This is a genomic window from Ornithinibacillus liuyingii (assembly GCF_055550225.1).
Genome location: NZ_JBPWOS010000002.1, coordinates 57,672 through 115,342 on the forward strand (window position 1 = coordinate 57,672; position 57,671 = coordinate 115,342).

Annotated in this window: 60 protein-coding genes and 2 riboswitches (1 of these 62 only partly in view); of the genes, 42 read left to right on the top strand and 18 right to left on the bottom strand. The window is 37.5% G+C overall.

Features of this window, described 5'->3' with window-relative positions:
* The first annotated feature begins 65 nt into the window (after positions 1–65).
* The 6 genes from ACSKT4_RS03190 (at position 66) to ACSKT4_RS03215 (ending at position 3,917) form a co-directional block, all read left to right on the top strand.
* Positions 66–416, top strand: coding sequence for a lmo0954 family membrane protein (locus ACSKT4_RS03190; protein WP_186870820.1), 351 nt, complete (start codon positions 66–68; stop codon positions 414–416).
* Positions 417–533: 117 nt separating this feature from the next.
* On the top strand, positions 534–1,169 hold the full coding sequence (locus tag ACSKT4_RS03195) for a PspA/IM30 family protein (RefSeq protein WP_186870821.1): 636 nt from the start codon (positions 534–536) through the stop codon (positions 1,167–1,169).
* A 92-nt stretch (positions 1,170–1,261) separates the two neighbouring features.
* Positions 1,262–1,987, top strand: a complete 726-nt coding sequence (gene liaF, locus ACSKT4_RS03200) for a cell wall-active antibiotics response protein LiaF (RefSeq protein WP_186870822.1) — start codon at positions 1,262–1,264, stop codon at positions 1,985–1,987.
* On the top strand, positions 1,984–3,027 hold the full coding sequence (locus ACSKT4_RS03205) for a sensor histidine kinase (RefSeq protein ID WP_186870823.1): 1,044 nt from the start codon (positions 1,984–1,986) through the stop codon (positions 3,025–3,027). Before liaF ends, ACSKT4_RS03205 begins: the two co-directional genes overlap by 4 nt.
* Entirely contained in the window at positions 3,020–3,652 is a 633-nt protein-coding gene (locus tag ACSKT4_RS03210; RefSeq protein ID WP_339217818.1) for a response regulator transcription factor, read from the top strand. Before ACSKT4_RS03205 ends, ACSKT4_RS03210 begins: the two co-directional genes overlap by 8 nt.
* A gap of 100 nt (positions 3,653–3,752) precedes the next feature.
* Positions 3,753–3,917: a hypothetical protein gene (locus ACSKT4_RS03215; protein WP_211741932.1), complete on the top strand. Its 165-nt coding sequence runs from the start codon at positions 3,753–3,755 to the stop codon at positions 3,915–3,917.
* Positions 3,918–3,965: 48 nt separating this feature from the next.
* Positions 3,966–4,065, top strand: a riboswitch (purine riboswitch).
* A 160-nt stretch (positions 4,066–4,225) separates the two neighbouring features.
* On the opposite strand, the gene ACSKT4_RS03220 is transcribed toward ACSKT4_RS03215, so the two are convergent.
* On the bottom strand, positions 4,226–4,825 hold the full coding sequence (locus ACSKT4_RS03220) for a TetR/AcrR family transcriptional regulator (RefSeq protein WP_211741931.1): 600 nt from the start codon (positions 4,823–4,825) through the stop codon (positions 4,226–4,228).
* Between the two features lie 191 nt (positions 4,826–5,016).
* On the opposite strand from ACSKT4_RS03220, the gene ACSKT4_RS03225 reads away from it, so the two are divergent.
* The 4 genes from ACSKT4_RS03225 (at position 5,017) to ACSKT4_RS03240 (ending at position 10,232) form a co-directional block, all read left to right on the top strand.
* Positions 5,017–5,754: an SDR family NAD(P)-dependent oxidoreductase gene (locus ACSKT4_RS03225; RefSeq protein WP_211741930.1), complete on the top strand. Its 738-nt coding sequence runs from the start codon at positions 5,017–5,019 to the stop codon at positions 5,752–5,754.
* 126 nt (positions 5,755–5,880) lie between these two features.
* Positions 5,881–5,982: riboswitch (purine riboswitch) on the top strand.
* A gap of 237 nt (positions 5,983–6,219) precedes the next feature.
* A complete protein-coding gene (gene ade / locus ACSKT4_RS03230; protein ID WP_465822790.1) occupies positions 6,220–7,962 on the top strand; it encodes an adenine deaminase in 1,743 nt (580 codons plus the stop codon).
* Positions 7,963–8,344: 382 nt separating this feature from the next.
* Positions 8,345–8,869, top strand: coding sequence for a sigma-70 family RNA polymerase sigma factor (locus tag ACSKT4_RS03235; protein WP_465822791.1), 525 nt, complete (start codon positions 8,345–8,347; stop codon positions 8,867–8,869).
* Positions 8,862–10,232, top strand: coding sequence for a DUF4179 domain-containing protein (locus tag ACSKT4_RS03240; RefSeq protein ID WP_465822792.1), 1,371 nt, complete (start codon positions 8,862–8,864; stop codon positions 10,230–10,232). Before ACSKT4_RS03235 ends, ACSKT4_RS03240 begins: the two co-directional genes overlap by 8 nt.
* Positions 10,233–10,417: 185 nt before the next feature.
* Here the strand turns inward: ACSKT4_RS03240 and ACSKT4_RS03245 are convergent, their stop codons facing one another.
* On the bottom strand, positions 10,418–11,881 hold the full coding sequence (locus ACSKT4_RS03245) for a methyl-accepting chemotaxis protein (protein ID WP_465822793.1): 1,464 nt from the start codon (positions 11,879–11,881) through the stop codon (positions 10,418–10,420).
* Between the two features lie 313 nt (positions 11,882–12,194).
* Here ACSKT4_RS03245 and ACSKT4_RS03250 point away from each other — a divergent pair, with 313 nt between their 5' ends.
* The 4 genes from ACSKT4_RS03250 (at position 12,195) to ACSKT4_RS03265 (ending at position 15,743) form a co-directional block, all read left to right on the top strand.
* On the top strand, positions 12,195–12,671 hold the full coding sequence (locus ACSKT4_RS03250) for a hypothetical protein (RefSeq protein ID WP_211741925.1): 477 nt from the start codon (positions 12,195–12,197) through the stop codon (positions 12,669–12,671).
* 88 nt (positions 12,672–12,759) lie between these two features.
* A complete protein-coding gene (locus tag ACSKT4_RS03255) occupies positions 12,760–12,936 on the top strand; it encodes a hypothetical protein (protein WP_465822795.1) in 177 nt (58 codons plus the stop codon).
* 290 nt (positions 12,937–13,226) lie between these two features.
* The gene (locus ACSKT4_RS03260) at positions 13,227–13,985 is read left to right on the top strand and encodes a MerR family transcriptional regulator (protein WP_211741924.1); all 759 of its coding nucleotides are present in this window, start codon (positions 13,227–13,229) and stop codon (positions 13,983–13,985) included.
* Positions 13,986–14,012: 27 nt separating this feature from the next.
* Entirely contained in the window at positions 14,013–15,743 is a 1,731-nt protein-coding gene (locus tag ACSKT4_RS03265; RefSeq protein ID WP_465822797.1) for an ABC transporter ATP-binding protein, read from the top strand.
* Between the two features lie 54 nt (positions 15,744–15,797).
* Here ACSKT4_RS03265 and ACSKT4_RS03270 read toward each other — a convergent pair whose 3' ends face one another.
* Positions 15,798–16,814 carry a TIGR00341 family protein gene (locus ACSKT4_RS03270; RefSeq protein WP_186870835.1) on the bottom strand — a complete coding sequence of 339 codons (1,017 nt, stop codon included), beginning with the start codon at positions 16,812–16,814 and terminating at the stop codon, positions 15,798–15,800.
* 238 nt (positions 16,815–17,052) lie between these two features.
* On the opposite strand from ACSKT4_RS03270, the gene ACSKT4_RS03275 reads away from it, so the two are divergent.
* The 3 genes from ACSKT4_RS03275 to ACSKT4_RS03285 all read left to right on the top strand — a co-directional run bounded on the left by ACSKT4_RS03275 (position 17,053) and on the right by ACSKT4_RS03285 (position 19,776).
* Positions 17,053–17,880: a GNAT family N-acetyltransferase gene (locus ACSKT4_RS03275; RefSeq protein ID WP_465822799.1), complete on the top strand. Its 828-nt coding sequence runs from the start codon at positions 17,053–17,055 to the stop codon at positions 17,878–17,880.
* Between the two features lie 63 nt (positions 17,881–17,943).
* On the top strand, positions 17,944–18,462 hold the full coding sequence (gene paiA, locus ACSKT4_RS03280; RefSeq protein WP_186870877.1) for a spermidine/spermine N(1)-acetyltransferase: 519 nt from the start codon (positions 17,944–17,946) through the stop codon (positions 18,460–18,462).
* A gap of 282 nt (positions 18,463–18,744) precedes the next feature.
* The gene (locus tag ACSKT4_RS03285; RefSeq protein WP_465822801.1) at positions 18,745–19,776 is read left to right on the top strand and encodes a hypothetical protein; all 1,032 of its coding nucleotides are present in this window, start codon (positions 18,745–18,747) and stop codon (positions 19,774–19,776) included.
* A gap of 69 nt (positions 19,777–19,845) precedes the next feature.
* Here the strand turns inward: ACSKT4_RS03285 and ACSKT4_RS03290 are convergent, their stop codons facing one another.
* The 4 genes from ACSKT4_RS03290 to ACSKT4_RS03305 all read right to left on the bottom strand — a co-directional run bounded on the left by ACSKT4_RS03290 (position 19,846) and on the right by ACSKT4_RS03305 (position 21,238).
* Positions 19,846–20,013 carry a hypothetical protein gene (locus ACSKT4_RS03290; protein ID WP_186870838.1) on the bottom strand — a complete coding sequence of 56 codons (168 nt, stop codon included), beginning with the start codon at positions 20,011–20,013 and terminating at the stop codon, positions 19,846–19,848.
* A gap of 76 nt (positions 20,014–20,089) precedes the next feature.
* Positions 20,090–20,296 (bottom strand): hypothetical protein, encoded by a 207-nt coding sequence (locus ACSKT4_RS03295; protein WP_186870839.1) that lies wholly within the window; start codon positions 20,294–20,296, stop codon positions 20,090–20,092.
* On the bottom strand, positions 20,283–20,534 hold the full coding sequence (locus tag ACSKT4_RS03300) for a hypothetical protein (protein WP_186870840.1): 252 nt from the start codon (positions 20,532–20,534) through the stop codon (positions 20,283–20,285). The genes ACSKT4_RS03295 and ACSKT4_RS03300 overlap by 14 nt, the downstream gene beginning before the upstream one ends.
* Before the next feature lie 83 nt (positions 20,535–20,617).
* Positions 20,618–21,238 (bottom strand): DUF3298 and DUF4163 domain-containing protein, encoded by a 621-nt coding sequence (locus ACSKT4_RS03305; protein WP_186870841.1) that lies wholly within the window; start codon positions 21,236–21,238, stop codon positions 20,618–20,620.
* 145 nt (positions 21,239–21,383) lie between these two features.
* Here ACSKT4_RS03305 and ACSKT4_RS03310 point away from each other — a divergent pair, with 145 nt between their 5' ends.
* A complete protein-coding gene (locus tag ACSKT4_RS03310) occupies positions 21,384–22,217 on the top strand; it encodes a radical SAM protein (RefSeq protein WP_186870842.1) in 834 nt (277 codons plus the stop codon).
* Positions 22,218–22,277: 60 nt separating this feature from the next.
* Here the strand turns inward: ACSKT4_RS03310 and ACSKT4_RS03315 are convergent, their stop codons facing one another.
* The 3 genes from ACSKT4_RS03315 to ACSKT4_RS03325 all read right to left on the bottom strand — a co-directional run bounded on the left by ACSKT4_RS03315 (position 22,278) and on the right by ACSKT4_RS03325 (position 25,726).
* Complete coding sequence (locus ACSKT4_RS03315; RefSeq protein ID WP_186870843.1) at positions 22,278–23,558, bottom strand: S41 family peptidase; 1,281 nt, start codon at positions 23,556–23,558, stop codon at positions 22,278–22,280.
* 182 nt (positions 23,559–23,740) lie between these two features.
* Complete coding sequence (locus tag ACSKT4_RS03320; RefSeq protein WP_186870844.1) at positions 23,741–24,505, bottom strand: S1C family serine protease; 765 nt, start codon at positions 24,503–24,505, stop codon at positions 23,741–23,743.
* Positions 24,506–24,523: 18 nt separating this feature from the next.
* Positions 24,524–25,726 (bottom strand): zinc ribbon domain-containing protein, encoded by a 1,203-nt coding sequence (locus ACSKT4_RS03325; RefSeq protein ID WP_186870845.1) that lies wholly within the window; start codon positions 25,724–25,726, stop codon positions 24,524–24,526.
* A gap of 270 nt (positions 25,727–25,996) precedes the next feature.
* On the opposite strand from ACSKT4_RS03325, the gene ACSKT4_RS03330 reads away from it, so the two are divergent.
* Positions 25,997–27,271 (top strand): mechanosensitive ion channel family protein, encoded by a 1,275-nt coding sequence (locus ACSKT4_RS03330; RefSeq protein WP_186870846.1) that lies wholly within the window; start codon positions 25,997–25,999, stop codon positions 27,269–27,271.
* A gap of 248 nt (positions 27,272–27,519) precedes the next feature.
* On the top strand, positions 27,520–28,164 hold the full coding sequence (locus tag ACSKT4_RS03335; protein WP_186870847.1) for a YczE/YyaS/YitT family protein: 645 nt from the start codon (positions 27,520–27,522) through the stop codon (positions 28,162–28,164).
* Between the two features lie 40 nt (positions 28,165–28,204).
* Here ACSKT4_RS03335 and ACSKT4_RS03340 read toward each other — a convergent pair whose 3' ends face one another.
* The 6 genes from ACSKT4_RS03340 to ACSKT4_RS03365 form a co-directional block, all read right to left on the bottom strand.
* Positions 28,205–30,946, bottom strand: a complete 2,742-nt coding sequence (locus ACSKT4_RS03340) for an EAL domain-containing protein (RefSeq protein ID WP_465822804.1) — start codon at positions 30,944–30,946, stop codon at positions 28,205–28,207.
* Between the two features lie 173 nt (positions 30,947–31,119).
* Positions 31,120–32,742, bottom strand: coding sequence for a hypothetical protein (locus tag ACSKT4_RS03345; RefSeq protein WP_186870849.1), 1,623 nt, complete (start codon positions 32,740–32,742; stop codon positions 31,120–31,122).
* Positions 32,735–33,526 (bottom strand): ABC transporter ATP-binding protein, encoded by a 792-nt coding sequence (locus tag ACSKT4_RS03350; RefSeq protein ID WP_186870850.1) that lies wholly within the window; start codon positions 33,524–33,526, stop codon positions 32,735–32,737. The genes ACSKT4_RS03345 and ACSKT4_RS03350 overlap by 8 nt, the downstream gene beginning before the upstream one ends.
* Positions 33,527–33,634: 108 nt before the next feature.
* Positions 33,635–34,480, bottom strand: a complete 846-nt coding sequence (locus ACSKT4_RS03355; protein WP_465822806.1) for an aldo/keto reductase — start codon at positions 34,478–34,480, stop codon at positions 33,635–33,637.
* Positions 34,481–34,671: 191 nt separating this feature from the next.
* Entirely contained in the window at positions 34,672–35,919 is a 1,248-nt protein-coding gene (locus ACSKT4_RS03360; RefSeq protein WP_465822808.1) for a hypothetical protein, read from the bottom strand.
* A 265-nt stretch (positions 35,920–36,184) separates the two neighbouring features.
* Positions 36,185–37,483 carry an acetyl-CoA hydrolase/transferase family protein gene (locus ACSKT4_RS03365; protein ID WP_465822810.1) on the bottom strand — a complete coding sequence of 433 codons (1,299 nt, stop codon included), beginning with the start codon at positions 37,481–37,483 and terminating at the stop codon, positions 36,185–36,187.
* 211 nt (positions 37,484–37,694) lie between these two features.
* On the opposite strand from ACSKT4_RS03365, the gene ACSKT4_RS03370 reads away from it, so the two are divergent.
* From ACSKT4_RS03370 to ACSKT4_RS03410, 9 genes are all read left to right on the top strand, one after another.
* Positions 37,695–38,081: a hypothetical protein gene (locus tag ACSKT4_RS03370; protein ID WP_465822812.1), complete on the top strand. Its 387-nt coding sequence runs from the start codon at positions 37,695–37,697 to the stop codon at positions 38,079–38,081.
* Positions 38,082–38,110: 29 nt separating this feature from the next.
* Positions 38,111–39,022, top strand: coding sequence for a hypothetical protein (locus ACSKT4_RS03375; protein WP_465822814.1), 912 nt, complete (start codon positions 38,111–38,113; stop codon positions 39,020–39,022).
* A gap of 15 nt (positions 39,023–39,037) precedes the next feature.
* Positions 39,038–39,445, top strand: a complete 408-nt coding sequence (locus tag ACSKT4_RS03380; protein WP_211741913.1) for an NUDIX hydrolase — start codon at positions 39,038–39,040, stop codon at positions 39,443–39,445.
* 73 nt (positions 39,446–39,518) lie between these two features.
* Positions 39,519–39,854 (top strand): hypothetical protein, encoded by a 336-nt coding sequence (locus tag ACSKT4_RS03385; RefSeq protein ID WP_186870856.1) that lies wholly within the window; start codon positions 39,519–39,521, stop codon positions 39,852–39,854.
* A 3-nt stretch (positions 39,855–39,857) separates the two neighbouring features.
* Entirely contained in the window at positions 39,858–40,358 is a 501-nt protein-coding gene (locus ACSKT4_RS03390; RefSeq protein ID WP_186870857.1) for a hypothetical protein, read from the top strand.
* A gap of 95 nt (positions 40,359–40,453) precedes the next feature.
* Positions 40,454–40,978, top strand: coding sequence for a ClbS/DfsB family four-helix bundle protein (locus ACSKT4_RS03395; RefSeq protein ID WP_186870858.1), 525 nt, complete (start codon positions 40,454–40,456; stop codon positions 40,976–40,978).
* A 213-nt stretch (positions 40,979–41,191) separates the two neighbouring features.
* Entirely contained in the window at positions 41,192–42,010 is an 819-nt protein-coding gene (locus tag ACSKT4_RS03400) for a MerR family transcriptional regulator (RefSeq protein ID WP_186870859.1), read from the top strand.
* A 73-nt stretch (positions 42,011–42,083) separates the two neighbouring features.
* Positions 42,084–43,274, top strand: a complete 1,191-nt coding sequence (locus tag ACSKT4_RS03405) for an MFS transporter (RefSeq protein WP_186870860.1) — start codon at positions 42,084–42,086, stop codon at positions 43,272–43,274.
* A gap of 249 nt (positions 43,275–43,523) precedes the next feature.
* Positions 43,524–44,096, top strand: coding sequence for a hypothetical protein (locus ACSKT4_RS03410; RefSeq protein WP_186870861.1), 573 nt, complete (start codon positions 43,524–43,526; stop codon positions 44,094–44,096).
* A 105-nt stretch (positions 44,097–44,201) separates the two neighbouring features.
* Here ACSKT4_RS03410 and ACSKT4_RS03415 read toward each other — a convergent pair whose 3' ends face one another.
* Positions 44,202–44,642 carry an Lrp/AsnC family transcriptional regulator gene (locus tag ACSKT4_RS03415; protein ID WP_186870862.1) on the bottom strand — a complete coding sequence of 147 codons (441 nt, stop codon included), beginning with the start codon at positions 44,640–44,642 and terminating at the stop codon, positions 44,202–44,204.
* A gap of 131 nt (positions 44,643–44,773) precedes the next feature.
* Here ACSKT4_RS03415 and ACSKT4_RS03420 point away from each other — a divergent pair, with 131 nt between their 5' ends.
* Positions 44,774–45,193 (top strand): carboxymuconolactone decarboxylase family protein, encoded by a 420-nt coding sequence (locus ACSKT4_RS03420; RefSeq protein ID WP_186870863.1) that lies wholly within the window; start codon positions 44,774–44,776, stop codon positions 45,191–45,193.
* Positions 45,194–45,306: 113 nt separating this feature from the next.
* Here the strand turns inward: ACSKT4_RS03420 and ACSKT4_RS03425 are convergent, their stop codons facing one another.
* Positions 45,307–46,170, bottom strand: coding sequence for an AraC family transcriptional regulator (locus ACSKT4_RS03425; protein WP_186870864.1), 864 nt, complete (start codon positions 46,168–46,170; stop codon positions 45,307–45,309).
* 266 nt (positions 46,171–46,436) lie between these two features.
* On the opposite strand from ACSKT4_RS03425, the gene ACSKT4_RS03430 reads away from it, so the two are divergent.
* From ACSKT4_RS03430 to ACSKT4_RS03485, 12 genes are all read left to right on the top strand, one after another.
* Positions 46,437–46,667 carry a hypothetical protein gene (locus tag ACSKT4_RS03430; RefSeq protein WP_186870865.1) on the top strand — a complete coding sequence of 77 codons (231 nt, stop codon included), beginning with the start codon at positions 46,437–46,439 and terminating at the stop codon, positions 46,665–46,667.
* 54 nt (positions 46,668–46,721) lie between these two features.
* Positions 46,722–47,447 (top strand): hypothetical protein, encoded by a 726-nt coding sequence (locus ACSKT4_RS03435; protein ID WP_186870866.1) that lies wholly within the window; start codon positions 46,722–46,724, stop codon positions 47,445–47,447.
* Positions 47,448–47,517: 70 nt separating this feature from the next.
* Positions 47,518–48,258 carry a hypothetical protein gene (locus ACSKT4_RS03440; RefSeq protein WP_186870867.1) on the top strand — a complete coding sequence of 247 codons (741 nt, stop codon included), beginning with the start codon at positions 47,518–47,520 and terminating at the stop codon, positions 48,256–48,258.
* A gap of 210 nt (positions 48,259–48,468) precedes the next feature.
* Positions 48,469–49,557: a DUF4097 family beta strand repeat-containing protein gene (locus tag ACSKT4_RS03445; protein ID WP_186870868.1), complete on the top strand. Its 1,089-nt coding sequence runs from the start codon at positions 48,469–48,471 to the stop codon at positions 49,555–49,557.
* A gap of 276 nt (positions 49,558–49,833) precedes the next feature.
* Entirely contained in the window at positions 49,834–50,109 is a 276-nt protein-coding gene (locus ACSKT4_RS03450; RefSeq protein ID WP_186869116.1) for a DUF485 domain-containing protein, read from the top strand.
* Positions 50,106–51,650: a solute symporter family protein gene (locus ACSKT4_RS03455; RefSeq protein WP_465822819.1), complete on the top strand. Its 1,545-nt coding sequence runs from the start codon at positions 50,106–50,108 to the stop codon at positions 51,648–51,650. Before ACSKT4_RS03450 ends, ACSKT4_RS03455 begins: the two co-directional genes overlap by 4 nt.
* A complete protein-coding gene (locus tag ACSKT4_RS03460) occupies positions 51,647–53,416 on the top strand; it encodes a LytS/YhcK type 5TM receptor domain-containing protein (protein ID WP_186869118.1) in 1,770 nt (589 codons plus the stop codon). Before ACSKT4_RS03455 ends, ACSKT4_RS03460 begins: the two co-directional genes overlap by 4 nt.
* Complete coding sequence (locus ACSKT4_RS03465; protein ID WP_186869119.1) at positions 53,413–54,156, top strand: LytR/AlgR family response regulator transcription factor; 744 nt, start codon at positions 53,413–53,415, stop codon at positions 54,154–54,156. Before ACSKT4_RS03460 ends, ACSKT4_RS03465 begins: the two co-directional genes overlap by 4 nt.
* 282 nt (positions 54,157–54,438) lie before the next feature.
* A complete protein-coding gene (locus ACSKT4_RS03470; RefSeq protein ID WP_186869120.1) occupies positions 54,439–54,783 on the top strand; it encodes a DUF485 domain-containing protein in 345 nt (114 codons plus the stop codon).
* Positions 54,783–56,312, top strand: a complete 1,530-nt coding sequence (locus ACSKT4_RS03475) for a solute symporter family protein (protein WP_186869121.1) — start codon at positions 54,783–54,785, stop codon at positions 56,310–56,312. Before ACSKT4_RS03470 ends, ACSKT4_RS03475 begins: the two co-directional genes overlap by 1 nt.
* A 289-nt stretch (positions 56,313–56,601) precedes the next feature.
* Positions 56,602–57,135 carry a GGDEF domain-containing protein gene (locus tag ACSKT4_RS03480; protein WP_186869122.1) on the top strand — a complete coding sequence of 178 codons (534 nt, stop codon included), beginning with the start codon at positions 56,602–56,604 and terminating at the stop codon, positions 57,133–57,135.
* A gap of 44 nt (positions 57,136–57,179) precedes the next feature.
* A protein-coding gene (locus tag ACSKT4_RS03485) for a glycosyl hydrolase family 8 (protein WP_186869123.1) crosses the window boundary here: on the top strand, positions 57,180–57,671 show its 5' portion. It continues 594 nt past the right edge of the window; only the first 492 of its 1,086 coding nucleotides appear in the window; its start codon is at positions 57,180–57,182; the stop codon falls past the right edge of the window.

The following is a 57,671-nucleotide window of genomic DNA, read 5'->3' on the forward strand; positions in this document are numbered from 1 at the left end:
GGCTCATTATCCAAAATCCTTTTTCTCGGTAAACTTAACTCATGATAAAGAAAGGAGGCAATCAGATGAGAAAATTTATGTTGTTTGTAGGAGGGCTAGTTGCCCTACTTGTATTATTAGTTAACCTAGGTCCAATGGTTTTATTAGGTCTTAGTGTTTGGTTGCTATATATCGTCTTCAAAAAGTTCGTGAAGAGTGATTCAGTTGCAGCTAAAATTGGTTGGATTATTCTAGGGCTCATTATTCTAGGAATCGGCTTTACCAATATTTACTCTGTCATTGGAATTGCAGCTGCATTTGCATTGTATTGGATAGTGAAAAACTGGAAAAAAGATGGAGATTCCCCCGTTATTCCTACTGATGACGGTGATCCATTTACAAACTTTGAACGCCAATGGGCAGATTTGAATAATTAAGATTTATGGATAAGTGGTGGAGCTTGGAGCATGAGCCTGAAAGCAAGAAAGATATCCCGGAAAACCAGCACATACGCCTTCAGACTACAATTCAAAAATAAAAGGAGAGAACTTATTATGACAAATGTTTTCACACGGATTAAAGATTCTATAGAAGCGGATTTACATGATTTACTGGACAAAAAGGAGAAGAAAAACCCAGTTTCAACGTTAAATCAATATTTACGCCAAGCAGAACAAGAGGTAGAGAAGGTGCGTAAATTAATTGAGCGTCAATATAAGTTGAAGGATGAGTTTTCAAGGGAATATTTGAAAGCAGCGGAAATGGCTGAGAAACGTGAAAAGCAGGCTTTTATTGCTGAAAAAGCGGGCGAGGAGCAAATGCATGCTTTTGCACAAAAGGAAAAGGAAGAATATCAAGCGCGTGCGGAAAGAATGAAGGCATCTCGCCAGGAAGCAATGGAGCAATTAGAAGAGCTGGAGCAAAAATATGAAGAAATGAAGCACCGGGTTAAAGATATGCGCCTTCGTCGGATGGAATTGATGGGACGTGAGAATGTTCTTCATGCCAATCATCAAATTAATCGCGTGATGGAAGAGGTATCTGATAAACCATTCTCTAAGTTCGCTGAAATGGAACGTTACATTGACAACCTGGAATACATGGTCAATAGTGCTTATTATAAGAGCACATTTGATAGTAAGATTGCTAAATTAGAAAAAGAAATGCAGGAAAAGGAAAAAGCGAATTAATTGAAATGCGCAAAAACGCATTAAAAATGGTATACTCATGACACAGGCCCAAGCAATTGGGCCTGTGTGAGTTGATAGGGGGGATTCCTGCTATGTTCAAGAAATTAAAAACAGATACACTCAACTGGATTATGATCGTAGGAGTAATCCTCCTTATTTTGGAAATTATCTTCCATTTTGGTGGGGCTGTTATACCTGCTATATTTTCCGCTATATTTGCTTATATAGGATGGAAAAACTTCCAGCATTTATGGGGGAAGGTTCTATTTTGGATTTTTATCGTCTCGTTTGTTTTCTGTATTTTAAACCTATGGGCAGTTCGTTTTCTGATTGTCGTGGTAATTGTACTGTGGCTTAAAGATTATTATGAGTCAAAAAATAGTAAAAGCTTAAAACCGACTCTCCCTAACCATGTCATTAATAATGATAAGCTCATTAAAATGAAGCCACTTTTTCAAAATAAGCTCTTTGATGATATGCAAACAGAAGATATGGCTTATCAATGGCGAGATGTTAATATTCATGGTGGGATTGGAGATCGGGTGATCGACCTGAGTAATACGGTACTTCCTAATGATACAGCGGTAATCTCTATCCGTCATTTAGTTGGCAATATCGAGATTTATGTTCCTTATGAAGTAGAGGTTAGTATTCATCATAGCTCGGTATTTGGTAGGGCACACATCTTTGATGAGAAAGATATGAAACTGGTGAATAAGTCACTCTTATTCCAAACAGAACATTATGATTCCACCTATCCTAGAGTGAAAATTATAACCTCTATATTTTCCGGTGATATCGAGGTGAAGCGCATATGATGACAGTACTTCGCCATATGATGATCGGGATTATGTATAGTTTAGTATTAGTAGTACTCTCGGTAGGGTTAACCTTTTTCTTACAGGATGAATTTAGTTGGTCCATGCTTTGGGAAAAGCAAATTGGTGATGTGTCCTTTCTTCTGACCGTCCTTGGAATTGCAACAATCTCTGGGGCGATTTTGGGAATCTCGATTGGTTGGTATTGGAAGCAACGAATTCAATATGTTGAGCGAAAGCTGGATAACGTAATCAAAGGTCAACATACTGATATAGATACGGATTCGTACAAGGAATTAAAAAGATTAGAACAGAAAATAAAGCAATTACAAGAAAAGATAAATAAGCAAGCGGAGCATTTCCAAACCCTTGCGACAAAGCGCGCGGAAGAGAGAGAACAAAGCTTACAAGAAATTGTTGTCCAAGAGCGTAATCGTTTAGCAAGGGAGCTACATGATTCAGTTAGTCAGGAATTATTTGCTGCCTCGATGATGATGTCTGCCATAAATGATACGGCAATCGAATTAGATAGCAAAATAAAAAAGCAACTTAGACTAGTTGAAAACATGATTCAACAATCCCAGCTAGAAATGCGGGCATTGCTGCTCCATTTACGACCTGTAGCACTAAAAGGAAAATCACTTCTGGAAGGTGTAGAAGAACTGTTAAAGGAGCTTATACAAAAGGTTCCGATGGACATCTCCTGGAAGGCAGAGGATTTCCAGCTTGATAAAGGGGTGGAGGATCAATTATTCCGTATTTTACAAGAATCGGTATCCAATACATTAAGACATGCAAAGGCAACAACTCTTTACGTGATGCTAATAAAGCGAGATAATATAGCGATTCTGCGGGTAAAGGATAATGGTGTTGGATTTGATATGAATACAGTAAAAACAGGGTCATATGGCCTACAGAATATGAAAGAACGTGCATTAGAAGTCGGTGGAACGATTAAAATTATTTCATTACCAAACCAAGGAACACAGTTAGAAGTGAAGGTTCCTATTATACGGAAGGAAGGTGAACATGGTGATTAAAGTCTTATTCGCAGATGATCATGAAATGGTAAGAATTGGTGTAACATCTTATCTCTCTGCTCAGCCAGATATTGAAGTGATTGCTGAGGCGAGCGACGGTGCCCCTGCTGTTAAGCTTGCGTTAGAGCTTAGGCCAGATATCATCCTAATGGATCTAGTAATGAAGGAAATGGACGGAATTGAAGCAACGAAACAAATTATAGAACAATGGCCAGAAGCAAAAATTATCATCGTCACTAGTTTTCTTGATGATGAGAAAGTATATCCGGCATTAGAAGCGGGTGCGACAAGCTATATGCTAAAAACATCGAGAGCGGAGGAAATAGCTAAAGCGATTCGCTCGACTTACCAAGGACAATCCGTCCTAGAGCCAGAAGTAACGGGAAAGATTATGACTAAAATGCGTGAAAAGCCTGTCACACATCTTCATGATCAATTAACCGATCGGGAAATGGAAATTCTTCTGCTAGTCGCGCAAGGTAAATCCAATCAAGAAATTGCCGATGAACTATTTATTGCACTAAAGACGGTGAAGGTGCATGTAAGTAATATTCTTGGCAAGCTTGGGGTTCAGGACCGGACACAGGCAGTAATTTATGCCTTTAAGCATGATCTAGTTAAGTAGGGATAGTGCCTTAGTGGCAAATAACTATTACCCTTTGTTCTCGAGTTATCTTATGATATAAATAGGCTGTTTTATCAAAAGCATGTAGGGGGGATTATGAATGAGGAAAAGGGAAATTATTATCTTGTCATCTTTACTATTTTTAATTGGTGCACTGGTTGGATTTTTAGCTTCTCCAATTAAGAAAGGTGTTCGTATCCATATTGCAGGTGTCACTACTACTAATCATCATCGTTTGAGAGAAAATGAATCAAAGGATACGTAGAGAAACAGGTTATGGATTGAATTCTAACTTTGGCGTGCTATAATAAACAATTAATTGTACCTATTTACTCATATAGTAGCAAGAATATGGCTTGTTTTTCTACTAGTTTACCGCAAATAAACTGACTATGAGTAGCATTATATCGTCACTCTATTATTATCTTTTCAGGCATGAAAGGCTCGGAAAAATGGTTATACTCGTAGAATTTAGAGTGTAGTCATTCTTCCCGAGCTTTTTTATTCTGTACACTAGAAGTTAGGGTACTGTGGAAAATAGAATAATAATTCGATTTAATAGCCGTATGTTAACTAATCCGTCCCAACAAATCGAACGGAAGCTATATGCGTCTGTGCTAACCGGATAACCTCCTCAATAAACTCTTCCTGAGAAGCCTCAAATTCTGTATTTATCCAGTGGGATATTAGCCCATAAAATCCATACGCCGTATAACGTGTAAAGTAATCCATATCTACTGGTAAATGGTCTATAGTTTCGAATTGGAACTGGTCTTGATAGATTTTTAGAATGGTTTGCGGAAATCTTGTATGCAATTCTGGAATCGTATCTTGATAGGTAATCAATTCAAAGAAGTTACCATTCTCATAAATATAGGAAATAATATTAAAAGAACTTTTAGTGAGATGAACGGTACTTATCTTTTGTTTAGATTGAAACGGTTTCCCGACTGCTTCTTCTAATCCGAGAAGCATTGTCTCTAGTAAATCCTCTGCCAACTCATATTTATCACGATAATGGGTGTAGAAGGTGCTTCGGTTATATTTGGCGTATTCCACAATATCTTTGATTGTGACATGCTGGAAGCCCTTTTCTTTGATTAACGCAATAAGTGCTAATTGGAAATGTTCTTTAGTTCGGTTTTTACGTGGAGTGGAGAGCAGTTCAGTCATTACGATACCCCCTGTAATAAACAGTTTACTAATATCTGTATAACTAATAGACAGTTACGTATAATATGTCTGCCTAATAGACAATAAGGACAGTATTGATGGTTGGATAGCAAAAAGTTACGTACTACAATTAAATTGTAAGCATTTAAATAAATAATTGTCTAAATACATTATAACAGGAGGAATGGATTATGGGGAAACTACAAGATAAAGTAGCAATCATCACTGGTGGCGTATCTGGAATTGGGGCTGCAACAGCGCGCTTGTTTGCTGCTGAAGGGGCAAAATTAGTGTTAGTAGATTTTAATGAAGAAAAAGGAACTACGTTTGAAGCAGAATTAAAATCGGAAGGCACTGAGGCTATCTTCGTAAAAGCGGATGTAACGAGTGAAGACGATGTAAAAAATATCTATGATAAAACATTATCAACCTTTGGTAAAGTAGATATTCTCTTTAATAATGCTGGTATCGGTGCTGTAAAACCTACAGAAGAATTAACGTATGCTGAATGGAGAAAAACAGTAGAAGTTGATTTAGACGGTGTATTTTTAGTTGCACAAGCAGCAATTAAAGAGTTCTTGAAGGCAGGTAGTGGTGTTATCGTCAATACAGCTTCTATGTATGGTTGGGTTGGATCGCCTGGTAGTGCAGCATATAATGCGGCAAAAGGTGGAGTGGTTAACTTAACTCGTTCTCTTGGATTAGAATATGCAGATCGTAATATCCGTGTCAATGCATTATGCCCAGGATTTATTGATACACCAATCTTAGGTGAAACAGATAGAGGCTTCCTAACTAATTCAACACCAATGAAGCGTTTAGGTAAACCAGAAGAAATGGCAAAAGCTGTATTATACTTGGCAAGTGATGATTCTAGTTTCATGACTGGTAATAGCTTAATTGTTGATGGTGGCTATACAGCTCAATAATAAATTTATCAACTTAAAAAATCCATGCTGAAATTCGTTCGGTATGGTTTTTTTATATATCCGTGGAATTAGTTATCGAAAGAATTTTTCTATTGAAATCTAATTACGGAGTGCTATAATACTAATAATTGCATACATCTATTCACTCATATAATAGCAAGAATATGGCTTGCGAGTTTCTACCAGTTTACCGTAAATGAACTGACTATGAGTAGCATTACATAGTAACAGATTTACATATCTATTACTATCTTTTCAGGCATAAAAGGCTCGGAGGTATTGCTATACTCGTAGATTATAGAGTGTAGTAGTCTTCCGAGCTTTTTTTGTAGATAGGAAAGTACAAAATTTTTCTTGAAAGCATAAGAAACACTACTACGCCCGTTAAAAGAAGAGTGAATGCTAGTTTTTCTAATTTTTTCTAAAGACAGATTGGATCCAAATTCAGAGATGGGGGAAGAAAAATTGAAAAAAAGTGAGCTAACAAAATTGATAAATGTTGCAGCAGGTCGCGAGGTTGCGGATCTTGTGTTAAAAAATGGGAAAATTATCGATGTTTATCAAGGCAGTATCCTACATGGTGACGTCGCGATTATAGATGGAAAGATTGCCGGGATTGGTGAAGCATATGAGGGGAAGGAAACGGTTGATTTAGAAGGGAAGTACATTGCACCTGGTTTTATTGACCCGCACATCCATGTAGAATCGTCTTATGTGACCCCAGAAGAGTTTGGCCGATTACTTGTACCACATGGAACAACTACCGTAATGGCAGACCCTCATGAAATCGTGAATGTAGCGGGGCTAAAAGGATTGGATTATATGATTGAGGCGGCAAAGCATACTGCATTAGATATTCAATATATGCTACCTTCCTGTGTACCTGCTACCAATATGGAAAACGCTGGTGCTGTGTTAACAGCATCGGATATGGTGGCTCCTTTGGAGGAGGGGAAAGCAGCAGGACTTGCTGAATTTATGGACTTTCCTGGGGTGATACAAGCCCAAGATAGTGTTATCGATAAATTATTAGTTGCTAGAAATTTAAATAAACGAATTGATGGACATAGTCCAATGGTGAGTGGTAAGGAACTAAATGCATATGTCGCTGCTGGTGTTGAAAATGACCACGAATGCTCCACTGTAGAGGAATTACAAGCTCGTATTTCAAGAGGGATGTATGTTTTCTTAAGAGAAGGGACTATTACACATAATTTGCGTACATTGTTAAAAGGAGTTACACCGCAGAATGCGCATCGCTGCTGTTTATGCGGAGATGATGTACAAGCAAAGACGCTTTTAGAAAAGGGGCACCTAGACAATTCCATCCGTATTTGTATCGAAGAAAACATGGATCCAATTACTGCAATTCAGATGGCGACGATCAATACGGCAACATGCTGCCAGTTACATGATCGTGGAGCAGTAGCACCAGGATTGAGAGCAGATTTGGTTATTTTTCAAGATCTTGACAATTTGGTAGTAGAACAGACGTATATTAATGGGGAACTAGTAGCAGATAAAGGAGAATATGTACTTCCATATACGAAAGCAGATACTTCTTCTGTGCAATCTAGTGTCCATATCGGTGATTTTTCGATTGAAAAGCTACGTTTGCAATTAACTTCTAATAAAGCAAGAGCGATTCAATATGTCCCAACAGAGGCATTGACGAATGAAGCAATTGTAGAGGTTGAACGGGATGAGACGGGAGAGTTTATATACAATCCTGCAAAACCAGTCGCAAAAATCGCTGTTGTGGAGAGACATAACAATACGGGAAATGTGTTTATTGGTTTATTTAAGGATTACGGTATTCAAAGAGGTGCTATTGGAATTTCTATTGCCCATGATTCCCATAATTTGATTGTCACAGGAACGAATGATGCGGATATGGCCATCGTCATTGAGAATTTAAAACAACAAGATGGTGGTGTCGTCTTAGTTAACAATGGTGAAGTCATCTCCAGAATGGCACTTCCAGTAGGTGGATTGATGAGTAATTTATCAGGTGAAGAAGTAGCAGCGGAGCAAACCATAGTAAACAAAGCAGCACGAGAAGTTCTAGGCATATCGGATGATGTAGATCCAATCATGACGTTAGGCTTTATGTCTTTAGCCGTTATTCCAACATTAAAGATAACAGACATGGGGCTTGTTGACGTGACAAAGTTTGAGTTTGTACCGGTTTCGGTTGAGGAGAACTAGTATAAAGAAAGAACTAATTTGATTACATGGCCTACTACTTCTTGAGGTGATTTTTAGCTCCATTAGTGATTATTTTTAAAGCGTAATAATAGGTTGATATGGAATCCATTTTGATGAGAGTCACTATGGATTCTTTTTAATTAATTACTTTGTATCCCATTCATTCTGTTATTAGTGTTTGTCTCTACCATTATTTCATCACGGGGAATTTTGCATATCGGTAACCATATGATGGGAGGAGAAGAAAGAAGTACCTTTTAAAAATAAAATTGATGGAACAAGAAGTAACCGCTAATCTTATGTAGTGGTTATTTTTTATATACAAAAATAAATGCAACGATTTCTCCCCCCTCTTTCGTCATGTATAGGAAAGGAGGACGACATGTACACCATACGCGATGTAAATAAAGCCAAAAAGGGAAACAAAAAAGCTTTTGCAAAAATAATTCAAGCTGAAAAACAAAGGCTATACCGCATTGCTTTCCTTTACGTTAAAAATGAAAATGATGCTGTTGATATCGTTCAGGAGGCAACCTATAAAGCGCTCCTATCTATTGGGAATATGAAAGAAATTAATCAAGTAGCGGCATGGCTAAAACGGATTACCATCAATTGTGCGATAGACTTTCTTAGACGCCAGAAGAAAGTTATCCCATTTGAAGATGGAAATGTAGAAATTGTGGAACAACGAATGGTTCATACCGAGGAAAAACTAGATTTATATGACCTATTAGATTACTTAAATGAAAGAGACAAGACAATTATTATTCTAAAATACTATGAGGATTTGACTAGTCGCGAAATTGCAGAATTCCTAGATTGTCCGGAGGGGACTGTGAAATCATCTTTACATCGGTCATTAAAATTATTAAAAGGAAAAATAGAGGAGGACTATATGAATGGATAATGAGATACATAACTTTAAGCGTAAAGTTCATGCAATTCCTATTCCTGAAGATAAACTGGATACGGCCATAACTAAAACTATTTCCACCTCTAGAAAGAAGAATAGAAAGCTCTATTATCTAATTGCTACGGCAGCCACCTTAATGATTATTTTATTTAGTTCTGCATTTGTTTCTCCTGTTATGGCGAAGATTTTAAGTCAGGTACCATTGATTGGGAGTGTACTATCCTATTTTGATACTGGGTTGGAACATGCCTCTAATGAAGGCTTTGTAACAAAAATAGGAGAAACATATGTCAGTCAAGATATTCCAGTAACGATTACGGAAGTTTACTATGATGATTTTCGATTAGTAGTAGGATACACGATACCAAATGTTGATGATTTGGGAGTATTCGAAGCATTAGATACTGAGGTGAAATTGGGAATTGATAATCAAACTGTTACTAGCATGAGTAGCCATAGTACATTGAAAGGTGACCAAGTGATTGGAACAATAGAAACTACTGCCACATTGCCGAATAGTTTTGCATTAGATGTGAGTTTTAGTGAGATTTTTCATACGAAGGGAGATTGGAACTTCCGAATCCCTGTTACTAAGAATACCAATACTTTAGCTTATGAAGTTGGTAAAACAAAAGAAGCGAATAACTATAAATTTGAAGTGTTTAGTATTCAACTAGGACCAAGTGGGACAAAAATCCATATGGAATTGGATATGCCGTTGGGGGATGATACAGCTTATGATTTTCTTGTTTATAACCATTATGGCAATAGGTTGGAGAGCATTGATTATACGAAGAAAATTATCCCTCTCTTAAAATTTGATAAGCAGGTTCTGAAGATGAATGCTTTATTTGAGCCATTACAAGATAACCTGATAACTATTGTACCAGTCATAGACGAAAAAGGGACTATAATTGAACTGGAAGAATTAGCGATTGAAGTTGATCTGAGTACGATAAAGGGACAAGAGGTCTCTAACAAAATTATGGATTTTGGATTAAGAGAGGATAAGGTGGACAAAAAAACCTACTTTATGGATTATATGGTAGAGGAAGTCGCTAGTGAAATGGGACTACAACTAGGAGAATATTTCAAAGCAGAATTACCAATATTTAATCTTGATTTAGCAATGGACTTCCAAAAAGAACAAGAAATTAATAATCAGACTGTGGTGAATCCTATTGTAATTATAGAGAAAAAATCAGGTGAGAAAGGTTATGTTGTTTATAAAACAGAAGATGGAGTAAACCATATTTTCCAAGTGCAGCTAAAGGATGAAAACTGGATAATAGAGGATTCGTTTACATTGCAAGGGAAAATGATAGGTGATTTAGAAATGAGTTATAACAAAGAGTAATAATAGGATTATGTTATGCTAGGACATCTTTTTGTTCTCCCATTCTTATTGTAACTAGGGGAACTTATTCTGATATCAATAAAGGAAATACTTTTTCTTGGAATCAAATAACTCACATTAGTAATGCCTCCTCAAATGATAGAATTGCAACTATCTTTTGGGAGGCATTACTTTACGTGAGTTATCTAAAATAAACCTTTTAGATTTTGGGTAGCTTTATTCGTCTCTTGAATTAATTCAGTAAGCTGTTCCTTATAATTAGTCTGTGATTGAACAGTAGCTGAAATCTCTTCTAGAGAAGCTGATGCTTGCTGTAATAAGGATGCAAATTCATTTACAGCACTCTCAATGGATACAGTCTCTTGGTCGATATTTTTAGCAAGTGTCCCAAAGGAATTCACTTCTTCTTTTAATTGGACAATGGATGCTTGAATAGAATCAAAGATAGATTGGTTTTTCCTTGTTCCTTCGATATTTTCATCCATTTTTCTTGCAACGGTATTCATTTGATCCTGTGTTTCTACATTGTTACAATGTATTTCATGTAATGTAGTAGAAATTTGAACAGCCGTTTTATCAGAAGTCTCTGCTAGTTTGCGGATTTCATCTGCTACGACGGAGAAGCCTTTTCCTGCTTCACCAGCTCTTGCTGCTTCGATGGAAGCATTGAGTGCAAGTAAATTGGTTTGGGAGGTAATTCCTTGAATAGCTTGAATGGAGCTTAAGGACGATTCAATTTTCTCACTTAATTGTTTCATATTCTCTTCAGTAAGTTCAAGAAACTCCTTGAACTCATTCATTTGCTCATTCAATACATGTGATTGTGTACGACCTTCATTAATCTGATCCGTGATTTGTGTCGTGAATTCACTGATTTGCTCAACTTGACTATTCATGGAAACAGCTTGCTTAGCAGTGGTTTCTACGGCTTCCGTGATATCGTTGATAGCATTTCCTTGTGACTGTGCCCCAGCAGCAATTTCTTGGATAGCAGAATTAAGTTCTTGGGTTGCTACTTTCTCAGCTTCTGACTGCTTTTCAATTGTGTACATATTATCTGCTATTACTTTAGAGTTTTCTGCTAATACAATACGTTGATTGGATTCTGCTTCTAATTTTTCCTGCATGGCCACTTGGCTAGAAGCAAGGTTTTTTTCCAAGCTACCCATAATTTTTTGCTGGAAAAATAATACAATAATAGCTAAGGAAAATAGTAGTAAATACGTGCCAAGATCAGATGAATAAATATCACCATTTAATGTGAAAGCAAAGATTAGTAATCCTAATCCAAAACATGTTCCGATTACATATAGAATTAAATTCATATATAGGGCAGAACAAATTAATAAAAAGTAAATTAATGATAGGTTATTCTCCGAAGGGCTAATTAAAATAATGGCACCTAACAGAATGACTAAACCGATTATAGACATATAAGAAATTAATTTTGTTAGGCGGTTCGTTATATGTAAGAAGGCAATAATAGCACACAATATTCCTCCACCAATGGCAATTGTCCATATGAGCAATAACGGTTTATTTAGGCTCATCTCCACTACTGTACCGAGAATAACGGAAAGTATTAACATAATGAGTATAATTTTATTCTTTTTCCGCAATGTTTCGTTGTTTAATTGTTCAAGTGTCATGTGAAATCTCCTTTATTTTATCATTTCCATTCATTATCTTAGCATAAAAAGTAGGTAAATGTATCTATATTTGAATGCTAGATAGTAAACTAATAATGCGGTCAATGCAGATGATTTAAGGAATGTTCAATCATTCCGGGTAAAAATCGATAGCATGTCTACATAGGATAAAAGTCCTTATTGAATTAACTTCTCTCACCAAACCTTCCTGAAACTGTGAAATCACTCTTAATTAAGTACCTATTTTAGCAAAAGCTCATTGAAACAAATCCGTTAATACTGACGTCCTATAGATAAAAAAGGAGGACTTCAATTGAAAAGGTTGTTATTTTACTTTGTCGTGTTAGCTTTTGTACTAACAGGTTGTAATACTAGTGCCGCTACTAAAGAGGGAGAGGAGGTCGATAAACCGCCTAAAATGTGGGTTGAAATTTCAGGTCAACAATATGAAACGGTACTTGGTGCCTATTGCTGGAAGTCGAATTCAACTGCTGAATGTGTGGATGTTGCTGGATCTGAAGTATTGCTAAAAGATAAGGAACCAATTGAGATAGAGGCAGGTGAAACCGTGACATTCGGAATGGACTACGAACCGCTACCGAATGAAGTTCATCTTACACAAACGAGTAATAAGGAAATTAAAGATGTCGCTGTAACGAATTTTACTTTTACAGCACCGGAAGAAGAAGGAGTCTACTATTATGATATTGGTGTTTGGTGGATGGATGAAAGTAATGAAGATGTTTCCGATGGTAATGCAATCTATGCAATTGCCTTAAAGGTGAAGTAGTGTAAAACACTTACCATTCAGCATTTTAATCCAAACTTTTGACCAACTTGATTATTCACGAGATAATAGCTGAAAAGGTGGGAGTTACATGAAATGTGGTACTAAAAGGTATGTAGTCGAAGCGGAACTTAATGGAACCAAATGGTTAAAAACGGTTATGGCAAGATCGCCTGCAGAAGCTAGGAAGAAGTTCCGTTTTTCCTATGGAAGTGATGCCTCAATAATCGCTGTTAAGCAAGTAAAGGGGAAGTTAGAATACCTGTAATAAATTGATAGCAATTACGCCATGACGAGGCTGGGACAAAACAAAAAGAATTAAATGTAAAACCGAATGATACACGATACTAGCTCCGGAAATATACGTAGACTCCTGCGGGAGGCTCACCAGCCGCCCGCGGAAAGCGAAGTATATTTCCGAAGCGGGGTCCTTGCTCATCATTCGGTTTTTCCTTTCAAATAAATTCTTTTGTCCCAACCTGTTTTTTTATTTTTGTATTGCACCTACAGTTACGTGAGGTCTTATAATGAAAGTACGAACTTTAGAGGGGGATTATAATGGGAAAACAATCATACCTAATAGGGGAATTCTCTAAGCGTACTGGAATTTCAATTAGAACTCTACATTATTATGATGAGCTTGGACTGCTTCGGCCCGAGAAACATCCGAGTTCTGGACATCGCTTGTATAAGGATGAAGATGTGGTTACCTTGCAAAAAATTGTAAGTCTGAAGTTCCTAGGGTATAGTTTGGATACAATAGGTGAGATGTTAAATCAGAAGAGCTTTACAGTTAGCCTTAATAGCACCCTAAACCTCCATGTGAAAAAGTTAGAAGAAGAAAAAGAAAATATAGAAAGATCACTAGCAGCGATCAAGAGAACGATTATGATTTTGGAGGAGGAAGGAGAAGTAGAAAGTTCTGTATTACTATCATTAATTAGTAGTATACAAACAGAACCACACCAGAAGGAATGGTTGGAAAAATATCAGTTGGAATCCGTGGCAGAGCTTATAGAAAGTAAGACAGAGGATGAAAAATTAGCGATCGATAAAGAGTATATCAAAGTGTCAAAAGGTCTCAAACGCTTATATGGGAGACCGTTTGAGGATAAGGAAGTAAAAGAGCTAGTTGAATCGTATATGGAAGCAGTTTTCAAATTTTTAGGAGAAGATGTTGTGACAGAATTAGGGGAAATAGATTTAGAGGAAGAAAAGATAATGGAATTAGAGACAATGGTTCCATCTCCTTTTTCAAAAGAAGAAGAGGAATGGCTTGCCAAAGCGATGGAATATTATATGGAAAGATCAACGTAAAAACGTAGAATATAGGAGATAAAAACGATGGAAAAAAATAATGGTTTTAAACCTTTTCTTACACTCATAAAATCGACTAATGTCCCGAAATTAGCTCTCACGATAGGGTTAATTGGGAGCGTCATTACGACGCTAATCGGATTGACAATCCCGATGTTAACGGGTGAATTAGTCGACGGCTTTTCGTTAGAATCCTTGAGCATATGGATTATTATCGCGATTGTTGTGGTGTTTATTTTGCAGGCTGTCGTGGACGGGGTGTCTACCTATTTACTTGCAGCAGTTGGGCAGAGGATTGTTGCTCGGATGCGTGAGATGATGTGGAATAAAATGATTCGTCTCCCGGTTCGCTACTTTGATAAGCAGGCAAGTGGGGAATCGGTGAGTCGGGTAGTGAATGATACTGGTATTGTAAAAGATTTAATTTCCCAGCATTTCCCTCAATTTATTGGGGGCATTATTTCCATTATTGGAGCCGTTACGATTTTACTTATCTTGGATTGGAAAATGACGTTAATGATGCTACTGGCGGTGCCAATTACAGCCGCAATCATGATTCCGTTAGGGACTAAAATGGCTAAGGTATCTAAAGGATTACAGGATGAAACGGCTACATTTTCTGGGATGATACAACATACTATCAGTGAAATTCGCTTAATGAAAGCATCGACAGCAGAATCCGTTGAGAAACAAAAAGGCGTAACAGGAATTGGTAAGCTCCTACAATTTGGATTAAGAGAGGCGCGCATTTTTGCTTTGATTGGTCCTCTGATGTACACGGTAATGATGCTTGTTATTGTGGTGATTATTGGGTACGGTGGTATTCGCGTAGCAGAGGGATTGATGACAACAGGATCATTAGTAGCATTTTTACTGTATTTATTTCAGATTATCTTTCCGATTACGTCGTTCGCGATGTTTTTCACACAGTTACAAAAGGCAAAAGGGGCGACAGAGAGAATTATTACGATTCTGGATTCGGATGACGAAGCCGGGCAAAAAGGAATTGAAATGGATATAACGGATAAATCAATTGAAGTATCGGATGTTTCCTTTGCCTATGAAGATGGAGAACCCGTTCTTCATCATGTATCATTTCAAGCTAACCCTGGTGAGATGATTGCTTTTGCGGGTCCAAGTGGTGGTGGGAAGTCTACCATGTTTGCTTTGTTAGAGCGATATTATGAGCCGACCACAGGTGAAATCAGAGTTGGCAATACATCCATTCACCAATTATCATTAGCGTCATGGCGCAGTCAGATTGGATATGTATCCCAAGAAAATGCGATGATGGCTGGAACGATTCGAGAAAATTTAACCTATGGGTTACCTGAAGCCGAAAGCATTCCGGATGATCGCTTATGGGAAGTGGCGAAAATGGCTTATGCTGACGGATTTATCCAGGAATTCAGTAATGGAATGGATACAGAAGTCGGCGAGCGGGGAGTAAAGCTTTCCGGTGGACAACGGCAGCGGATTAATATAGCACGTGCATTTTTACGAAATCCAAAAATTTTAATGATGGATGAAGCCACTGCAAGCTTGGATAGTCAATCAGAGGGAATTGTTCAAGCGGCATTAACAAGGCTAATGGAAGGTAGAACGACCTTTGTTATTGCCCATCGACTATCCACGATTGTTGATGCAGATAAGATTATTTTTATTGAAAAAGGGACTGTCACTGGAGTTGGTACACATCAGGAGTTAGTGGAAAACCATGAACTGTATAGAGAGTTTGCCGAACAGCAGCTAACGTAAAAGAAAAGGAGAGCTCTTCTAGCGCTACCCAAGCGTATAGGAGCTCTCCTTTAGTTATATTAAATCAAGATTATTACTAAAAAGAATGACAATTACTAATAGCAGAATGACTAAGCTAACAAACAGGATTGATCGTTTTCGTGAAGTTTTCGCTTTCTCTACTTCACTCCACCTAACCGGACGAATGCCACTTAAAGAAAATACAATGATACCTGCCAAAATAACGGAGGTAATATTCCCTACTAGTAATAGAAGTGATCCATAGGCTTCCTTCCACAATCCAGATCCTATGGACATCCCCAAGACAACATTAGGTGGTATAAGAGCTACAGCGACCATGACACCTACTAATGATCCTGGAAGTCGATTCAAAATGGATAAAGCACCAGCAATTCCGGTGACAAAGGCTAATACCATGTCGGCAATGTTCACATGAGTTCTCGTTGCAAATTCACTGCTGTCTAATGGTACTGGGAAAAAGAAGGTAAACCCTATGGATATTGCTATAACAATTGCAACTGCATATAACAAGGTAAAGGAGGCACTCCGTAGTAAGGAGAAATCCCCCAGTATAGATGAAAAGGCAATGGATATTACTGGCCCAAGCATTGGGGCAATTACCATCGCCCCAATAATCACGGCAGGACTATTTTGAATAAACCCAATTGTGACAACAACGGCTGCAATCATCATCATTAACGTATAATTTAGCGTAATATGGCTTGATTTAGTAATGGTACCTAGTAATTCCTGTCTGCTGACACGTTGTAATTTTCTCGTGTTTTCCTCGGTTTCTTGCTGTCTCTGTTCTTTTTCCTCCTTAGATAATTGCTTCATATATGTATGAACGGGAAAAAGCAGCACTTCAAATCCTTCCGTAAGCTGTGCTTGTTTTTCCAGATAGTTTAATATTTCTTCGGTATCCTTTGTTCGTACGAGCACACGGATTAATGTACGATCCGCTGTTTCCTTTGATATCCAATAAGAAACATGGGGATAGTTTTTCAAAGCTTCATCTGTCCGGCCAAAAATTTGTTCTGGGACATATGCCTCAATTAACTGTAATTCCATCGTTAGTTCTCCTATGCGTAATGTTTAGTAGTATCTTTTCCATAAATAGCTTGTATTAGAATAGATTGGGGTTTTATAGGTGTGTGGTAAAAAATTCTAAATATTATGTTATGATGAGTGTGAGTATATATTAGAATAGTAGAGGTCTAATGGAAGGATTGACTCGAATCGGCTAATGATGTGGTCATCGGAATAAAGTTAGTAAACTGAAAATAGATGATAGAGAAGAGGAAAAAATATGATTTCAGAGTTAACTAGAGATGGGTTTTATATGTGTAGGGATCTCTTATATGAAGACGGGCAAATAGAAGCGAAAGCAATAATAGAAGGGATCAATCCCGGTCGTGTATTTGTGGATGATCGTAATTCTCCTACTACTGGACTTATTTGGTTAGGCAATAATGATGGATTTATTTTTATTGGTAATGAGAAAAATGATAGCTTTAATTCCGAATTAAACCAATTCATTGATTCGGTAATTCGGATAGAGGCAATGAAAGTGGGCTTGGACTTTTTTGAAGGAATTGGTAATCATCCGAAGTGGAATGAGACAATTCAAAAGCTGTTTGAACATCGGCAAGTAGGTAGCTGGAAGCAAAGAGTTTATATTCTGGAACCAAAGGACTACAGGAAAATCTATGAGCCTGATATGGAACCAGGATATGATATGGTGAAAATAGATGAATCTCTCTTTGAAAATAAAGATGGTTCGATTCAAAATATAACGAAAATACAAAATAAAGTGAGTGAAAATTGGGCATCAAGAGAGATTTTTTTTCAAGAAGGAATTGGTTATGGCATTGTCCATGAGAATAACATAGTTAGTACATGTCTTTCTGGTTTTGTTGCAGAGAAAACACATAGTATCAATATTGAAACGCTAGAAAAGCATCGAGGAAAAAAGTTAGCGCAAAAATTAGCTCATGCCTTTGTTCAAGCGTGTTTGGAGAGGGAGTATACACCTTATTGGGATTGTATGGAATCAAATAAGCCTTCTATTGCCATTGCTGAAAATGTAGGATTTAAAAAGGCATTCACTTATCTAGGGTATGATTTTTACTTTTAATTGACCTTATCTAACGGAGAAGACAAATTATTTAAGTGTTCTATGAAGGAGCGGCGTAATGATATGACGATAACGATAATTAAATGCACCATGGAAGATTTACACATGCTTCAAGAAATTAGTTATGAAACGTTTAATGAAACATTTAAACATCAAAACACAGCAGAAAATATGAAAGCCTATTTGGAAAAGGCATTTAATTTAAAGCAATTAAAAAAAGAATTATCTACGATTTCCTCTCGATTCTATTTTGTCTATGTAGATGGAAAATTAGCTGGATATTTAAAGGTTAATACAGAGAATGCTCAATCAGAAGATATGGGTGCTGAGTCACTAGAAATTGAGAGAATTTATATTAAGCAGGATTATCAAAAACATGGTCTTGGTAAATATTTAGTAAACAAAGCAATCGAATTTGCAATGGAACAGAACAAAAAGAAAATTTGGCTAGGTGTTTGGGAGAAAAATGAAAATGCAGTTGCATTTTATAAAAAGATGGGGTTTGTTCAAACGGGATCCCACTCCTTTTATATGGGAGATGAAGAACAAATAGACTTTATTATGACCAAAACGCTTATATGATGATTTATAAAACAAAAGTTTATGATGGACTAACTTAGAAAATTATACTACAAGGACTCGACGTAAGGGATTGATTCGGAATGAAACAGGACTTGCTAAAAAAGGGAAAAGATAGAACGGTGAATGCTGAAAATCTGTACAATTTTATAAAACAACATGCTATTTCTTATTGGCCAAGATTTGAAATAGTAGCTTTTGCGCTATATGATAAAGACGGTGTTTACCTCTATAATCATATCAAGTTTGATTGCGATAATGAGCCGTATTGTTATGTCGAATGGGATGAACAATTCAGGCGGTGCAGATACACTTATTTTGTATGAGGATTATCCGACAGCGATCGTGAATGTAGAACATTACAGCGATATGGAGCGTATTTATTCGATTGTCGTGCATGAGTTATTCCATGGATTCCAACACCTTCAAGGAGAAAAACGATTCCCTAATGAGTTACTAGGAATGAACTATCCATTACTAAAAGAAAATATAGAATTACGTAATAGAGAAAGGCAGTATCTTTATCATGCGGTGATGGCTACTACGAAGGAAGAACAATATCGTTCATTAACACAATTTATTGCTGCTAGGGAAAGTAGAAGAACGGTGATGGGGCAGTATTTAGATTATGAGCTTTCTATTGAAACAGTAGAGGGTCCTGCTTTTTATGTAGAATCACAGGCTTATCGTCATATGAGCCATAAGGCATATGCGGATAGTTTAACGACATATCGTAGTAGTTTACTAAATAATAGCGAGTCGTCGAGGATGCTGCGCAAGAGTTGTTATAGCTCTGGATTATTCCTTTGCTCATTGCTTGATGAGCTTGCTCCTGCCTGGAAAGAGACGTTTTTTGCATCAGATAACTTGTTATATGACATGTTAAAGGAACTGGTGGAATGGCAACCTTATCGTATCCATGACTTAGAAATTAGTGACGAGACCATTTCAATTATAGAAAGTATTACAAAAGAAAAAGAAGAAATCTTTCTTCAATTTGAGCAAACAAAGGGGTACCATGTTTATTTAAAAGGTGACATGGTTTCCAAAGGGTTCGACCCGATGAATGTGATAGTTAAGGACAATAAACGTTTACATAAGCATTTTATTTCGGTTGCGATTAACGACAAGGTTTTTCAAATTAGTCAGCCTGTTATTGTTGATAGTGGTGATACGTTTAGTGCGATAGAACAGCTACACCTAGTGCTAGATGAAAAACCGATTATACGTGATGGGGTAATCTTTATGGAAGGAATTGGGGAAGTGAAAGGGAACCTGGTGGAGAAAGAACATATGTATTATATCGTTTTAGAATAGAACGTGCTTCATATCAGTCTTTGGACATGCTCAGGGATTCCCTGAGCATGTGAGGCTTTTTCTTGTTGTCTAAAGATTTTCCGTGTCAATTCGAGGGTATTCTTTTTCAACTGCTGACTCCATGGCATTTCTGCTATGCCTTTCTTCGCTCGAGGTTTGATCATTATCTTGATAATTATTGATTTTATTAGGTGTAAAACGATGATTACGGTGGGATTGCTTATTGCCTTGCTTCACAATACAAACACCTCCTTCTACTACTATGTCCAAATCAAACAAAAAAACCAACACTCCAGGTGAGGTTGGTTTTCCTTTAGTTAAGGAACACATGCTTATCATATAGATCTATCTTTTCTTCTAATAGTGTTTCATCATTCATGTCGTACCAGTTTATAATCAAATAAATAGTGTTCATTTTATCTGGTAAGATAGTTGTTTCCCCAGAGCTTTCTGTAATTCCAGTCGATATTTTTGCTATATTTTTATCAACATTATATTTAAATGTATCATTTTGAAGCAAATACTTCTTTACCATCTATTTCAGCAAATACCTGAATCTGGTATGAATTAGTTAGGAATTCTGAAGTATCCTTCATTGTTAAGACTGCATTTCCTGCTTTTACCAGTTGATAGGAATTAATGCTCCAACTTTCACCTTCACCTGTTAAGGAATAGTAATAATGATTATTTACTACCTGTTCATTGCTACAACCGACTAATGTTATGACCAATAAAACAATCCCTAATACTTGCTTCATTTTCTATTGTCCTCACTTCAGCGATCATTGGTTTTTATTGGAATTTTCTATTTCATCATACCATATTGTTCAAGTCGGTGGGGTTAATTATTCTCCGCTAATCTTCCTAATGGACCATCTTCCTTGATAATATCTTGAATATCGTAAATAGATATAGGAAACATTGGGAAACCAAACACATATGGCGTAATGTCGTATAGCTGGAAATAAATGACCAGAGTTTTATCAGCTAAATAGAAATCCTGGTTAGGGCTTATTACGGTAAAATCATCGATTAATTGGATATCGCGTTGCTTAATTTGTACATGGATGATCTCGGAGAGCCTTGTGATATAATCGCTACCTGGTTTAAAGAGGTCTTTTAGTTTAAGCCTTTTCCCAGTTTTTAAATCAAAGGATAGGGATCGTTTAAATGTCATCCCATGTGCCGCTCGATCATGGTAGGTATAATTGGTTAACAAGATACTGAGAATATCGCGTTGGTTGTTTTTGATTTCATATGTCCCAAGCATTTCTACCACGGTTTGTGGGTTATCGCCGGTTTGTAGATTGATTAAGGATTGCGTTTCTTGAATAATGGGTTGATTGATAAAGTGTTGTAGATGTAGATTGTTCATTTGTACTACTTGAGGATAATAGACTATTTTTTTCGGACCTGCACTTATTTGTCGCGTTCTTATCTGAACGGGGAATGAATTAGGCATATATCTCACACCTTTTTGATTAGTTTATTCATAGGTGGTTGCGATGTGATAATAAAGATGTTGAGAGAAGTGAGAATAAAAACTTTATCGGAGTAGATTAGCGGAGTAAAATAGAATAAACAGTGGATTTTGGGAGGTGGATCAAGTGAACATTCAGTTGCAGGAAATCGTTTCCAAGTCAATATTGACTGAAGCAAAAGGCTACTTAGATGTTGGATTTACCCATTCATTAAATCCTTATAGTGGCTGTGGCTTTGCGTGTTTATATTGTTATGTTCGAGAAATGCCCATCCAACGATTTAAAGACATTCCATGGGGAGAATGGGTCAATATTAAAAAGAACGCGGCGGAGAATTACCGGAAAGAGATGCAAAAATTGCGTAAAAAGGATACAGCTGTCAATATATTTATGGCGTCTGCTACAGACCCATATCAGCCTATAGAGCGGGATGCCCAAATTACACGAGGAATATTGGCAGAGATGATAGAACATCCACCTGACTTCCTACAAATCCAAACACGAGGACCGCTTATTGAACGGGATATGGATTTGCTTTTACAACTTAAAGAAAGATGTGATGTCCTTGTATCGATGACGATTGAAACGGATCGAGAGGATATGAAGCGGATTTTTGCCCCCTATGCCCCTGGTGTAACATTGCGCTTAAAGGTATTAAAAAGATTGCATGATGCAGGGATACCAACCCAGGCATCTGTTTCACCAGTGTTACCATTTACTCCAAACTTTGCAAAGGTTTTGGAAGATAGGGTTGATCATGTTTGGATTGATACATTACGTATTGGGGATGGTTCGATGGGGCGACGATCAGCTAGGTTAGGGATGCCGGAATTGTTTGAGAAGCATGGCTTGTCCGAGTGGTATCGTCAGGATATTCATGTTGCGGTTGAGAAATATTTTAAGAAGTATTTTCCTGATGATAGGGTGCGTGTTTCGAAGGACGAAGCTTTTCTGAAGTGAAGAAGGCTAATAAAAACACTTATAACGGCTAAGATTAGCGCGGTTATAAGTGTTTTTTTATCATCTATGGGCTTTGTTTTTCTCGTTTAAGATTTCCATTGCACAACACATATCGATATCTTTTCGTATATGCTCTGGTGTCCATGGAATGTAAATTTCTGGTTTAATTCCAGGTTCTGCACCAGGCTTCCGTTTATCGAGCTGATTTAATCTGGATGTTGGATACATCAATTGGAATTGGTTGTTCCACTTTATATCAATTAAATTAGAGTAATCATTGACCCCCATCGTTGGTCTACCGAGTACGGTAATCTTCGGTGACTTCTTACACAGCCAGACAAATATGTCCCCAGCACTTCCACAATAATTATCAGTTAATACAACGATATGCTTTGGGGATTTCGTTCCGGTTATTTCGTATTCTTCCTCGTCCTCAATGGAAACTAAACCTTTCCCCCTATGTTTAACCCAGACTTCTTCTTTCCAGCGGGTTAAACTATTACGATATTCCTCGTTATCTATCTTCGTAAGCTCCTCATTAATGGATTGAATCATGAAGTCTGCATTTCTATCTGTAATGTTGAAATTCATGAAGTAATCTTGCATATCTATCGTTATTTTATGGTCAGGGAAAAGATATTTTTCTAGAGATTGGTATGCAAGTGTACTTCCGCCATAATTAATTCTAACATCAATAATGAGATTTTTCGTAGCTGCCAGTTCCTGCTCATGCTTTGAAAGGAGTGTTGTCAGTGTATCTGGTTCATTGAAATCGGTTAGTGTCATGCATAATGTATCTTCAGCTACTTTCGTTATGGTGTGTTGTGGCACATATTCAGGCTTCTCATACTCTTTTAGTTCCATGAACTCCGTAGAGCCATCTAGGTGGATAATTTCAGCTACATCATAGTTTCGGATAATTTTTCGCCAATCCTCACGTTCTGCTTTCATTTCCATTAATTCACGTTGATGTTTTCTTACTAGCTCCGGAATGGGCGTGTTGTTAAGGGATAGGATTGCATCGCCAGGCTTTAAACGTTTCTCTCCCGATAGTGTGGTGACATACAATTTATCTTGGTATCGCCTAACACGAAATCCATTATCCAATTTCTTTTGTGTTTCAGCTTGGATGAGGTTGAAAAAGATATGTGGGTCCTGAAAATCTAGTAAATAGTCTTCCACGATTTTTAGAAAGGAGTGAGGCGTTAGGTTAGAATTTCTTTCTAGTTCCATAATCTTACTTTCAAATTCTTCTGGGTTATCCCAGCCTTTTTTATCAAGATAACCAGCATAATCATGATGCATAATATCGACTAGTTCACGAAATATATCTGTATACAATGGTTTGTCCCCCTTGACCATGTTGGTTTACAATAATCGTAGTATAGTTAGAAAATTATTACAATATGTCATAGGACGGACTTTTGCCTCAGTCTTAGGGTGGAGGGGGGTGTTAATGTAATCTTGCCTAAGAAATCAATTTAAATTCAATAATAAAGTACCATCCAACACAAACAATTAATCTATTCAACCCCAGGTAGCGTAGTCATTGGTGATGCTGACCATCCTTTAATCAATGAAAGTACGTCAATAATTGGGATGCTGAATCCAATGGTTCCAACTTCGGAGGCAGCGGAGTTAATGCCGATGACTTCTCCTGTTTCACTTAAGAGGAGGGGACCACCGCTATTTCCGGGAGCAATGGGGGCGGAGATTTGGTAGGCATCGGAGTACGTATATGGTGGGAGCTCAAAGTCTCTTCCAACCCCGCTGATGATGCCGGTTGTTACGGTGTTGTCTAAGCCAAGGGGATTGCCAAGTGCTAGTACGTCCTCACCGACTTCTACCTTATCCATTCGTATGGATAAGGGTTCAAGACCTTGTAACCCTTCGACTCTTACTAAGGCGATATCGATATCACTACTAATGCCGATGACAGTTCCGGTAAATTGTTGTTCATCGGAAGTAACGATCGTCACCTCCTTCACACCATGAACAACATGGGCGTTGGTAATCACATCGCCCATGTCGTTATATAAGAACCCAGAACCGATGGAGCCATCGGCGAGTTCAATTTTTACTACTTTCGTTTGTGCTTCTTGAATAATATCCTTTAACGCGGTTTCACCTGCTTTATCTTCTTCAATTGAAGCGTTATTCTCTAAGAGAATGCTAGACGGTTGGTCAAGCTGACCAGGTATTGTGCCCTTGATCATGAAAAAACCGGTGATTCCAATTCCCAAAACGACAGCGGTTAGGACTAGACTAATAATCCAATGTTTATTCATTTGCTCCACTTCCCTTCATTACAAATCGAAGTACCAGGTAATATTAGTGATTTCAATATAAGCCTCTTGGTTCACATCCTCAATGACACCTTCGAATATTCCTTCATCACCTGGGTTTAATTCATATGGCTCAACAAATAATATGTCTTCAAAGAGAAAGTTCCCTTCTTCATCAAAGATAGCTAAATAAACGGTTAACGAATAGATTGGAACGGTGGCTGTACTAATAAGAGTACCGGAAATGGTGATGTCACCATTCTCTTCAAGCACTGCATCGAAGTAGGTAACTTCTACAGCTGCAGTGCGATTATGCAGGTCGTCTTGTACCGCCTGTTCTTCAAAGGCAGTGATTGCCTGTTCTATTTCATCTTTAAAGGCTAATAATTGCTCGTTATTGGAGCTATAATTTAATCCTTTATTCAACATAGCGAGTGCTTCTTCAAAATATCCATCCGTATAAAGTGTACTTGCCTCCTCGAAAGCAATTTGAACAATTTTATCCATAATCTCTGTTTTTACAGCTTCCGCTTCGGTATTGGATAATGCCTCTAGCGTATTGAGTTTATTGGCTAGCTCATCGATGTTCGTTATGGTAGGGAGCTCCAATTTTATTTTTTCAATCGTGATAGTTTCCTCTTCTGCCGTTATAAGGACTTCAAAGGAAGTGAAAAGCGGACTATTTTCGGCTGCAAGTTGATTGGTTAATGTAGTCAGCTCTTGTTCAGCCTGATCAAACTGTTGATTCGCTGACAGTGTCAAGGCAGCATCAAGCTGATCGGCAAATGTTTGGGCACGATTAACTTCGTCTAGGTTTTGTTGTAATACGTCATAATCTGGTCTGATTTCGATTGCATCTTCTAGCAGTTTAGTGGCTTCTGTAAAATTTCCTTCTAAGGCATTTGCCTCTGCCGTTTGTTGTAATTCTAGTACCTGATCATTTTTCCTTTGCTCTGATAAATAAGTGAAGATAAGGAAAACAGAAACCAATACGAGACTTATAAGGGGGATAACGTAAGGGAATAGCGAATGAGTGATTAATGTTTTTTTACCATTTGTTTCAACCTGGGGTGGGCTAGTTTCATGAGAGTGTATCGAAGTATTCGGTGTTTCCGGTGACTGGATTTGTTCTGTAATTTGATTATCTTGGTCAACCTTTGCCCCACAATTTATACAAAAAGTAGATTCGTCCACTAATTTATCGCCGCATTGATGACAAAACATGTGATTCCTCCTAACTGGTAACAGTAATAGCAATTATCCTATCCTATTAGAAATTCCCGGAGAAGGTGCTTGGGTAGCTTGGTTTTTTATTTGCATGATACGTAAATTATGCTTGTGGGATGTACCTTGTTTGATGGGAAAAGTATCGTTTGTTTGTTATGATAGATGTAATTGTTTTATAGATTTTTTTAGCAGACAGACCTTAAATACTCTACATAGACGAATACATTTGGTATCATAATACATATTCGTTAGGTATGGAGGACAAACATGGAGGATTTTATTACGAATTGGGTTGCAGATTTTGACTTGGAACCAGCGACTACAAAATATCTTACTATTAGTCTTAAGGTTTTAGCTATCGCTTTAATCTGTATCATTGCAAATTTTATTACGAAGAAGATTGTTGTAAGGATCATTACAAGGGTCATTAGAAACAATAAATATACATGGGATAATGTGTTTATAGAACGAAAAGTCTTTCACAGGCTATCACACATTGTACCGGCAATCATCATTTATCAATTTGCGACGAGTTTTCCAAACTATGTAACATTGATTCAAAAGGCGTCTAATACATATATCATTCTGATTATGTTATTGGTAATTAATAGTACATTACATGCAATTAATGATATTTATCGTACTTTTGAAGTCTCTAAAACTCGACCAATTAAAGGATATATTCAAGTAGCTAATATTATTTTCGTCATAATTGGAGCTATATTAATCATTGCGAATTTAATTGGAGAAAGCCCGCTAGTTTTATTAGGTGGTATTGGTGCGTTATCAGCGGTTATTATGTTAGTATTCCAGGATTCCATTTTAGGGCTTGTTGCTGGGGTTCAGCTAACTACGAACGATATGGTCCGTGTTGGGGACTGGATTGAAATGCCGAAGTATGATGCAGATGGTGATGTAATAGATATTACGTTAAATACGGTAAAGGTGCAAAACTGGGATAAAACGATTTCGATGATCCCTGCTTATGCGTTAGTTTCGAATTCCTTTAAAAACTGGAGAGGAATGCAGGATGCAGGGGGAAGAAGGATTAAGCGTTCACTATATTTGGATACGACAAGTATTGGGTTCTGCTCTCCAGAGATGATGGAACGTTTAAAACAGATTCAGATTCTTTCTGATTATATAACGGAGCGAGAAGCAGAAATTGAAGAATACAACCGGAAACATAAGGTCCGTCGAGAAAATCCGGTGAATGGAAGAGCAATGACAAACATCGGTGTGTTCCGTGCTTATGTTGAAAATTATTTAAAACGCCACCCTGGAATTCGTCAGGACATGACCTTAATGGTAAGGCAATTAGATCCGACAGAAAATGGGCTGCCACTGGAGATTTATGCGTTCACGAATACGACAGAATGGGCGGCTTATGAATCGATTCAATCCGATATCTTTGACCACCTATTCGCTATAGCGAAAGAATTCGGATTACGCTTATTCCAAAATCCAACAGGGAATGATTTAAAATATTTCCGCGCAATGGAGAATGAAGAAGTACACACTAGAGCTCCTGGACAAGAATAGAGATATTAGAGGGAGCAGCACGTCAGAAAAATAGCGATTCTGAGGTGCTGCTCCTATTTATTTTACAAGGTTTATCTGCCTAGGCGAACCCTAGTCCAGCTATTCAATCTCAGAATAGTCGACTGGAAGTTTTACAGTACTTTCCGTTGTTGTCCTATTTACTCCTAAATAACGTGCTCATATTTCGGTTCAGAAATCTTTCATTATATTCAAAATCATACTATGATAAGGACAGAAAGAAGGGAATTATGATACGTTTTATTCGTTGGTCATTTTATATGCTAGGATTGTTAATTTTTAGTTATGGGATTACCATAGCCTTGAAAATGCAGTATTTAGGAATTCATCCATGGGATGTGTTAAATGTAGCGCTCTTTGATAAATTTGGCTTGTCTATCGGTTCCTGGGCGATTATTATTTCGGTATTATTAATTATTGTCTCGTTAATCTTGGATAAGAGCTATGTGAAATTAGGGACCTTTTTAAATGGAATTCTCGTAGGTGTATTTGTTGATATGTTTCTATGGATTGATTTCCTTCCGAATGCGACACATACATGGACGGATTATCTAGTAATGGTTGTGGCGATAATTACGATGGGCTTCGGTGGCGGACTATACAATTCAGCTGAAGTAGGGGCAGGGCCGCGGGATGGATTTATGTTATCGATTTCCGATAAACTGGGTAAGTCAATTGGAACCATCCGTATCCTAGTGGAGACACTTGTATTGGTGATTGGTTTCCTTTTAGGAGGACCTGTATTTATCTTTACGTTTATTTTTACATTTGTTCAAAGTCCTGTATTTGCTTTTACGTTTAAAAAATTTAAAGCATTCCTAGGGATTATAGACCAAAGGTACCAACAAAAGCATATTACGAAATCTAGTGCATAAATAAGAAGACAGGTACCCATAAGGGAGCACCTGTCTTTATTTATAATTTTTCTGGCGGGAGAGGTCTGGCGAAATAGTATCCTTGTCCTATAGCGTTAAAATCCTTTAAAACTTGAAATTCTTCTTCCGTTTCAATACCTTCTATGACAACGGGTCTGTCCATGGACTGGATAATCGCCTTTAATACATGCATCTTTCTTTTATTATGAATATCGACAAGTGTTTTATCGATTTTCAGTGTTTCAAAATCGAGACTAGTAATAAGGTGTAAGGATGAATAGCCTGTTCCGAAATCATCAATTGCGATTTTTAAACCAAGTGCATGTAATTCTTCTACTATAGAGGTTGAGTCTTCTATGTCCATCATGACACTTTCGGTTATTTCTAGCTTCAGATATTTAGGGTCAATGCTTTCTTCCATTAATATTTGATAGATTCTTTTAGTAAAGCTTGGCTCGACTAATTGTCTAGCAGATACATTGACAGAAACAGGGACATGAAGATAAGGATGATCCTTCCACCTGCTAATTTGGCGACAAGCCTCCCGGAGAATCCACTCTCCGATAGGGACTATTAGGCCAGTCTTTTCGGCAATTGGAATAAATTCAGCTGGAGAGACGTGTTCATCTTCCAGGTTCCATCTAAGCAATGCCTCTAATCCAACTAGCTTTCTAGTGCTTAATTCTACTTGTGGCTGATAATATAATGTAAGCTCATTATTTTCGATCGATTTTCTTAAGGCGTTTTCTAAATAAAGTCGTCTCTTCACCTTTTCATTTAACTGGTCATTGTAAAATTGATAGTTATTTTTTCCTTTTTGTTTGGCTAAGTACATTGCTAAATCTGCTTGTTTGATTAATGTCTCTACTTGGATGGAACAGTTGTGATGGATACTAATGCCGATAGAGAGCGTTATGATTAAGTCGTTACCTGCTAAGTCAACCGGTTGATTCATTACGTCGAGTATTCTTTCTGCAACTTGCTCCGCTTCTTCTCTAGTCACATTTTTTAAAGTAATGATAAATTCATCTCCGCCAATCCTTGCTATTTGATCCTGTTCTCTAACACTGTTTTGTAGCTTTTTAGCAACATGCTTGAGGAAGGTATCACCCATATGATGACCTAATAAGTCGTTAATATCTTTAAAATCATCAAAATCGATTACTAGAATGGCTAATGAATTCGGGTATTCTTCAGAGCGGTTAATCACTTCTGACAAGTGCTGATAAAACCATCTACGATTTGGGAGTCCTGTCAATTGGTCGGTATATGCTAGATGCTTGATTTGACGTAGGGCTTCCTTCTCTTTCGTAAGATCCTTTGAAATACCAAATATACCAGTAATCTCGCCTTCAATCGTAATTGGAATGGTAGTAATGTTAACGGGAATGATACTACCATTTCTCGCCTTCACATCTAATTCAAATGCTTGTGGCTTACCTGATATGGTTTTTTTAAATTTATCTATTGCGACATCTAAATTTGCTGTATCAACTACTTCTTGATATGACATTTGAAGTAGCTCTTCTTTTGTATAGTCTATTAAATTCCCACCAGAAGCATTTACATCCTGGAAAATGCCATTCGAATTTAGTAAAAATACGGGGTCTGGATTATTATCAAACAAAGAGGAATAGCGTTGTTGTTTATCCTCCAATTCTCGTTTTACTTTTTTTTGTTCTGTAATATCCCGGACGATTAATTGAATCGCTGGTTTATGCTCAAACACAATTGGAAAACTTTTCATTTCAACATCAATTAATGAACCATCCAGTGCGACGAACTTCATTTCGGTAAAATCTACCTGCTTTTGATCGGATAGATTTTTTACATGCAGCTTTGCAATTCGGTGGTAATCGGGATGAATGAAATCTTCCATTGGTTTACCTATGATTTCGTATTTATCCGATGCTCGTAAGCATTTTATACAAATATCATTAACGAATAGTATTCGTTTTCCATCATGAACAAGTAAGGGCTCAGGGGAATATTCAACTAAATCGCGGTAACGCATTTCACTATGCTTAATTTGATTGATTAGCTGCTTCTGTTTTTGTAAGGAACGATAATCAAACCAGGCGATGAACAAGGTGATAATAATAATCAAAGAAGATGTACTCGATAAAATGATACCTAATGTAAATGTGTCAATATCTGTAGGGCCTCTTTCATAATGATCATGAGGGAGAATTTCGATTGCTCCCATTCCAACATATTGTAGGGCAAATATCGTAATTCCTAATAGGATTGCATTGCCTCCTGCCCGTGTAAACGTATGAGCGGTCCGATCTCTTATTTGCTTGAACATCATAACCGTTAAGATGGCAAATACGGAAGCCAAGACAATCGTTAATCCAAAGGATAACGAGCTAAATTGAATAATAAGTGGTTCATCCATCGCAAGTATTGCAGAATAATGTAATAGAAATATGCCGGAAGCAATAATAAACACACAAAGGCAAGTTTTTGCCTTTGTCAGTTGCGAAACATAAAGTGTTAGAAAAGCAGCAAACGATGACATTAGGGCAAATAGAAAGGACATGATTAGTATTTCTAAATTATAGTTTAGTGGAAATGCAATGTGATGGGCGATGATGGCAATAAAATGAAAAGAAAAAAGACCAGTTGCCATCACAAATGCCCCTGTTATGATCCAAAATATTTTGTGTGAACGAAGTCCATCAAGGATTCTTTCTACTAAAATGAATGAGGTGTAGATAGATAGAATAAATATAATCAATGAAAAAGTGATTAAGATAGGGCTATAAGATGAATGCATCATGTTGCTGTCACTCCTAAATATACATGTTCCATTATTGTTAGTATTTCCAACATAGTACCACTTAATCTTATAGCAGACTATCTTAAAATGAAATGGAATAACAAGGTGGATTTGGCTATTATTGGAATAAGAAGAAAGAAGTGGAACGATTTGTTAGAGCGTCCCACTTCTTTCTATCTTTTTCGAAAAGTCATTTTCCAGAGAACGATGGTTAGAATTGCAACTAATGCTAAGTAGATATAGATCCCAATCGTTATTAGGGAAACGAGGAAATGAATGAGTGCCAAGACCCCAACTATAAGCATTAATACGATGATAATCCCGGCAGTAGCACCGCCCTGCTGTGCAGATTCAAAAGGCCGCGTAAATGGAAACTTTCCAGTATTAAATACTTTATAGGAAAGGAGTACTTGTAAAATCGCCGTAAAAAGGATAACGAGAATGTCTGGTATAATACGGATTGAAAAAATCCAACAATACACTACCGATAATATAAGAAAAATCGGTAAATATAATTTTACGAGAAAGGCTTTTAAGGTCGCACTGTATACACTAGATTCACTATGTATTGGTGTTGTTTGGAAAATCCAGGCACCTTTATACTTACTAGAAAATTGTAGCATATAGACGACAGCACCGATAATAATATTGGCGAAATAAAGTGTTAAATAGGCTTTGCTATTTCCCCAGTCGACAGAATCCATTAAACTGATATTATTGTAAAGAAAGATAAATGGAAAAACCAATGCCATTCCTAAGGAAGGATACACTTTTAATTTAAAATCTCTCTCCCGACTAATCATGATGGAGGCAAACCGATAAAAGGTACGTTCTTCTTTGTTGAAGCAAATTAGCCTTTCAAACAGTCTGTCTAGACTCCATGTTTTCTTTTTCTTCTTACTCGATTCCTCCATTAATTTCTGTAGGTTCTTCTCAAATGAAGGCATTAACCAGTAATAAAGCATAATAGACAGTAACGGAACAATGATAGCCATTGCCGATAGAAGGATAATTTCTGGCGTATAATTATGATTTAAGAGAAGCTCAAATGGTGCACTGAACCATAATGGTGGCATGAAGACGTGCCACCAGCTAAAGGCATAGGTAACATTCATATCCATGAAGTCAAATACACGAATGATGACTTGATAGCCAATAACAATACCGACCGCGAGGAAAATCTGTACATAGTTAATAATATCCTTTAATTTTTCCCCATCAAAAAAACGCAGAATCAGAATGTAGGCTAATGCTGTTAAGGCCATAATGAATAAATTTAGTAAAATAATCTCTAGAATAAAAATGAGAAAATACCAGGCACCATGTACAAAGAGCATAACGATGGCTGGTATGCCGATAAAGGCACCGGTCAGTATAGATAGATAAATGGCAATATGTACTAGCTTAGCTGCATTGATGGTCCTTGTGTTGATTGGTTTCGAATTCAATATGACCTTATCACGAACATCTAATAGTACGGAGGAATAGTCGGAAATCATTGAAGTCATCAGAATAAACATTGCAATGGCTAGCATGATGCTCGATTGAAGCATGTAGCTATTCCCCATAAATAGAAATGGGATAAGCAGAATACCATATAAGGCATATATCCAGAGAGATTTTAAAAACTGATTCCCTTCCTTTTTCTTCGTATCATTCAATATTGTTGGAACACGTCTAGAATCCATGGTAAGCTTGATTTCTACGATTTTTCGCATGACAGGGTAATCAATATCAAGCTTATTAAAGACAATTTGGAAGCGATCCAGTAGCTTTAATGTACGAAAGTTACTCATGAGGACCATCCTCTGTCACGATGGATACAATGTTCTCCGCTGTTACTTTATGTACATCAAATCCAGTTAGCTGATTGAATATCCCCTCTAGTGAGCCTTCATGGCTTTGCGCTTTCAATTCATCGAAGGAGCCATCGGCTGCAATTTTGCCATTGACTAGTAAAACAATTCGGTTACTGATTTTCTCTACCACATCCATGATATGGGAGGAGTAGAAGATGGTTTTTCCTTGGTTAGCTAAGTCTTCTAGCATATCCTTAATGACCATAACACTGTTGGCATCGAGTCCACTCAGTGGCTCATCAAGGAAAATAATATCGGGATTATGTAATAGACTGGAGATGATTAATACCTTTTGCCGCATTCCTTTGGAAAAGGAGGAGATTCTAGCGTGAAAGACTTCTTCCATATCGAATTGTTGAAGTAATCGTAATGCTTTATCCTCTGCCTTTTGTCGTTCTAATCCGTAGAGCTCTCCGATGAAGGTTAGGTATTCGGCTGCAGTTAACGTATCATAAATCTCTGCATTTTCTGGGACATAGCCGATTTTTTGTTTATAAGAGTCATTATTAGAAGCAATATTTTTACCAAGTATTTCTACTGTACCACCATATCCTTCAATTAGGCCGAGGATGATTTTCAATGTCGTGCTTTTCCCAGCACCATTTGGCCCAATATAGCCGATTATTTGTCCCCGATAGACATCTAGATTGATGCCGTTTAACACAGTTTTTCCTGAGTAACTCATGGTTAAGTCGTTTAGTGATAATACTTTCTCATTCATCCCGAAAATCCTTTCTATTAATCTGGTTACTTTTACCATATCAATGTGGGGAAAGGAATGCAATAGGTGAAAAAAGCTCCCTACTTTTGTAGAGAGCATGATTACAGATTAAAATTCTTCATATACAGCTGGGTCTTGTCCTTTAAGGCGACCATCAGGACGGGTAAAGCTAGCGATGGTTTGCATATCATCTGCATCTAAGCTGAAATCAAAGATGGAGATGTTCTCGAGCTGACGAGTAGGATTAGCTGATTTAGGAATTGCAACAGCTCCTAATTGATAATGCCAGCGTAGGACGACTTGGGAAACGGTTTTGTTGTGTTTTTCTGCGATTTTCTTCAACGTTTCATGTTCAAATACATCATTAGCACGAGCTAATGGACTCCAAGATTCGGTCACAATACCATGTTCCCCATGCCATTTACGTTGTTCTTCTTGGTTGAAGAATGGATGAAGTTCAATTTGGTTAATTGCTGGTAATACACCAGTCTCTTTTTCAAGCTTCGTTAGGTGCTCAGGTAAGAAGTTACATACGCCAATAGTACGGATTAAGCCCCATTTTTTCGCATCGATTAATGCTTGCCAAGCTTCCACATATAATTCACGATTCGGATTTGGCCAGTGAATCAAGTAAATATCATAGTAATCTAAATTGGCGCGATAAAGGGATTCCTGTACAGTTGTGACCGCATCCTTATAATTATGATATCTTCCAGGAAGCTTTGATGTGATCTGTAGTTGTTCTCGAGGGACTGAAGTTCTACGTATTGCCTCCCCGACAGTTCCTTCATTTTCATAATTATAAGCAGAGTCAAGCAGGCGGTAGCCATGATTAATCGCACTTTCAATTGCTGATACGCCTTCATTTCCTTTCAGTTTGTATGTACCAAAACCAACAGCAGGAATGCGATTACCATCATTTAATGTGATTTCTGGGATCATTGTGTTTGTCATGAACATCACTCCTATGTAGTTATTATTAAAGCTCTAGTGAAAGCTTATCATAGGAGTGGGAATTAATCGATTCTGTTGCTTGGTTTAACGAGAAGTGAGGAAGCATAATAGCAGAATGAGGGGGATGAATATGAAATCAAGCTAATATGAAAAGCAGCTATATCAATTGAATAAGCTGCTTCTCGTCATGCCTATTTCGGACTAAATTCTGCAATTCCAAATGCTAAACGATCTCGTAAAATGCTAATCACATCCTTTTTTTGATGCTCTTCACATTCTACGACAAGTATTACTTCAGAATTCTTTCCTCTTAATTGCCTTTGTTTCTTTTTTATCACTTTTTTCATCAATAAATCGTAACCAAACCCGATAATCATCCCGATACCAGCACCGATTATACCCCAGATTATCGGTCCCCATTCCCAGGCAAATCCTTTTGCTGCTGCTAAGGTTGAAATGAGATATGCCAATATCATTGCTTTCGATATCATGGATACGCCATCAGATTGGTGAAGATTATCGAATAGCTTTCTTTCTTCTGTGCGATTCTTTAATGGTAATGCCAATATATTTTTAACACCTTGTTCCTCCAATTCAGCTATAGCTAATTCTAGATAGGTTGAATGTTCGAATGTAGCAAATATTTGCATGTTACCCACCTTACCTGTGTTAGTTAATTTAAATGTATAATCTTGATAATGACTTTTTAAATACTTTCTTTGTTCATCTTCAAACAGTTTATTATTCTCAACAGTACTTGTGTACGAATCATAAATAGAAAAAAAGTAAAAAGAAGGAATATATAAGAACCACTGGGCATCTAATACAGCATTTGATTTACTCAAATCCCCGTTTACCAAGTAAATGGCTGCCTCAAGAAAATGGGAATTGTATACAAAAATAGCGGTCCATATTAGGGTAAAGCTAGCAAGGATAATCCGATGAACATAAAGCTGACCGACACTCGGGATAGCCATAGCCCATAAGGTAGCTAATATTGGGCTTCGTTTATCCAAGTAATTAATCTCAAAGTTACCGATAGTAAATGAATTAAACGGACTATCCTCTTTTTTTGCTAGTATATAAATGTTGTTTTTGTCGACAGTAGTACGATAACTATCCCAAATTGCAAAAAGGTAAACAGGAAGATACATTAGAATCATTCTCAAATCTAGGACTTCCTTGGCTAATTCAAATTGACCTGTAAAGGAATAGACAATGGCTAAGTTAATACTTGCTGTTTGGTTGATAAATATTTCCCAAAAAAATAAAGCAAATCCCCTAAAGTATTTATTTAAAAGAAAGTGGCCAAAGCCTGGGAAGGCAAAAGACCACATGGCAATGGTCCAAGGGTTTCGTAAATGTAATTGGGTTGTCCCAAAAATACTGACATGCGCCTTGTAGCGTCTTGTCTTGTTTGTATTTTGGTAGTTCTCCATTTTCTTCCTCCAATAAATTCTATATTAACGTTATTATTACCCATTGGAATTATTTAACTACAACTTCTGAAAGTTATTTAGGAGGAAAAGAATAATCGGAGGAGTGTGGTTGGAATATAAGATAAAGGAAGTATCTACCACTTGTCAGTAACTTCGTATGGAGGTTAAGGAATTATTAGGTTGCACTAGAATGATCTGACAAAGGCAAAAAGGAGCCTGAATAATTTCAGTACTCCTTATAATGTAGCTCGACCTCCGTTTGCAATTAAATCCAAAACCCCATTTTCTTCGCTTCATATGTTAGCTCATCACGGAACTTTGGATGGGCAATATCGATTAAAGCTTTTGTACGGGCAAAAATGGACTTACCTTGTAGTTGGGCAATTCCATATTCGGTTACGATATAGTCGACATCATTTTTGGATGTGGTCACAACTGAAGCCGGGCTTAATATCGGTTTAATCCGAGAAATGGTGTCATTTTTGGCGGTTGAATAAAGACAGATAAATCCTTTTCCGTTCTTCGCAAAACGAACACCAGAGCCAAAATCAGTTTGTCCACCTGTAGAGCTATAGTACTTGCCAGCGACTGTCTCAGAAGCACATTGGCCATAAAAATCAATCTCCGTCGTAGCGTTTATCGCTACCATATTATCCTCTTTGGCTATGACTCGTGGATCATTCACTTGATTGACAGGTAATATTTCGATTTGCTTATTGTTGTTCATGAAGTCATAAAGTCGTTGGGTCCCAAAAGCAAATGTTGCGATTATTTTTTCTGGGTGAGTATGTTTCTTCGTACCAGTAATGACACCGTTTGTCGCTAGGTCATAAACACCGTCGGTCAGCATTTCAGTATGAATTCCTAAATCACGATGGTCTTTTAATAGACTTACTACAGCGTTCGGAATCCCACCGATCCCAACTTGAAGTGTGGAACCATTCTCAATTCGCTCTGCAACATATTCCGCTATTTGTTGGTCAATATCACAGATGGGAGCGTTCGGTAGTTCTTGTAGTGATTGGTCATATTGGATAAATCCAGCTACTTGAGAGATGTGGATTCTATTTTTTCCATGTGTTTTTGGGACATGGTTATTTACTTGTAGAACAAATGGCGCTTTCCCAATAAAATGTGCTGTATAATCACCTGACGTACCTAATGAAAAATAGCCTTCTTCGTCCATTGGAGAGGCTTGACTTATGACCAATGGGTTGGGACAACGTTTTTCTAATAGGCGTGGCATTTGGTGAAAATGATTAGGAATTAAGTCACATGTTCCATTTAAAAAGGATTTTCTTGCATGTTTACTTAGAAAATAGGATACATAACGGATATTCGGGTATTCTCCTTGAATATAACGGCGATCCTTCAATTCTAGCATTTGGTGAATGGTGAGGTTAGTAAAGGCCTCTGGATGCTCATCAATCAAGTTAAGAATATAATCGGGTTCTCCATTTGCCATAGAGACGATGATATGTTGATAGTTTGATAGAAGTGATAATATTTCTGATTGTGTATTGGCTAATGCTATTATTTCGTGAGGAAGCATGGTAGGTTCCATCCCTTCTTGATGTGTGAACAGTAGTAGTTTACTAATAGGAATTATAACAACAGGGGAAACAGCGAGTCAATCAATATTAAAGCGTTTCCAAATAGAGGCATCTAATTACTATCGAAATAAGAAAATTAATATTGAAAATATTAATAAATTTTAGTTGTAATAATGGTAAAATATTGGATAGGAAATTTTTTACTTTATAGGGGGATTCGATATGAATGTGGTAACCCGGGTCAGTGAAATTGTACTGGGGTTGATTTTTCTTGGAGCGGGTTTGAATGGTTACTTTGTATTAGTTGGATTAGAATCATTTGCCCCAACAAGTCCTGCAGCTATGGAGTTTCTAGGTGATGGGTATCTCTTGGCCATGGAAAAAGGTGTTGAGATTATTGCTGGCATATTACTTCTAATTCGCCGCTTTGTGCCACTAGCAATCGTTGTATTGGCAGGCATTATTGTGAATATCTTGGCATTTCATATTTTCGTCGACTCAGAGTTATTATTCTTGGCGGTGTTAGTTGTCCTATTAGAAGGTTTATTAATGTGGCAATACCGTCATAGTTTTAAAGGGTTAATGGAAAGTAGACCTGAGGGAATGTAGGGCGGATAGTGCCGATAAGGAGGTTGTGAATGAAAGAGAAGAAGCCTATTAAATACGCCTGTATCTTCGGTATTTCAGCGCTTTTCATTAGCTTGTTCCTGAACATATATTTGCTAACTAAAGTAAATGAGTTAGGGAATAGGATAGGTCAAGTTATGTCGGACCAACAATATATGTCGAATGAATTAGAAAATCAGACCAGTGAGATAATGAGTTTATTAGATGACATTCAACAACAACAAAGCTGGCTTGAGAATATCGATACAGAGGTTATTTTAACTAGTGCTGGTGATGGTGAATTACGGTTTAAATGGCTTATAAAAGAGTTGGCGGGTGAATCTGATGTGAGGTTTCATTATGCACTTAGAGAGGATGAGCAATTCACGAGTATTCCTGCAACCGAAAGAGAACGAGGACTATTTGAGGCTTCTATTCCACTTGAAACAGGTATGGGGACCATTTGGCAACCTACTGAAATATATGGTGTAACAAGTCATGTAGAGGAATTGGACGATGTACCAATTAATGAAATAACAGATGATCTATACGATAGCACTCAATTTCAATATTATGTTTCCGTAGTAAAAGAGGATGGTTCATACAAGAGTGGTTATATTCAAACTGGATACTTATATGATTTCTTAACCGAATTGTATGGCTATATGGAAACTGGTGTTTATTTAGAGGATAAAGTGTTTCAGGTGTATCTACACCATTATGTAGCAGAAGGCTTGGAAAATGTCATTGAAAACGTATCGCTCCTAAAATACCAACAAGGAAAGCTTATTGATGAGGATGAGTTGGATAGGATTGAAGAAGGACCGAGCAATAGCTCTTTTGAGAAACATAATATCGATATCTATGACGATATGAGGCTTGTGTTAAAGGTTGTTTACCGAAAAGGAGAAACGTTTGAGAGGGAGATAATAAATGAAGAATAAAGGGGGAGCAATAACATGGTAGCACCGAAGCATATAGTATCAGCGGCGGCAATTGTGCTGAATGATAAACAGGAAATCTTATTGATTAAAGGACCACGAAGAGGATGGGAAATGCCAGGAGGTCAAGTAGAAGAGGGGGAATCGATAAAGGCGGCCGCGATTCGCGAGACAAAAGAGGAATCTGGTATTGATATAGAAATTATCAAGTTCTGCGGAATATTTCAAAATGTAGAACGATCCATCTGTAATACGTTATTTTTAGGAAGGCCTATTGGAGGGGTACCAACTACTAGTCCGGAAAGTTTGGAGGTTGGTTTCTTTCCGATTGAAGAGGCGCTTGAGATGGTGACGGTTTTAAACTTTAGACAGCGAATTGAATATTGCTTGGACGAAACGATGCAGCCGTTTTATGTGGATTTTTAATCGGGATAAAAGCTAATTGCTAGTTCCCTTGTGGCGCACAACTCTCTAATCTGCTAAAGGGGGTTATCAACAAATGGAATTTGATTTCGGGTTTGTAACGATTATGTTACCGCCTTTGCACATTACCTTAATCATCATACTAATGATTTTTCTTTTAGTTAGGTGGAGTAAGAATTTAGAAACGAGACGCATTACGGTTTTCTACTATTTTCTTATTAGTATTATTATTTATCCTATTTTTTCATACGGTACAAGAGAGGGTATGTTTCAATTATGGGTTCCACTGGGGTTTATCGTCGTTTTTCTATATATGTTACTGTATAAAAAGTATCATCCTTCTAAAATGAAGGCGAGTCTACTAGGCCTGTGCATCGCGATTTATTTAATGGTGTTAGAGTATGTCGGGTAGCTAATGAGCTTGGTAGAATATAACTATGAAAACAAGTTAGGTGAGACAATGAAACGAATGGAATTAGGCTCTTGGATTATTGAGGTAGACGTCATGAAAACAAAAGAATTCTATAATCATTATCATCTGATCACGGAGGACTGTGATTGCGAGGACTGTGCTAATTATGTTTTAGCATGTGAAACCTTCCCACATGAGATAAAGGCTTTATTTCATTCACTTGGAATTGATCCGCGCAAAGAAGGGGAAATATCTCATTACATAGCCAATCAGGATGGAACACATGTATATGGTATTTTTTATCATATTGTTGGTCGAATCATCGATGGTCCAGAAAACTGGCCGTCGAATGTAATAAGTACTGAGGTACTAACCCCATATTCAATCGAACAGTGTGAGGCTGACGTATGGTTTACACAGGATTTGGCATTAGTACCTGAGGGGTTCCCTAAGCCAATTATTCAGGTTGAGATAAAGATGAATGTTCCATGGCTATTAAAGTAGAGGCAACTGGACTGGATAGGGTGAAGATTTTTTGCACGTGATTTTTGTGAATTCAAGAACATAGATATTGAACGTTTACAAAGGAGAGGACATGGATGGAAACAAGTGAAAAAGCAATGTTAATACAGAATAGCGAGCATCATTTTCAATTATTATTCGAAATCATTGAATCGGTACCTAGTAGAAAAAGGAGTATTTCAATTGAAACGAACGAAAGAGATAAGAATTTTCGTGATGTGATCATGCATCTGTATGAATGGCATGCCATGCTAGAGAGATGGTATCGAGAAGGGATGGATGGCGATACTCCTTCGATGCCAGCACCGGGGTTTAAATGGAGAACGCTCAAGCAGCTTAATATGCGTATATGGGAAAACTATCAAGAGGTTACATTAAATCAAGCTATCAAAAAGTTGAAGCTAAGCCATGAGAGAGTAATGAAGCTCATTAAAGCCCATACCAACGAAGAAATCATGACGAAAAAATACTATAAGTGGACGAAAACAAGTAATCTATACAGCTATTTTGCGGCAAACACTACGAATCATTATGTTTGGGCTATAAAGAAGTGTGAAGTTATAGCGGATTCTATACGTGAAGCAGAGGAGAAGGTTGTATAGGAAGGATTGTTTCAGGAAAAGATTTCAGAGCAATAGATTTGATCGTTGGATAGGTCATACGATTTAATGGGATTCTTATATGTCCACTGAAAAAACGGCATAAGCTTTGGAGAAAGGTTGAGATAGTATTCTTTTCCCTTTCTGTGCTATCTTTGGGTCAGACATTCTATCGTACACATTAGAGTATCTAAACATGACAAAAGGATGAACAAGATGAAAAATAGATTTTCTATTGGAGAAATGGCTAAACTTCATAATACTACTATAAAGACTCTAAGATACTATGATGAAATTGATCTATTGAAACCAGTAGAGATCGATAAGAACAATGGATATAGATACTATTCCACGGAGCAGTTCGAACAATTAAACACTATCCAGTATTTAAAGGAGATAGGATTTACCTTAAAAGAAATTAAGAGCCACTTATATCATCGGGACATTGACGACTTCTTGGCATTATTAGAAAAACAAAAAGAATTAACAGAAACAAAAATAAAGGAATTAGAACGCGTTCAGCGCCGATTTCAAAACCGAATAAATGATATTAAACTGGCTCGAAATATAATGGAGTTAGGTGTACCAACTATAAAGGAAGTTAGTGAAAGAAAAGTAGTAAGATTAATGGAAAAAATAAGCTCAGAACCAGAATTGGAGCTAACACTTAGACAGCTAGAGAACTCGGCGAATATGAAATCTTCCATATTTATTGGCGGTGTTGGACTTACCGTGAGCATAAATAATGTAGACGATAATAAGTTTGATGAATACAACTCCATTTTTATCTTAATCGAAGAAGGAGATATTGAAAGTCCCCTTGTTAAAACGTTTCAGAAGGGGATGTATGCCTGTATTTATTTTAGAGGAGAAGAATTTGATTCAGCTCCGTATTACCATATTTTATTACAATACATAAAGGATAACGGTTTTCGTATAATAGGCGATGCTATAGAAAGAAGTATAGTTGACCATTATATCTCAAATAATAGAGAAGATCATCTTTACGAAATACAAATACCTGTTTCCTATTGACCCTCCCCTTACAGGAGGGTTTATTATTTGTAAGTGGTTTTCAGCATGAGTGTTTATAAAGGAGAGAAAACGTATGACACATACAAATAATAAAATCTGGTCTTTATTTTTTATTTTTGTACTAGTCTCAAATGCTTTAGTTTTTATGATTTTTGAAATGTTATTACCTACCCTTCCGTTATTTGTTACGTCTTTAGGGGGGGAAGCAAATCAGGTTGGTTTAGTCACAGGAATTTTCATGTTATCTGCAATATTAATACGCCCATTTGCAGGAAGTCTTGCAGCTAAATTTGATAAAAAAGTGCTTTTAATTTTAGGGATTATAATAATTGCATTATCCACAGGTGCTTATTACCTTTCCACGAATATAAGTGTGTTATTAATCATTCGTTTGATTCATGGGGCTGGATTTGGACTAGCTACAACGTATTTTGCAACTCTTGCAGCTGAAATAATCCCTAAGGATCGTCGAGGAGAAGGGATAGGTTACTTTGGCGTCGGGGAAACAATAGCTATATCGGTAGGTCCTATGATTGGAATTATGACATTAGAATTATTTGACTTTCAACGCTTATTCCTAGGAGGAATGTCCGTTCTTTTTCTAGCTGTAATTATGGCGATATTTATCAAAAGAGCACCAAAAGGAAAAGTGTTAGATAAACAAGAGAAACATAACGTGAAAATACTCGAAAAACGAGTCCTATTCCCATCCTTGCTTATTTTGTTAATTGGAGGGGCTGCGGGGGGAATTATGTCCTTCTTTTCTCTATACGCAATTGAAAAGGATTTTACTAACGTTGGACTGTTTTTCTTATTGATTGCAGTAGCAAGTTTTGCTATTCGATTAATATCGGGAAAATTGTTTGATTTATATGGGCCGTCTATTATTCTAATACCAGGTTCTATACTAGCGATTATTGGAATGATTATGCTATATGCTGCCAACAGCAACGGCATGATTTTAACAGCAGCTATATTCTATGGGTTTGGATTCGGGGCGATATTCCCAGCAGTGCAGACATGGTGTATGAACTTAGTCGAGGAACATGAACATGAGGATGCGATGGCTTCATTCTTTAACTTCTTTGATTTAGGTATTGGTGGAGGTTCTTTACTATTAGGGTTAGTCGCTACAGCTGCCTCTTATCAAGCAATTTACCTTGTTGGAACAGCTGTTTATGGTGTGTTTCTAGTTATATACCTTGTCCATTTAAGCATGAAAAAGCGGTTGATGGATAAGAGAAAGGTAAATAACATTGCCTAGTATTGTTAGATGAAGTATAAATAGTGGGGTATTACAAGATAGTTAGGAGAAGGTATTCCCATTCCACATTAAAACGCCAGTTAAAGATAAAGGGAACCAATTCTATTTGTGATGATTAACAACAAGGTAATTTATTCTAGTAGATTACCTTGTTTTTTTATAAATGAAAATATATTGGAACATTATGGTAGTATTAATGTTGAAGCAAATTAGTAGGATAGTTTTTTCCGACGCAAGGATGTGAAAAGGATGTTTCAGCACGGATTTCCCGAGCATTTACAGGATGATGTCATAAAAGTAAGTAGGCTAATAGCGAAAAAAACGTATCATCATGCTGCAATAGATGTGTCCCAGGATCGGGTTCAATATGTTCAAAATAACCAGGTGATTTGGTTTCCATATCGTATGTACAACGTGGATAAATCGGATAGGATAATAGATCAGTTAAGTTTGCAGCAAAAAATGATTTTGCATTGTATATATTCCAGAAGCTGTGATGGATTTGTTCGTCAAAAGCATATCGACTTGTTGCTGCAATTGGATTATGAGGCATGGGCTATCCCTTATATTGTTAAAGTATGTGATGAATATGTGGTTGAAATACTAGAAATGACTTACGAGAAGTTAAAAAATCAGGACACTAAGCAATTTGAAAATTTTTGTCTTGAAAATGTAGAAGCCTTTTGCAAAAGCTATAATAGAATGATTAGCTATTGGAATGAATATTACCGAGATAGATATAACCAATTTCACCATTATATTGGTAGGAAGTTATTTAGAGAGTGTTTCGGATACTCCAGATCATTGGAAAGAAGGAAATAATTTTATCTGTGTTATAACAGAAAAACAAACCAAATGCTTCTATATGCTCCCCATAAGGTAGACAGGTAAAAAAACTGTTTGTACTTAGGGGGAGTTTTTTTGACTTCAATCCAATTTGAATGAAAGATTGGTAGGAACTTGAGAAAAAATAAAATGTGTTACTGTTTGTGCGATTGGGCTTACTTCATCGATGAACTTTTCTGCATTAGTGAAGCTGTCAAACTGAATTTTAATCATATAACAGGCGCTTCCTGCAATTCGATAACAAAATTCTATGTTTGGAAGCTTCTCTATGAACCGTTTAAAAGATTGATAGTCTCCATTTTTTACAGTTGCTTCAATAATACACTGAATCGGTAAGCCTAATTTCTCATAATCTACCTCTACTGTATATTTTTTTATGATTCCAAAGGATTCCATTTGTCTTACTCGTTCTGTTACAGATGGTGAGGAAAGATTGACCCTTCTTCCAAGCTCGCTCATCGATAAACGACTATTTTTATGGAGTTCGTCGATTATTTTTAAGTCAATATCATCTATTTTCATGTTTTAAAGTTATCCTCCTTTAATAGTTAAATTTATAAATAGATTTGTCAATAATCATTTTGGATTTAATGTTACTTGTCGAATATATTTTATATAATTTTACCATATTGATAGAACATGGAGGAACTGATATGGCAAGAATTGTAGAATCAACATTCGGGGGAACACCATTTCAACGATTATTAGGACATAATAAGGATGTAATGGAAAAGTGGAGTCAGTTAGGTGATGTGTTAGAAAAAGATGGGAAGCTAACGGCTGCATTAAAGGAACAAGTAAGAAGAACACTAGCTCAGCGTAATGGATGTGCCTATTGTAAGGCTAAAGGAAAACCAGATCCAGCTAGCTTTGATGAAAAAACATCTATTGCGGTAGGATTTGCAGAAGTCTTCTTAAAACAAAAAGGGGATATAGCCGATTCAACGTTTGAGGTATTGAAAGAATACATGACAGTAGAGGAAATAAGTGAATTATGTGCATTTGTCACCTTTACTACTGCCTCTCAATATTTTGGGGCAATGATGAAATTAGAACCAGGTGAGAGTGTATAGTAGTAAGTGAATATATGGGATAACGTATAGGAGCAACGCATAGGTAATGCCCTTCGGAAGGTAGAGTAGAAAATCTAGCTTTTGGGGTATCACTGCTGCGTTGCTCTTTGCTGTTACTTTCTCCGAACAGGGATCCAAACTTCGCTGTACGCATAATCTTTTTGATGCTCATCCATTTTTGTAAAGGAAAAGGTTGGTGCTTGAATTAGTTCATAATCGGAGGACGGAAGCCATTCTGAATATGTTTTTGCCATGGTTTCTTGTAATGTCGATGGAAATGGTCCTTCATTTGGAAATATTGCCCAGGTACAGGCTTCGACTGGTACTTTTTCTAATAGTGGACTTACGTCATTTTCAGTAGTTAAAATCCCGATCATGTGCGTTAAATCGCCTTCTTCTTTTTTGAAATTAGCATCAGCGTTGTAGGAAGCATTGATGATTTCATACGGTTCTATATTTTGAAGGGAACGCATTTCTTTTCTTTGCTCGTCTGTTATACTTTCTGCAAGCTTCACAATCTCCTGATTAACCCCTTCGAATTGTATAGGAACGCGTTTACTTACACCAACCAAATTAAAGGCTGGTTTTTCCTCGATTCTAAATTCCATACTATTTCCTCCTTTAACCGTTATGACAAAAGAAATTTTCGGAAATGATTTGCTTAACCCTTTTCTTATTACATCGGAAGGTAAAAATCCACTCCACCGCTTAAATGCTCTAGTAAAGCCATCCACTGACTGATAACCATAGTGAAACGCAACCTCGGTAACGGTTGCTCCTTGCAATAAATCCCTATTTGCTTCTGACAATCTTCTGTTTTTTAAATATTCATTTAGTGTAATTCCTGAGAGATAAAAAAATATTTTTCGAAAGTGATAATCGGAAACCCCAGCAAATTCAGAAACCTTTTCTAAAGTTAAATCATCAGTTAAACGCTCCTCTATATAATCCATCACTTGATTTAATTCTTTTAACAATATATCCCTCCTTTTCTTGTCTACATCATAGCAGAGCAGCTTATCAAATACTCGACATTTTTAACATAATAAATATCGAAATGTGATGAAGAGTTAATTGGTTTTCGTTTGTTTCACAGCTGTCATTGGATTTAGGGGAATATACTGAATATTTTTGTTGTTTTGAGGTTTTATTTGGTAATTAATGTTAAAATTGGGGTGGGTTGTATGTGAGATGATTTTAGACATAAAATTTCTATGATTCTATTTAAAAGGAGGAATATAGTTTGTCTCGTAATAAGCTATATGGAATTATTATTATTAGTATTTCATTATTAGTTTCTTCATTAGTTATCATGATCTCGGTATTAGCACATTATATTGACCAAATAGCGTCTCCAAGTTTTACTTATTGGGACTTGTATTATATCCCTACTCCAGTCTACTTTCTATTATTAATTCCATTATTTATTGGGGCTTTTCTATTAATTTATGAATCAGACGAATGGAAGAAATAGTCTTCTAATAGTAAGTAGCATCGCTATAAATTTTATTTAACCGAGGTGAATTAGATGTCACAAGTTGCGCTTTTAGCAGTTACACACGATCCAAAGGGTAAAAATTTGGCTCTTTTTCAATCGTTACAGGATGCCTTGAAGGATATATATGGGGAGCTTTTCCTTACGATTAGTGAGGAATCATCACCCGAACTGATTAATGTAGTGGAAAATAGTGAATTTAATGTGAAGAGGATACCTAAGCAAGGAGCAGCCCATGCTCGCAGGGAAGTGGTGAAATTCGGACTGACCGGTCAAAGCTCCTATTTCCATTACTGTGATTTTGACCGGCTATTAACTTGGGCGAAGAACTATGTAAAGGAATTAAAGCAATTAGTATCGCTTATGCCCTCATATGACTACCTTATTTTGGGGCGTACGGAACGAGCGATGAACACCCATCCAATGGAATGGATCGAAACGGAAAAAATAACAAACAAGATTTGCTCGCTGGAGCTTGGGAAAGAAGTAGACATAACAGCAGGCTCCTGTTCCTTTTCAAGGGAAAGTGCGAATTATATTCGTGACCTTTCAAAGGCAAACATGACAGATGCAGAATGGGCGATGATTGCACACCGAATCGCCAAATTACATGTTGAATACTTACCAGTAGAAGGACTGGAATACCATGAAGAAACAAATGGTGTGATAAGAAGTATGAGTGAATCGGAGAAGTGGTTAGGACGTTTGAAACTGAGTCTAATGATTAGTGAATCAGCACGTAGGACTGGAAGGGGATGAAGGCTAAAGGTGAGGAATACTATGTTCTATAGTGTAAATTAGATAATTCAAATAGATTGAAGGTGATATGGTGTTGCTAACCCCACTTGGACCAATTAAATTGTATGTCGATGATGAGGAAATAGAATATAAAGCAATTCGATATATTGTTGATAAAAGATGTCGTGATGCGAATGGTAGATATTTAATTGAATACAAATACAAGAAGGAATATAAGGCGCAAAAAATTAAATGCTGCATTCCCTCGCTTCGCATAGAGGGAGATATTGAGTCTGGAGAAAGGCTTGAAGCAATTTCATTTTATAAAGAATTTACCAAGCTCACCATAGGAGTAGAGGCAGATTTTGCTCTGGCTGAAGAATACGGATATGACTTTAGTGGTGGATATGTAGATAATGGAATTGAATATGAAACAAATTCTTGTACGGAAGATCGCACATTTAAATTTGGAATCAGTTGGATTCAACCATATACGGAGGAGAATGATCATCAAACTTGGTATGCAGCAGACCCAGCCTACATGCCAACTACTCCAATCAAGGCGCCGATTCTCAGTATAGATGAGCTTGGGATTTGGGAAAAAATTTTATGGGATATTACTGACAAAATGAATAGGATGTTTACTTACTATATTAATGTTGGATTGAACTATAAACAATTCCCCTTAAAGATTGTGGTGATTGTAACGTCAATAGAAGAAACTGTTCATAAAAAGGAAATAAACAGTATCATAAGAAACATTACTGACCGGTATGAGATTCCTAATCACGAATACTATGAAATTGTTTACCAGGAAAGTGGTAGGGGATAGGGAAGGATGCGCCCGAGTGAGAAGGGGATGAGCCCGAACGAAGGAAAGATGCGCCCAAATGAAAAGTACATGCCCCTATCCTACGAGAAACTGCTCCTACCCACCTAATCCGTCTTAAGTCTGAGAACATTTCCTTCCCTAGTTACTAGTTTCTGCTTGTAAAAGCTAGTACAATTTAAGTAGTTATTAATTGAAGAGGGTGTGGAGTTAATGAGTAAGGAGAAAACGGCTGATTCTATTTTAAACCGGATTGTGGACAGTGCGAGAAGTACCTTTGTGAAAAGAGAAGTGGTAAGAAAGGAAGTTTTAGGTGTCACGAGTTTAAAGGAAATACATATTGCTGGATCGGATATCGATGTAGAAGTAATGAAACATCAGGAAGCGAATATAACCATTGTCTTTACTTCATATGAGGATGGGCCTGAAATGTTAGTTGATCATACGGATGATGTGTTGGACATTACTTTTATGAAACCGAGTAAGGAACGGTTCATCATTGAATTTTCCCCCTCGGTAAAAATGCAGTTATTTGTCCCGGCTGATATAGCGGAAGGATGGAAAATTAGTACAAGATCAGGTGATATTACGGTCTCGAAACTAAGTGCTAAGGCTATTTCGGTTCATACTGCATCAGGTGATGCGAGCCTTTCGGACATTAAGGCGAATAAGATTAAGCTTCATTGTACATCTGGTGATATTCAAGCGAATAAATTACGTGCAGAGGAATGTCATTTGCAGACTAGTTCAGGGGATATTGAAATCGATAAGCTAGTTGTTGGCTCTACGTATGCAAAGGTTGCTTCAGGGGATCTTACGTTAACGGATATTCGAGGGGAGTATATAGAGATTGCGTTAGCCTCCGGGGATGTGGAGCTAGAGGATGTAATCATGGTTAAAGGAGTGATTGACGTTAGCTCTGGAGATGTAGAGGCGATTCGTATTCAGGTGGATAGTTTAACAGTAGATACGAAGTCTGGAGATGTTGAGCTGAACGAGTTCTCTGGAGGATTAAATGGAAAATCCATTTCAGGAGATTTTGACCTTGGAATAGTGGATTATGCTACGGTTCAGTTAGATTCATTGAAGGGGGATATTGCGGTTGAAATTGATCAGGAAATTGGATTAAATGCGGCATATGATATCGCTTATACCTCTGACATGGAAACCAATCTCCCCTTTGAAATGGATGGACAATCGAGGCGATTGACTGGTGTGACTGGAGACGGGGAGAATTCCATTCGAATTAAATCGTCATCTGGTGATATTAGAATTTATACGAAAGCACCTGTGAATGTATAAGGCGTTTTTCCTTAAGTGGCGTAATGGAGAAAACCTTGATTAGGCTGCTTTGGCATATAAAGGTTATTTTAAAAATGCTTGGAGTTTATCCCGAGCATTTTTTCTTACTAATGGTGTATTCAAGAAGTTCTGCTAGGAGACGAATAACATGGGGAATACTCTCGCTTTGCATTAAAAAGTAATATACGAATGAAATCAAATACCTTTACAAGGATATTCATTTTGGTTATTTTTGAATTATATAAAAATACAGACTTTTACTAAAGGGGGATGGCAATGGAGGAGCGTGTGATGAGCTTGATTCAAGAGAAAAAGCGGATGGTCGTTCCTGCTATGATTATGGTTTTTATCTTTTATTTCATGCTGCCATTGTCACTTCTTTTCTTCCCGGATAAGATGAACCAAATTAGTGTTATTCCAGGGGTGACCTGGGCTTGGTTATATGGGTTCCTACAAATTCCAATGACTTGGCTGATGGGATGGTTGTATCATTGGAAGTCGAAAAAATTTGACCAAAGAATAGACGACCTCGTGCAGGAGGAGTTGTCGTGAATTTAACGTATTTCTTATTTTTTATATGTATTATTGTCTGTACGTTGATTATTACCTATTGGGCAGCAAAGCGTAGTAACACGACCAATCGGTTCTATACGGCTGCTGGTAGTTTGACAGGCTTTCAAAATGGTATGGCTATTGCAGGGGATTTTATAAGTGCGGCATCCTTTCTTGGTATTGTTGGGATGATTGCGATAAGCGGGTTTGATGGCTTTTTATATTCCATTGGCTTTCTTGTATCTTATTTAGTTGTGTTGTTTATAGTAGCGGAGCCAGTGCATCGTCTTGGAAAATATTCGCTTGGGGATGTAATTTGCTCGCGATTTCCGGGGAATCATATGCGGCTGATTATGGCGATTGGTGCGTTCATTATTTCGATTCTTTATATGATTCCACAGCTAGTCGCTTCGGGATTTCTCTTGCGATTATTATTAGATATAGATTACTCGATTTCGGTACTAATTATTGGTGGGTTAATGACTATCTATGTCGTGTTTGGTGGAATGGTGGCAACTTCTTGGGTGCAAATAGTGAAAACGGTGGTGCTCATGTCGGGGACATTTCTGCTTTCTCTAATCGTGTTATCAAATTTCAACTGGGATGTCACTGCTCTTGTTAATAGGGTGAAGGAAGGAACGCCACTTGGGGGAGATTTTTTCTTACCTGGTCACCAATTTGACAATCCGATGGAATTCTTTTCGCTTCAGCTCGCCTTAGTACTAGGTACGGCGGGGCTTCCACATATTTTAATTCGACTGTTTACAGTACGAAATACGTTTGAGGTTCGTCGTTCCTTGATTAGCTCGACTTGGATTATTGGGCTTTTTTATTTGATGACACTCGTGTTAGGGCTTGGGACGGTTGCGTTACTAGGGTATGAGTCGCTAGTTGCGACAGACCCTACTGGGAATCTCGCGGCGCCACTGTTAGCTCGAGAGGTTGGGGGAGACTTCTTATTGGCGTTTGTGTCTGCTATTGCCTTTACTACTATTGTTGCAGTAGTGGCAGGACTTGTCATTTCAGCAACGACAGCTTTTTCTCATGATATTTTCCACCATATTTGGAAGAAGGGAAAATCAACGGAGAAGGAGCAACTAACGGCTGCACGCTGGACGGCTCTTGGGATTGGGTTGATTTCTACGTTATTTGCTTTACAGCTCGAGGCGATTAATGTGACATTTCTTGTTTCACTAACTTTTGTCGTGGCAGCAGCAAGTAACTTTCCCGTTTTGCTTTTAACGATTTATTGGAAGCGCTTTACTAAATGTGGAGCAATTACAGGAATGATAAGTGGACTAGTGGCGGCAGTATTATTTGTGCTACTAGGGCCACATATTATGAATCTGGATGGTGGATGGATTGAGAGGGAAGCAGTCATACCACTTTATAATCCAGGAATCATTGCGATTCCTATAGGCTTTATCGGTGCGTTTGTGGGAACGTTCTTTTCACCGAAACAAAAGCAGACAGAAGCCGAATTTAGGCAGTTCGATATACAAGCACAAACTGGTATTCCGCCAAGGAGAGAGAGCTCATGAAGGATTTAACGATCATATTATTTGAGCGATTAGGGATATTGCTTGTGATTGCATTTGTGTTAACTCGTACTCCTGGGTTTAAGTCCTTATTGTACCGAGAGTTTAGTTGGAAAATGGCGGTTGTTCATGCGGTAGTATTTGGTTTGTTTGGCATTGCTAGCACGGTAACTGGGGTTATTATTACAGGACAAGGTGAGATTACGCATGCTTTTGTAATTTTTCCAGTAGACGATGACAAGCTCATTGTAAGCTTAAGTCTTGTCGCGATTGTTATTGCTGGACTCCTAGGTGGACCAGTTGTTGGGCTTGGGGCTGGACTGATAGCTGGAATTCATTTGATGTGCTTAGGAGGAGTAGGCTGGATTGCCAACGGATTAGTGAACCCGATTACCGGGATTCTTGCCGGAATGACAGCAAGGTTTTTTTCTAATGAGCGGGTTATTTCACCTTGGAAAGCATTGTTTATTGGCGTTTTTCCACCAATTTTGCAGATGCAATTGCTTCTTATTATGTATACCAATGGTGATGGAATGGTAGAGGTGGTAGACCAAATTGGTTTGCCACTGGTGTTATCCAATAGTATTGCCATTGCTATTTTTACGACGATGATTCGTGTTGTGATGAAGGAGCAGGAGCATGAGGCTGCAATTGCAACGAAACAGGCTTTAACGATAGCGGAGGAAGCACTTCCTTATTTGAAGGAGGATTCGCATATGGATGTGGCCAGCGGTCTTGCTACCTTGCTGTATGATCGCTTGGAGCTTGCTGCGGTATCGGTGACAAATAGGCAGGAGGTTCTTGCCCATGTCGGATTGGGAGATAGCCATCATCGGGTAGGAGATGCAATTAATACGCCACTAGCAAAAAAGGTGTTGGAAACAAAAAGAATGCAAGTTGCCTATATGAAAGCAGAGGTCCCGTGTGTAGAGGAAAAATGTCCACTCGAAGCGGCGATCATTATCCCAATAATAGAAGCAGATGAGGTTGCGAATCTCATTACCTTTTATTTTCGCAAAGGACAGCAAATTACCCCAGTCGAGTTGATGCTTGCCGAGGGGCTAGGTCAATTTATTTCGAATCAATTAAATGTCCTAACAACAGAAAAATTAAAAGAACATATTCGTGATGCGGAATTACGAAATCTACAAGCCCAAATTAATCCACATTTTCTATTTAACACCTTGCAGTTAATTGCTTCGTTATTTCGAGAGGAACCGAAGACAGCGCGACACCTTACCCTCCAGCTTGCGAGTTATATGCGGTTCAATTTACGGCTTGTATCAAGGTCTTTGGTGGAGCTGGAGAAGGAGTGTGAGCATGTGCAAGCCTATGCTTCGATTATACAAGAGCGATTCAAAAATCGGCTGAAAATATCGATGGATATTCCAGTTGATATGACAAATATTTATATTCCACCATCCACCATTCAGCCACTAGTAGAGAATGCCGTACAACATGGACTGAAAAATGTGACAGATGGTGCTACAGTAGAGATTAAAATGAAGAAGACAGATGATTTGCTAACCGTTAGGGTAAGGGATAATGGGAGTGGATTTCCTGAGCATATTTTACCCCTAATTAGTCATAAACCGTTAATAAGCGATCAAAATGGTGGAACTGGCTTGTATAATGTGAATCAACGTCTAGTTCATTTGCTTGGTGATTCGGCGGGGTTACATGTTCGAAATTTACCAGGTGGCGGTAGTGAAGTAAGGTTTTCAATTCCGATTCTAAATCAGATGGAAGAAAAGCAGGTGATGGGATGAATATTCGTACGATGATTGCTGAGGATGAAATGATGGCAAGGAAGGAATTACTTTATTTATTAAAGGATGAAAAAGATTTTATTCTCACACCACATGCAGAAACTGGTGAACAATTGATCGAGTTATATACCGAGCATAAGCCGGATGTGATTTTTCTTGATGTGGAGATGCCTGGGTTTACCGGGGTGGAAGCTGCAAAATACATTTCCGAACAAGCGGGTGATGAGAAACCATTATTTATTTTTACGACTGCTTATGATGAGTATGCGTTAGATGCGTTTGAAATAGAGGCAGTGGATTATTTATTGAAGCCTTATGATGAAGTGCGGTTTAAGAAGGCAGTGGCACGAATTCGAAAGAGTGTTGTGAAGAAGGTGCAGGACGGAAAGCAGGAGGTGAAGACGACTACTTCTAAATTGCTGGTGGATGATGGGGAAAGGATGGTTGTCTTAGCCCCGGATTCGATTTTTTATGCCGTGCCAAACAATCGACAACTGGAAATCCATACAGAGGATAAGGTGATAATGAGTAAGATGACATTACAAGAGTTAGAGGATAAGCTTTCTGGTCATCAATTTTTCCGTGCACATCGGAGCTACTTAGTGAACCTGAATCATGTGTTAGAGATTACACCATGGTTTAATGGAACGAGTAATTTGACGTTGAAGGATAAGAGTCGGACAGTGATTCCTGTGAGTAGGTCAGCGAGTAAAAGTATATTGAATACATTCCAAGTATGATTTGGTTATTCTGTCACTACTTATTGGAATAGTATCGTATGGTATGTAGAGGAGTTTCACTATTGGGGTAGTGGACTCTTTTTTTATGAATCATCTATCGTTTCGTATGCTGGAAAGAGACTTTGGTGGGCAACTCGTTTTCGAACATGTTTTCATGACCGTTGACCCCAGAATCAACACCATTCATCCTCAAAATCCTACCGTTTGCGCTAACTTTATATTTTGAATGTCCAAAATAATTATAATATTTAGTAAGCGCTTACAGTATAAGGGGGATGGATAATGGCTGAACCGAAATTAAATCAACAGAAGAATAGCAACATTGATTTTGAGAAAGTGGAAAGTAGTCCAGAGTTTAAGCAATTTATGCAAAATAAGAAGAGATTTATTGTCCCGATGACCATTTTCTTCTTAGTGTTTTACTTTTTACTACCGATCTCGACTTCATATGGAACGTTTTTAAATACACCGGCTATTGGTGATATAACATGGGCTTGGGTATTTGCGGTTGCTCAGTTTGTTATGACGTGGGTTATCTGTACACTTTATGTGAAAAGGGCGGCTTCCTTTGACAAGCAGGCAGATGAGATTATCGCTAAACAGATAAAAAAAGGAGGTAATGCCTAATGGATCCAATTGTTATCATTCTATTTCTAGCCATTGTTGCCTTGACTTTATTTATTACGTATTACGCAGCGAGACGGACAAAGTCTGCAGGTGATTTTTATACTGCTGGTGGTGGGTTGACTGGTTGGCAAAATGGTCTTGCAATTGCTGGGGATTATTTATCGGCAGCATCCTTCTTGGGAATTGCAGGTGCTATTGCCCTACAAGGATTTGACGGATTTTTCTATAGTATTGGATTTTTAATTGCTTATTTAGTGGTGTTGTTATTAGTTGCTGAACCTCTTCGGAACCTTGGAAAATATACACTAGCTGATATGATTAACTCCCGCTTTGATGCCAAGAAAGTAAGAGGGGTTGCGGCTCTTAGTACGATAACCATTGTATTGTTTTATATGATTGCACAGCTTGTTGGTGCTGGAGCACTTATCCAACTTTTATTTGATATTCCATATTGGATTGCGGTATTAATTGTTGGGGTTATGATGACAATTTATGTGTTGTTCGGTGGCATGATCGCGACGAGCTGGGTTCAAATTACGAAGGCAGTTCTTTTGATGGCTGGTATGGTCATTGTCTCTTTCATCGTATTATGGAAGTTTAACTTCAACATTGGGGCTATGTTTACCGAGGTGAAATCAGCAACAAGTCATGGGGCAGATTACTTAAATCCTGGGATTAAATATGATGACCCATTAGGGACGATTTCATTGATGCTTGCCTTAGTACTTGGAACGGCAGGTCTACCACATATTCTTATGCGCTTCTTCACGGTAAAGGATGCGAAAACAGCAAGAAGTTCGGTTATTACAGCTACTTGGACGATTGGAATTTTCTATATTTTAACCTTATTCTTAGGTTTCGGGGCTGCAATTTTTGTTGGAGAGAGTAATATTTTAGCTGCAAACCCTGGTGGGAATATGGCTGCACCGCTACTTGCAGAGGCAATTGGTGGGAATATTTTATTCGCCTTCATATGCGCAGTAGCCTTTGCAACGATTCTTGCGGTTGTGGCAGGGCTTGTATTATCCGGGGCATCTGCATTTGCACATGATATTTACGGGCAAATTATTAAAAAAGGGAATATTACTGAACAGCAACAAGTAAAAGCAGCTCGTTATGCAGCATTAGGCGTATCGGTCCTATCCATTCTGTTATCACTTGGTGCACAATATTTAAATGTTGCGTTCTTAGTTTCACTTGCTTTCTGTATCGCAGCAAGTGCTAACTTACCAGTTATTCTATACACCGTGTATTGGAAACGATTTAATACATCTGGTGCTGTCTGGGCGGTTGTTTCCGGACTAGGATCAGCGTTAATTTTAGTATCGATTAGTCCAAGTGTTTTCTCACCAGTGGAAGGTGCTGCATTATTTGTTGGAAACCCAATTTTCCCACTTGATAACCCAGCATTAGTCAGTGTGCCATTAGGGTTCCTAGGTGGTTATCTTGGTACAATGTTCTCGAAGGAATATGATTTGAAGCGCTATGCAGAGGTGAAGGTAAGAGCCAATACTGGATACAGGGAGTAAAGCTCAAAATATCAACTGTTTACCTCTATTACCTATAGTTGGAAGTACTAGAAAAAAGAAGCAATGACGTATAAGTGTACGTGATTGCTTCTTTTTTATTTTGGGAATATGATTATGAAATATGATTTGAAGTAGGTTTTAGCATGCGATAGAAATGATTACGTACATTATTAAGTGATTTGTAAGAGGGGAAACGTATGATTATTCTTTGGGTGTACCTTTCAGCGTAACTAGTCCGAAATAATCATTTTCTGTTTCGTTGATATAAAGAATAAAGGGTGAAATTCATATGAATTATTCATATAACTACCATAAAGAAGAGCCTATTCCATATGCTGAGCTGTTGAAAATGGCTTTTACAGATGAATTAACCGGTTTACCGAATTTAAGGAGCTTTCGAGCATGTATACAGGAACGAATCCAACAAGCTAACAAGACGAAAAGTACTTTTGGCTTGTTATTTATTGATATTGATAATTTTAAAACCATTAATGATGCTTATGGGCATGTATTAGGTGATAAATTTCTTATCGAATCGTCTAAACAAATAGCAGCATCGGCGGAGTCAACTGTCTTTCGTAAGTCAGGGGATGAGTTTTTAATTTTATTGAAGGATTCTGGCAGGTTAGAGAGAAAAGTGCAGGCCTTTCAGGACCAACTCCCGGACGTAATTGAAATTGGTGAGCTACAATTACCCTTACATATCAGTATTGGATATAGTGTTTATCCTAATCATGGTGAATCGGAAGAAGCGCTGTTGCATTATGCGGACAAGATTATGTATTTAAACAAAAGGAAGTACAAGCTACAGCTAAATAGGTAATGAGCTTGTCTTGCTAGCTATAGATGGAGTAAGAGGTGACGGTATTGAAGATAATAAAATTAATCATCATCATAGGGATTGTACTAATTGGCTTTATTATCGTAGTTAAAATGGTTCCATCCGAACGATTCTATCCGAAAGAAGCACTTTCTGGTGAAAGGTTCGTATATGAACATCTCTATGAAAAGAATGGACTATTAAAAACTGATTTATCCGATCAATCCGATACTTACTTGTCCGAATCCATTGGGTTGTGGATGGATTACCTAGTAGAAAAAAATGATCAAGAGGCGTTTGATGAGCAGTTTGATGTGTTAACAAACCATTTTATGAAGGAAAGTACATTGATTCCATGGTTAATAAAAGAGGATTATTTGGCTCCAGCCAATGCATTGATTGATGATTTACGAATCATGAAGGCCTTATACCATGCTGGTGAAAAGTGGAATAACAAGACCTATCTAAAAACGGCAAATAAAATCGGTGAAGCATTAGTTCAATATAATATGCAAGATGAAACATTTATTAACCATGTC

What these genes read in the sequence shown, in the direction of transcription:
- ACSKT4_RS03405 (WP_186870860.1), top strand. Translation starts at nt 42,084, where the DNA reads ATGACACATACAAATAATAAAATCTGGTCTTTATTTTTTATTTTTGTA.
- ACSKT4_RS03220 (WP_211741931.1), bottom strand. Translation starts at nt 4,825, where the DNA reads ATGACTGAACTGCTCTCCACTCCACGTAAAAACCGAACTAAAGAACAT.
- ACSKT4_RS03350 (WP_186870850.1), bottom strand. Translation starts at nt 33,526, where the DNA reads ATGAATGAGAAAGTATTATCACTAAACGACTTAACCATGAGTTACTCA.
- ACSKT4_RS03390 (WP_186870857.1), top strand. Translation starts at nt 39,858, where the DNA reads ATGAGCTTGGTAGAATATAACTATGAAAACAAGTTAGGTGAGACAATG.
- ACSKT4_RS03480 (WP_186869122.1), top strand. Translation starts at nt 56,602, where the DNA reads ATGAATTATTCATATAACTACCATAAAGAAGAGCCTATTCCATATGCT.
- ACSKT4_RS03470 (WP_186869120.1), top strand. Translation starts at nt 54,439, where the DNA reads ATGGCTGAACCGAAATTAAATCAACAGAAGAATAGCAACATTGATTTT.
- ACSKT4_RS03305 (WP_186870841.1), bottom strand. Translation starts at nt 21,238, where the DNA reads ATGCCTAATTCATTCCCCGTTCAGATAAGAACGCGACAAATAAGTGCA.
- ACSKT4_RS03240 (WP_465822792.1), top strand. Translation starts at nt 8,862, where the DNA reads ATGGATAATGAGATACATAACTTTAAGCGTAAAGTTCATGCAATTCCT.
- ACSKT4_RS03330 (WP_186870846.1), top strand. Translation starts at nt 25,997, where the DNA reads ATGGAGGATTTTATTACGAATTGGGTTGCAGATTTTGACTTGGAACCA.
- ACSKT4_RS03385 (WP_186870856.1), top strand. Translation starts at nt 39,519, where the DNA reads ATGGAATTTGATTTCGGGTTTGTAACGATTATGTTACCGCCTTTGCAC.
- ACSKT4_RS03475 (WP_186869121.1), top strand. Translation starts at nt 54,783, where the DNA reads ATGGATCCAATTGTTATCATTCTATTTCTAGCCATTGTTGCCTTGACT.
- ACSKT4_RS03205 (WP_186870823.1), top strand. Translation starts at nt 1,984, where the DNA reads ATGATGACAGTACTTCGCCATATGATGATCGGGATTATGTATAGTTTA.
- ACSKT4_RS03215 (WP_211741932.1), top strand. Translation starts at nt 3,753, where the DNA reads ATGAGGAAAAGGGAAATTATTATCTTGTCATCTTTACTATTTTTAATT.
- ACSKT4_RS03190 (WP_186870820.1), top strand. Translation starts at nt 66, where the DNA reads ATGAGAAAATTTATGTTGTTTGTAGGAGGGCTAGTTGCCCTACTTGTA.
- ACSKT4_RS03335 (WP_186870847.1), top strand. Translation starts at nt 27,520, where the DNA reads ATGATACGTTTTATTCGTTGGTCATTTTATATGCTAGGATTGTTAATT.
- ACSKT4_RS03445 (WP_186870868.1), top strand. Translation starts at nt 48,469, where the DNA reads ATGAGTAAGGAGAAAACGGCTGATTCTATTTTAAACCGGATTGTGGAC.
- ACSKT4_RS03380 (WP_211741913.1), top strand. Translation starts at nt 39,038, where the DNA reads ATGGTAGCACCGAAGCATATAGTATCAGCGGCGGCAATTGTGCTGAAT.
- ACSKT4_RS03435 (WP_186870866.1), top strand. Translation starts at nt 46,722, where the DNA reads ATGTCACAAGTTGCGCTTTTAGCAGTTACACACGATCCAAAGGGTAAA.
- ACSKT4_RS03375 (WP_465822814.1), top strand. Translation starts at nt 38,111, where the DNA reads ATGAAAGAGAAGAAGCCTATTAAATACGCCTGTATCTTCGGTATTTCA.
- ACSKT4_RS03415 (WP_186870862.1), bottom strand. Translation starts at nt 44,642, where the DNA reads ATGAAAATAGATGATATTGACTTAAAAATAATCGACGAACTCCATAAA.
- ACSKT4_RS03270 (WP_186870835.1), bottom strand. Translation starts at nt 16,814, where the DNA reads ATGGAATTACAGTTAATTGAGGCATATGTCCCAGAACAAATTTTTGGC.
- ACSKT4_RS03355 (WP_465822806.1), bottom strand. Translation starts at nt 34,480, where the DNA reads ATGACAAACACAATGATCCCAGAAATCACATTAAATGATGGTAATCGC.
- ACSKT4_RS03260 (WP_211741924.1), top strand. Translation starts at nt 13,227, where the DNA reads ATGGGAAAACAATCATACCTAATAGGGGAATTCTCTAAGCGTACTGGA.
- ACSKT4_RS03300 (WP_186870840.1), bottom strand. Translation starts at nt 20,534, where the DNA reads ATGAAGCAAGTATTAGGGATTGTTTTATTGGTCATAACATTAGTCGGT.
- ACSKT4_RS03360 (WP_465822808.1), bottom strand. Translation starts at nt 35,919, where the DNA reads ATGGAGAACTACCAAAATACAAACAAGACAAGACGCTACAAGGCGCAT.
- ACSKT4_RS03285 (WP_465822801.1), top strand. Translation starts at nt 18,745, where the DNA reads ATGAACAATTCAGGCGGTGCAGATACACTTATTTTGTATGAGGATTAT.
- ACSKT4_RS03450 (WP_186869116.1), top strand. Translation starts at nt 49,834, where the DNA reads ATGGAGGAGCGTGTGATGAGCTTGATTCAAGAGAAAAAGCGGATGGTC.
- ACSKT4_RS03465 (WP_186869119.1), top strand. Translation starts at nt 53,413, where the DNA reads ATGAATATTCGTACGATGATTGCTGAGGATGAAATGATGGCAAGGAAG.
- ACSKT4_RS03235 (WP_465822791.1), top strand. Translation starts at nt 8,345, where the DNA reads ATGTACACCATACGCGATGTAAATAAAGCCAAAAAGGGAAACAAAAAA.
- ACSKT4_RS03265 (WP_465822797.1), top strand. Translation starts at nt 14,013, where the DNA reads ATGGAAAAAAATAATGGTTTTAAACCTTTTCTTACACTCATAAAATCG.
- ACSKT4_RS03245 (WP_465822793.1), bottom strand. Translation starts at nt 11,881, where the DNA reads ATGACACTTGAACAATTAAACAACGAAACATTGCGGAAAAAGAATAAA.
- ACSKT4_RS03460 (WP_186869118.1), top strand. Translation starts at nt 51,647, where the DNA reads ATGAAGGATTTAACGATCATATTATTTGAGCGATTAGGGATATTGCTT.
- ACSKT4_RS03255 (WP_465822795.1), top strand. Translation starts at nt 12,760, where the DNA reads ATGAAATGTGGTACTAAAAGGTATGTAGTCGAAGCGGAACTTAATGGA.
- ACSKT4_RS03320 (WP_186870844.1), bottom strand. Translation starts at nt 24,505, where the DNA reads ATGAATAAACATTGGATTATTAGTCTAGTCCTAACCGCTGTCGTTTTG.
- ACSKT4_RS03420 (WP_186870863.1), top strand. Translation starts at nt 44,774, where the DNA reads ATGGCAAGAATTGTAGAATCAACATTCGGGGGAACACCATTTCAACGA.
- ACSKT4_RS03410 (WP_186870861.1), top strand. Translation starts at nt 43,524, where the DNA reads ATGTTTCAGCACGGATTTCCCGAGCATTTACAGGATGATGTCATAAAA.
- ACSKT4_RS03370 (WP_465822812.1), top strand. Translation starts at nt 37,695, where the DNA reads ATGAATGTGGTAACCCGGGTCAGTGAAATTGTACTGGGGTTGATTTTT.
- ACSKT4_RS03395 (WP_186870858.1), top strand. Translation starts at nt 40,454, where the DNA reads ATGGAAACAAGTGAAAAAGCAATGTTAATACAGAATAGCGAGCATCAT.
- ACSKT4_RS03225 (WP_211741930.1), top strand. Translation starts at nt 5,017, where the DNA reads ATGGGGAAACTACAAGATAAAGTAGCAATCATCACTGGTGGCGTATCT.
- paiA (WP_186870877.1), top strand. Translation starts at nt 17,944, where the DNA reads ATGACGATAACGATAATTAAATGCACCATGGAAGATTTACACATGCTT.
- ACSKT4_RS03340 (WP_465822804.1), bottom strand. Translation starts at nt 30,946, where the DNA reads ATGATGCATTCATCTTATAGCCCTATCTTAATCACTTTTTCATTGATT.
- ACSKT4_RS03345 (WP_186870849.1), bottom strand. Translation starts at nt 32,742, where the DNA reads ATGAGTAACTTTCGTACATTAAAGCTACTGGATCGCTTCCAAATTGTC.
- ACSKT4_RS03195 (WP_186870821.1), top strand. Translation starts at nt 534, where the DNA reads ATGACAAATGTTTTCACACGGATTAAAGATTCTATAGAAGCGGATTTA.
- ACSKT4_RS03275 (WP_465822799.1), top strand. Translation starts at nt 17,053, where the DNA reads ATGATTTCAGAGTTAACTAGAGATGGGTTTTATATGTGTAGGGATCTC.
- ACSKT4_RS03365 (WP_465822810.1), bottom strand. Translation starts at nt 37,483, where the DNA reads ATGGAACCTACCATGCTTCCTCACGAAATAATAGCATTAGCCAATACA.
- ACSKT4_RS03400 (WP_186870859.1), top strand. Translation starts at nt 41,192, where the DNA reads ATGAAAAATAGATTTTCTATTGGAGAAATGGCTAAACTTCATAATACT.
- ACSKT4_RS03325 (WP_186870845.1), bottom strand. Translation starts at nt 25,726, where the DNA reads ATGTTTTGTCATCAATGCGGCGATAAATTAGTGGACGAATCTACTTTT.
- liaF (WP_186870822.1), top strand. Translation starts at nt 1,262, where the DNA reads ATGTTCAAGAAATTAAAAACAGATACACTCAACTGGATTATGATCGTA.